Source organism: Hoeflea sp. BAL378, assembly GCF_000759435.1.
Taxonomy (GTDB): Bacteria; Pseudomonadota; Alphaproteobacteria; order Rhizobiales; family Rhizobiaceae; genus Hoeflea.
In genome coordinates, this window is the sequence record NZ_JRJG01000065.1 from 1 (window position 1) to 52,281 (window position 52,281).

Genomic DNA, 52,281 nt, shown 5'->3' on the forward strand with positions numbered 1-52,281 from the left:
AAGGCGGCCGCACCGTCGGCGCCGGCATCGTCGCCACGATCATCGAATAACAAACTGCGTCAGGACGCATGGTCTGGTGAGCCAGGCCATGCGGTTCTCACACAAGCAAGGACAAGTCGAATGAACGGCCAGAACATCCGCATCCGCCTCAAGGCGTTTGACCACCGGATCCTTGACGCCTCCACGCGTGAAATCGTGTCGACGGCAAAACGGACCGGCGCAAGCGTCCGTGGCCCGGTGCCGCTGCCGACCCGGATCGAGAAATTCACCGTCAACCGGTCGCCGCACATCGACAAGAAGAGCCGCGAACAGTTCGAAATGCGCACTCACAAGCGTTTGCTCGACATTGTTGATCCGACGCCGCAAACGGTGGATGCGCTGATGAAGCTGGATCTCGCCGCGGGCGTTGATGTGGAAATCAAGCTTTAAGGCCTTGAGCCTTGAAGCAAGGGAACGAGGCATGAAGGGGCAGGGCCCCGACAGGCTCATCTCAAGAGGAATGAACCGATGCGTTCAGGTGTGATTGCACAAAAGTTGGGAATGACGCGGGTCTACAATGACGCCGGCGAGCATGTCCCCGTAACCGTCCTGCGGTTGGAAAACTGCCAGGTGGTGGCCCAGCGTACGGAAGAGAAGAACGGCTACACCGCCGTTCAGCTCGGCGCCGGCGTCGCCAAGGTGAAGAATACGTCCAAGGCCATGCGCGGCAACTTTGCCATCGCCAATGTCGAACCCAAGGCCAAGCTGGTCGAGTTCCGCGTGAGCTCGGACAACCTGATCGATGTGGGCGCCGAGATCACTGCCGAGCACTTCGTTGCCGGTCAGTTGGTCGACGTCTCCGGCATCACCCAGGGCAAGGGCTTCGCCGGCGCCATGAAGCGCCACGGCTTCGGCGGTCTTCGCGCCACCCACGGCGTTTCGGTCTCGCACCGTTCGCACGGCTCGACCGGTTCCAACCAGGATCCGGGCCGCGTCTGGAAGGGCAAGAAGATGGCCGGCCACATGGGCCAGACCCGCGTGACCACGCAGAATCTCGAGATTGTGTCGACCGATGCAGATCGCGGCCTGATCCTGATCAAGGGCGCGGTTCCTGGCTCCAAGGGAACCTGGATCGTCGTCCGCGACGCAATCAAGTCCGGCACCCCGGCTGATGCGCCTCTCCCTGCAGCGCTTCGCGCCGCAGCCACCGTATCGAATGAGGGAGCCGAATAATGGATCTCACCGTCACCACCCTCGAGGGCAAGGACGCAGGAAAGATTTCGCTTTCCGACGCGATCTTCGGTCTCGACCCGCGCCAGGACCTGATCCAGCGCATCGTGCGCTGGCAGCTCGCCAAGAAGCAGCAGGGCACCCACCAGGCGCTCGGCCGCGCCGACATCGCCCGCACCGGCGCCAAGATGTTCAAGCAGAAGGGCACCGGCCGCGCGCGTCACCACTCGGCCCGCGCCCCGCAGTTCCGCGGCGGTGGTCAGGCCCATGGCCCGGTTGTCCGCAGCCACGCCCATGACCTGCCCAAGAAGGTCCGTGCGCTGGCGCTCCGCCATGCGCTTTCGGCCAAGGCCCAGGCTGCCGACATCATCGTCGTCGACAATCTGACGGCGTCGGAAGCCAAGACCAAGTCGCTGACGGGTTCGCTGTCGAAGCTGGGCCTGACCAACGCCCTGTTCATCGGCGGCGCCGAGCTCGACAACAATTTCCGCCTTGCGGCCAAGAACATCCCCAACGTGGATGTACTGCCGGTGCAGGGCATCAACGTCTACGACATCCTGCGTCGCGGCAAGCTGGTCTTGTCCAAGGACGCGGTCGCGGCTCTGGAGGAGCGCTTCAAATGACGGATCTTCGCCATTATGATGTGATCGTCTCTCCGGCGATCACCGAAAAGTCGACCATGGTGTCGGAACAGAACCAGGTGGTCTTCAATGTCGCCCGGCGCGCCTCCAAGCCTGAAATCAAGGCTGCGGTCGAAGCGCTGTTCGGCGTCAAGGTGACCGCGGTCAACACGCTGCTGCGCAAGGGCAAGACCAAGCGCTTCCGCGGTATCGCCGGTCGCCAGACGGATGTGAAAAAGGCGTATGTGACGCTTGCCGAAGGCCAGTCAATCGACGTCTCCACCGGTCTGTAAGGATCGCGCGGGAATAAGCCCCCAAAAGGGAACAGGAAAATGGCACTGAAAAGTTACAATCCGACGACCCCGAGCCAGCGCCAGCTGGTCATCGTTGATCGTTCGGGTCTTCATCGCGGCAAGCCGGTCAAGTCCTTGACCGAGGGGCTCCATTCCAAGGGCGGCCGCAACAATTATGGCCGTGTCACCGCCCAGTCGATCGGCGGCGGTCACAAGCGCACCTATCGCATGGTGGATTTCAAGCGTCGCAAGTTCGACGTCGAAGCCACCGTCGAGCGGATGGAATACGATCCGAACCGGACCGCCTACATCGCGCTGATCACCTATGCCGACGGCGAGAAGTCCTACATTCTCGCGCCGCAGCGCCTGACCGCAGGCGACAAGGTGATCTCGTCGGACAAGGCCGTGGACGTGAAGCCGGGCAACTGCATGCCGCTTCAGTTCATGCCGGTCGGCACGATCATCCACAACATCGAGATGAAGCCGGCCAAGGGCGGCCAGATCGCCCGCTCGGCAGGCGGATACGCCCAGCTCGTCGGTCGCGACCAGGGCATGGCGATCCTGCGTCTCAACTCGGGCGAACAGCGCCTGGTGCAGGGCGCCTGCCTTGCAACGGTCGGTGCGGTGTCGAACCCGGACCACATGAACATCAACGACGGCAAGGCTGGTCGTTCGCGCTGGAAGGGCAAGCGCCCGCATGTTCGCGGCGTTGCCATGAACCCCGTCGACCACCCGCATGGCGGCGGTGAAGGCCGCACGTCAGGCGGCCGTCATCCCGTCAGCCCCTGGGGCAAGCCGACCAAGGGCAAGCGCACGCGCTCGAACAAGTCGACCGACAAGTTCATCATGCGCTCGCGTCATCAGCGCAAGAAATAAGAGAGGAAGTCTCCAATGGCTCGTTCAGTTTGGAAAGGTCCGTTTGTTGACGGCTATCTTCTCAAGAAAGCTGAGAAGGTTCGCGAAGGCGGTCGCAACGAAGTGATCAAAACCTGGAGCCGCCGCTCCACCATCATGCCGCAGTTCGTCGGCCTGACCTTCGGCGTCTACAACGGAAGCAAGCACATTCCGGTCAACGTGTCCGAGGACATGGTCGGCCAGAAGTTTGGCGAATATTCCCCGACGCGGACCTATTATGGCCACGGCGCCGACAAGAAAGCGAAGAGGAAGTAACAATGGGCAAGGCAAAAACCGAACGCCGGCTCAAGGGCAACGAAGCTCAGGCCATCGCCCGCACCATTCGTATCAGCCCGCAGAAGCTCAACCTCGTCGCGGCCATGATCCGCGGCAAGAAGGTTGACCGGGCGCTGGCCGAGCTTGAGTTTTCGCGCAAGCGCATCGCTTCGACCGTCAAGAAGACGCTTGAATCGGCGATCGCGAACGCCGAGAACAACCACGATCTCGATGTCGATTCGCTGATCGTCGCCGAGGCCTATGTCGGCAAGTCCATCGTCATGAAGCGCTTTCATGCCCGTGGCCGCGGCCGGTCTTCGCGCATCGAGAAGCCCTTCTCGCACCTGACCATCGTCGTGCGTGAAGTGGAAGCCACAGAGGAGGCCGCGTAATGGGTCAGAAAATCAATCCGATCGGTTTCCGCCTCGGCATTAACCGCACCTGGGACAGCCGTTGGTTCGCCGACAACGCCGAATACGGCAAACTGCTGCACGAGGATCTGAAGATCCGCGCCTATCTGCTCAACGAGCTCAAGCAGGCCGGCATCTCCAAGGTCGTCATCGAGCGCCCGCACAAGAAGTGCCGCGTCAGCATCCACGCTGCCCGTCCCGGCCTGATCATCGGCAAGAAGGGCGCGGACATCGAGAAGCTGCGCAAGAAGCTCGGCGAGATGACCAATTCGGAAACGCACCTCAACATCATCGAAGTGCGCAAGCCCGAAGTCGACGCGACCCTGGTCGCCCAGTCGATCGCCCAGCAGCTTGAACGCCGCATCGCCTTCCGCCGCGCCATGAAGCGCTCGGTCCAGTCGGCCATGCGTCTTGGCGCCGAAGGCATCAAGATCACCTGCGGCGGCCGTCTCGGCGGCGCCGAAATCGCGCGCACCGAATGGTACCGCGAGGGCCGGGTTCCGCTTCACACGCTGCGCGCCGACATCGACTACGGCACGGCGGAAGCGAAGACGGCTTACGGGATTTGCGGCGTCAAGGTCTGGATCTTCAAGGGCGAAATCCTCGAGCACGATCCCATGGCGTCTGAACGTCGCGCAACGGAAGGCGACGCTTCGGGCGGCAACCGCCGGCGCGAAAACGCCTGAGTTTGCGCCAGGCAGATAATTCGGAGAATTAGACAATGTTGCAGCCAAAGCGTACAAAGTACCGCAAGCAGTTCAAGGGCCGCATCAAGGGAGTCGCCAAGGGCGGTTCTGACTTGAACTTCGGCGCCTTCGGCTTGAAGGCACAGGAACCTGACCGCGTCAACGCGCGCCAGATCGAAGCTGCCCGCCGGGCGATCACGCGTCACATGAAGCGTGCGGGCCGGGTGTGGATCCGCATCTTCCCGGATGTCCCTGTCACCTCCAAGCCGACGGAAGTCCGCATGGGTAAGGGCAAGGGCTCGGTGGATTACTGGGCTGCGAAGGTCAAGCCTGGCCGGATCATGTTCGAAATTGACGGCGTCAGCGAAGAGCTCGCCCGTGAAGCTCTGCGCCTCGGCGCCGCCAAGCTCTCGGTCAAGACGCGCTTCGTTCAGCGCATCGCAGAGTAAGGAGACGGATCATGAAAGCCGCAGATGTTCGCGCCTTGAGCGTCGACCAACTCAATGACGAGCTTGCCAAGCTGAAGAAAGAGCAGTTCAACCTGCGTTTCCAGGGCGCCACCGGCCAGCTCGAGAAGACGTCGCGCGTGCAGGAAGTCCGCCGCGATATCGCCCGCATCAAGACTATTGCCCGCCAGAAGGCGGCCGTATCCAAGGCCTAAGGACCGAAGACCATGCCAAAACGCATTCTGCAGGGCACTGTTGTCAGTGACAAGAACGAGAAGACCGTGGTCGTCCGCGTGGAACGCCGTTTCGCGCATCCGGTCATGCAAAAGATTGTCCGTCGCACCAAGAACTACAAGGCGCATGACGAGAACAATCAGTACAAGGTGGGCGACGAGGTTTCCATCCAGGAATGCGCGCCCATTTCCAAGGACAAGTGCTGGACCGTCGTTGCGGCTGTTGTCCAGGCCTGAATGAACCGATTTGCGGCGAGGGGCCACTTGCACCTTGCCGAGAATCCTGTATGAAGCAGGCCATTGGCACGGAACGCCCCGGAAACGGGCGTTCTTCTGCTTTCAGCGCACGGAAGGTCCCTTCGGGGAAACCACCTTGGCAACATCCTTCCCGCGCAAGAAGTATTGACTCATAAGCTGGCATAGGGGGCCTTTCCGCCCAACCGTGCCGGTCACAACAAGAAGGCGGCCTGATATGATTCAGATGCAGACAAATCTCGACGTCGCGGACAATTCCGGCGCACGTCGTGTCATGTGCATCAAGGTTTTGGGCGGTTCGAAGCGGAAATATGCTTCCATCGGCGACATCATCGTCGTCTCGATCAAGGAAGCCATTCCGCGCGGCCGCGTCAAGAAGGGTGATGTGATGAAGGCGGTTGTGGTTCGCACGGCCAAGGACATTCGCCGCGCCGACGGCAGTGTGATCCGGTTCGACCGCAATGCGGCCGTCCTGATCGACAACAAGAAAGAGCCGATCGGCACCCGCATCTTCGGACCGGTTCCGCGCGAGCTGCGCGCCAAGAGCCACATGAAGATCATCTCGCTGGCGCCTGAAGTGCTGTAAGGAACGAACCGATGCAAAAGATCCGCAAAGGCGACAAGGTCGTCGTTCTGACTGGCAAGGACAAGGGCCGCACCGGCGAAGTTCTGGCCGTCATGCCCAAGGAAGACCGTGCGGTCGTCCGGGGTCTGAATATGGTCAAGCGCCACCAGCGCCAGACCCAGACCCAGGAAGCCGGCATTATCAACAAGGAAGCTTCGCTTCACCTTTCCAACCTCGCGGTTGCCGACCCCAAGGACGGCAAGCCGACCCGCGTCGGCTTCCGCATCGAGGGCGACAAGAAGGTGCGCGTGGCGAAGCGTTCGGGAGTGGTCATCGATGGCTGACGCAAAATACGAGCCCAGGCTCAAGCAGGACTATAACGAGCGCATCCGCAAGGCCATGCAGGAACAGTTCGCCTACGCGAACGAAATGCAGATCCCGCGGATGGACAAGATCGTCATCAACATGGGCGTTGGCGAAGCCACCGCGGATTCCAAGAAGCCCGCCATTGCGGCTGAGGACCTTGCTGCGATCGCCGGCCAGAAGCCGGTCATCACCCGCGCCCGCAACTCGATTGCCGGCTTCAAGCTGCGTGAAATGATGCCGATCGGCGCCAAGGTCACGCTGCGCGGCAACCGCATGTATGAATTCATGGACCGCCTGATCACCATCGCGCTTCCGCGCGTGCGTGACTTTCGCGGCCTGAACCCGAAGAGCTTTGACGGCCGCGGCAACTTCGCCATGGGCATCAAGGAGCACATCGTGTTTCCGGAGGTCAACTACGACAAGGTCGACCAGATCTGGGGCATGGACATCATCGTTTGCACGACGGCGCCGACGGATGACGAAGCGCGGGCTCTCCTGAAAGAGTTCAACTTCCCCTTCCGCCAGTAATCGTAACGGCATTCGAAAAAAGGATAACTGATCATGGCGAAAGTCAGCGCAATCGAAAAGAACCAGCGCCGCCGCAATCTGGTCGCACGCGACGCTGCAAAGCGCGCCGCACTCAAGGCGATCACCAAGAACCAGGAGCTTCCGATCGAGGAACGCTTCCGCGCAACCTTGAAGCTCGCTGAAATGCCGCGCAACGGGGCCAAGGTTCGTGTCCGCAACCGTTGCCAGGTGACCGGCCGTCCGCGTGCGTATTACCGCAAGCTCGGCATGTCGCGTATTGCACTGCGTGATCTCGGGTCCATGGCCAAGGTGCCGGGCCTGGTCAAGTCCAGCTGGTAAGGAGCGCGAAATATGGCAATGACTGATCCACTGGGCGATATGCTCACACGCATCCGCAACGGCGTAGCCCGCCGCAAGACTTCGGTGTCCACGCCTGCTTCCAAGCTGCGCGCACGGGTTCTCGATGTGCTGCAGGCCGAAGGCTACATCCGCGGATACACCGAAGTCGCATTCGACAACGGCAAGGCGGAATTGAGCATCGAGCTCAAGTACCATGAAGGCGCACCGGTGATCCGCGAGATCGCCCGCGTGTCCAAGCCCGGCCGGCGTGTCTACGTCTCCGTTAAGTCCATTCCGCAGGTCGCCAACGGCCTCGGCATCACGATCCTTTCGACTCCGAAGGGCGTTTTGGCCGATCATGTTGCGCGCGAGCACAATGTTGGTGGCGAGGTTCTCTGCTCGATCTTCTGATCAGGCAGGATCTCCAACTCGAACAGACAGGTTGAACAATGTCTCGTATCGGTAAAAAGCCCGTCCCGGTCCCCGCCGGTGTCACCGCGACCATCGACGGCCAGAAAGTGGTCGCCAAGGGTCCCAAGGGTGAACTGAGCTTCGTCGCCAATGATGAAGTTTCGCTCAAGCTTGAAAACAACGCGGTCGTGGTCACGCCCATCGACAGCTCCAAGGACGCACGCTCCAAGTGGGGCATGTCGCGCACCATGATTTCCAACATCCTGACCGGGGTGAAGGACGGCTATGAGCGCAAGCTTGAAATCAACGGCGTGGGATATCGCGCGGCCATGCAGGGCCGCAATCTCCAGCTCGCTCTTGGCTTCAGCCATGATGTCGTTTATCAGCCGCCGGAAGGCGTCAACATCGCTTGTCCGAAGCCGACGGAAATCGTCATCACCGGGATCGACAAGCAGGTGCTTGGCCAGGTGGCGTCCGAGATCCGCGGCTATCGCGGCCCCGAGCCCTACAAGGGCAAGGGCGTGAAATATGCTGAAGAGCGGATTGTCCGCAAAGAAGGCAAGAAGAAGTAAGGAAGACGCGAAATGGCTAGCAGGAAACAATCCCTTACGCGTCGGTCCGATCGTGTCCGCCGCCAGCTCAAAGCGGTGGCCAACGGCCGTCCGCGCCTGTCGGTTCATCGCTCGTCGAAGAACATCTATGCGCAGATCATTGACGATGCCGCGGGCCGTACGCTCGTTGCAGCCTCAACGCTTGACGCCGGCCTTCGCGGCGGGCTCAAGACCGGCGCTGATGTCTCCGCCGCAGCAGCGGTTGGCAAGCTGATTGCCGAACGTGCGACCGAGGCAGGCGTCACCAATGTGGTCTTCGACCGCGGCGCCTTTATCTATCACGGCCGCATCAAGGCCCTCGCCGAAGCAGCCCGCGAAGGCGGTCTGAGCTTCTAAGTCAACCAGCCGATTGATTCCGGAAAAGAATAAGGAAAAGGACAATGGCCAAGGAAGGTCGCCGCGATAACCGCGGCAGGGAAGAAGAGCGCGACAGCGAATTCGTCGACAAGCTCGTACACATCAACCGCGTCGCCAAGGTCGTCAAGGGCGGCCGTCGCTTCGGTTTCGCAGCCCTGGTGGTTGTTGGAGACCAGAAGGGCCGCGTCGGCTTCGGTCACGGCAAGGCGCGCGAAGTGCCGGAAGCGATCCGCAAGGCCACCGAATCGGCCAAGCGCGATCTGATTTTCGTGCCGCTGCGTTCCGGCCGGACCCTGCACCACGACGTGCATGGCCGTCACGGCGCCGGCAAGGTGCTTCTTCGCGCCGCCAAGCCCGGTACCGGCATCATCGCCGGCGGTCCGATGCGCGCCGTGTTCGAAACGCTCGGCATGCATGATGTGGTGGCCAAGTCGACGGGGTCCTCCAACCCCTACAACATGGTCCGCGCCACTTTCGACGCGCTCAAGAACCAGATGCACCCCAAGGACATCGCGTCCCAGCGCGGCATGAAGTATTCCACGCTCCAGGAACGCCGCGGAGTCTCCGCCGGCGCCGAAGAGTAATCGGGCGTCCGCCTTTATCGTATTAGGGAGCCAAGACCATGGCTGACAATAAAAAGGGCAAGACGGTCACCGTCGAACAGATCGGCAGCCCGATTCGCCGCCCCAACGTGCAGCGCCAGACGCTGATCGGTTTGGGCCTCAACAAGATGCACCGCCGCCGGACCCTCGAGGACACCCCGTCCGTTCGTGGCATGATCCGTTCGGTCAGCCACCTCGTTCGCGTCGTCGACGAGCAGTGAGTGGGAGTGAACAATCATGAAACTCAATGAGATCACCGACAACGAAGGCGCCACCAAGAACCGCAAGCGGGTCGGCCGCGGCATCGGTTCGGGCTCCGGCAAGACTGCCGGTCGTGGCGTCAAGGGCCAGAAGTCCCGCGGTGGCGTCGCCATCAACGGCTTCGAAGGCGGCCAGATGCCGATCTACCGGCGTCTTCCGAAGCGCGGCTTCAACAACATCTTCTCGACCGACTTCAACGTCGTCTCGGTCGGCCGCATCCAGGCCGCCATTGACGCGGGCAAGCTCGACGGCAAGAAGGCGATCGATGCGGCTGCCCTGAAGGCTGCCGGCGTCATCCGCCGCCTCAAGGACGGCGTGCGCATCCTCGCCGACGGCGACGTCAAGGCCAAGCTCACCCTCGAAGTGGCCGGTGCCTCGCGCACCGCCATCGAGAAGGTCGAGAAGGCCGGCGGCTCGATCAAGCTGCTCGCCCCGGCGCCGGCCGCTCCGGCCGCCGAAGAGTAGGAAAATTATGACCGCCCGGTGCTTCACATCGGGCGGTTTTCGTCCCATATGGGATCTGCCGGCGCGGTAAGTCGCGACGGCGAGGGCGGGCGCCGGGCACATTTCATTCCGCCAGGCAGCAAGGCCCGGTGAAACCAACTCAGACCCTCCGGAGATGATTGGGTTCATCACGCGCCGGGTGGGCCGCGCGGAGAACGCAATGGCATCTGCAGCCGAACAACTCGCTTCCAACTTGAATTTCGGCGCTTTTGCCAAGGCGCACGATCTGAAAAAGCGGATCTGGTTCACCCTTGGCGCTCTTCTTGTCTACCGTCTCGGAACCTACATTCCTCTCCCCGGCATCAATCCCGCCGCATTCGCCCAGGCCTTCGAAGGCCAGTCCGGCGGGATTCTCGGCCTTTTCAACATGTTTGCGGGCGGCGCCGTCGAGCGCATGGCGATTTTCGCGCTCGGCATCATGCCCTACATCTCCGCCTCGATCATCATCCAGTTGATGACCTCCGTGATCCCGACGCTCGAGCAGCTCAAGAAAGAGGGCGAGCAGGGCCGCAAGATCATCAACCAGTACACCCGCTACGGTACCGTGCTGCTCGGCACCGTCCAGGCCTATGGCATCGCCGTCGGCCTCGAATCGGGCAGCGGCATCGTCACCGATCCGGGCTGGTTCTTCCGCATCGCCACCGTCATCACGCTTGTCGGCGGCACCATGTTCCTGATGTGGCTCGGCGAGCAGATCACCGCGCGCGGCATCGGCAACGGCATCTCGCTGATCATCTTCGCGGGCATCGTCGCGGCGCTGCCGACGGCTGTCGCCGGCACGCTCGAACTCGGCCGCACCGGCGCGCTGTCGACCGGCCTGATCATCGCCGTGATCGTCGTCGCCATCGCCGTCATCGCCTTCATCGTCTTCATCGAGCGGGCCCAGCGGCAATTGCTGATCCAGTATCCCAAGCGCCAGGTCGGCTCGCGCATGTTCCAGGGCGACACCTCGCACCTGCCACTCAAGCTCAACACCGCCGGCGTGATCCCTCCGATCTTCGCCTCGTCGCTGCTCCTGCTGCCGGCCACGATTGCGGGCTTCGCCAACACCGGCAACCTGCCGGGCTGGGCCTCGTCGCTGCTCGCTTCGCTCGGCCATGGCCAGCCGGCCTACATGCTGCTCTATGCGGCGATGATCGGCTTCTTCGCCTTCTTCTACACGGCCATCGTCTTCAACCCGAAGGACACGGCCGACAATCTCAAGCGCCATGGCGGCTTCATTCCGGGCTTCCGCCCCGGTGAACGCACCGCCGAATACATCGACTATGTGCTCACGCGCATCACGGTGATCGGCGCCATGTACCTGATCTTTGTCTGTCTCTTACCCGAATTTCTAATCGCGCAGACCGGCGTTCCGTTCTATCTGGGTGGAACATCGCTTCTGATCGTCGTCTCGGTGACGCTCGACACGGTTGCGCAGATTCAGGGACATCTGATTGCCCAGCAATATGAGGGGCTGATCAAGAAGTCCAAACTTCGGGGAGGCAAGAAGGGACGATGAGGCTGATATTGTTGGGACCGCCCGGCGCGGGGAAGGGCACCCAGGCCCAGCGCCTGGTCGAGAAATACGCGATACCGCAATTGTCCACCGGCGACATGCTGCGCGCCGCCGTCACCGCGGGCACCGATGTCGGCAAGCGCGCCAAGGCGGTGATGGACGCGGGCGAGTTGGTGTCCGACGACATCGTCAACGCCATCGTCTCCGAGCGCATCGACCAACCCGATTGCGCCCGCGGCTTCATCCTCGATGGCTATCCGCGGACCCTGGTCCAGGCCGACGCGGTCGAGGCCATGCTCGCCGGCAAGGGCCTCAAGCTCGATACGGTGATCGAGCTGGTGGTCGATGACCGGGCGCTGGTGGGCCGCATCGTCAAGCGCGCCGAAGAGGCCGCCGCCGCGGGGCAGCCCGTGCGCAAGGACGACAACGCCGAAGTGTTCGAGGAACGCCTGCGCGAGTACTACAAAAAGACCGCGCCGCTGACCGGCTACTATTACGCCAAGGGCGCCCTGCGCACGGTCGACGGCATGGGCAGCATCGACGCGGTGACCGAAGAGATCGAATCGGTCCTGGCGTCACTCTGACCTGATTGGCGCTTCCGGCGGCCTGTTTTCCGAGAGGAGGCGGGCCGCCGGAATGCCGCAGGCTCAAAATAACCGGAGCGGGAGGTTGACGAAAGCCTGCCGCTTCCGCTAAGAACCGCTCAACTCGCGACATGCAGGCGATCGGTGCGATTCCTCGAAGGCTTGAGGGATCGGCTCTGGTCGCTTTTATGCATGCCGCGATCTGGCGTGAGGCAAGCGCCGACCCAGGCTTCTGGCCCGGACGGTGTTTGCGACTGGACTACCCCGCAAGGGCCGGCCTCCACCGGACGCGGGTCAACGATAACCCGCCGGCCAGATCAGATCTGTCCCGGCCCACATGGAGAAGCACATGGCCCGCATAGCAGGCGTTAACATTCCGACCAACAAGCGCGTCATCATCGCGCTCACCTACATTCACGGCATCGGCCGCAAGTTCGCCGCCGAGATCGTCGAAAAGGTCGGCATTCCGCTCGATCGCCGCGTCAACCAGCTTTCGGACTCCGAAGTGCTGCAGATCCGCGAAACCATCGACCGTGACTACCAGGTCGAAGGCGATCTGCGTCGTGAGAATTCGATGAACATCAAGCGTCTGATGGATCTGGGCTGCTACCGCGGCCTGCGTCATCGTCGCGGCCTGCCGGTGCGCGGTCAGCGGACCCACACCAATGCCCGCACCCGCAAGGGTCCGGCAAAGGCGATTGCCGGCAAGAAGAAGTAATGGAGTTCGCCTGACCGGCGGCAAGCGCTTCAAGTCGGTGGATCTTCGGACCACCGCTTCGAGGCTCGGGCCCCGGTCAATGCGCGCCCCGGTGGAGCCGCTGGTATTACGGCGGTGCAGATATCTCGAAAGGATAAAACATGGCTAAGGAAGCCCAACGCGTCAAGCGGCGCGAACGCAAGAACATTTCGTCGGGCGTCGCCCACGTCAATTCGACCTTCAACAACACGATGATCACCATCACCGATGCGCAGGGCAATGCCATCTCGTGGTCGTCTGCCGGTTCGAAGGGTTTCAAGGGATCGCGCAAGTCGACCCCCTTCGCAGCCCAGATGGCTGCCGAAGACGCCGCCAAGAAGGCGCAGGATCACGGCATGAAGTCGCTGGAAGTCGAAGTCTGCGGTCCCGGTTCGGGCCGTGAGTCGGCCCTTCGCGCCCTGCAGGCCGCCGGTTTCACCATCACCTCGATCCGTGATGTGACGCCGATCCCGCACAATGGCTGCCGCCCGCGCAAGAAGCGTCGCGTCTAGGACGGAACTCGAATTTTCGACGGGCCAGGCTCAGCCTGCGCCCGTCCGATCTTCTTCTCACTTGGCCGCACGATTGGATGGTGCGGCAACAGGAAGGCAAACAAGATGATTCAGAAAAACTGGCAGGAATTGATCAAGCCGAGCAAGGTCGAGTTCAACACCACCGGCCGCACCAAGGCGACCGTGGTTGCTGAACCGCTTGAGCGCGGCTTCGGTCTGACGCTCGGCAACGCGCTGCGCCGCGTGCTTCTGTCGTCGCTGCGCGGCGCTGCCGTCACCGCGGTGCAGATCGACGGCGTGCTGCATGAGTTCTCCTCGATCCCCGGCGTGCGCGAGGATGTCACCGACATCATCCTCAACATCAAGGAAATCGCCATCCGCATGGAAGGCGACGAAGCCAAGCGCATGGTCGTGCGCAAGCAGGGCCCCGGTGTGGTTCGCGCCGGCGACATCCAGACCGTGGGTGACATCGAGATCCTGAACCCCGAGCATGCGCTCTGCACGCTCGACGAGGGCGCCGAGATCCGCATGGAGTTCACCGTCAACAACGGCAAGGGCTATGTCCCTGCCGACCGCAACCGCGCCGAAGATGCGCCGATCGGTCTGATCCCCGTCGACAGCCTCTATTCGCCGGTCAAGAAGTGCTCCTACAAGGTGGAAAACACCCGCGAAGGACAGGTTCTCGATTACGACAAGCTGACTCTGAGCATCGAAACCGATGGCTCGGTGAGCGGCGAGGATGCCGTGGCCTACGCGGCCCGTATCCTTCAGGACCAGCTCGGCGTCTTCGTCAACTTCGACGAGCCGCAGAAGGAAGTCCACGAGGAGACCGTCGCCGAACTCGCGTTCAACCCGTCGCTTCTCAAGAAGGTCGACGAGCTGGAGCTTTCGGTGCGTTCGGCAAACTGCCTGAAGAACGACAACATCGTCTATATCGGCGACCTGATCCAGAAGACCGAAGCCGAAATGCTGCGGACTCCGAACTTTGGCCGCAAGTCGTTGAACGAGATCAAGGAAGTGCTCGCTTCCATGGGCCTGCATCTGGGAATGGAAGTTCCGTCCTGGCCGCCGGAAAACATCGAAGACCTCGCCAAGCGCTACGAAGACCAGTATTAACCCGCAGGCTCCGGGGAGGGCGGGTCCGCCGTTCCCCGGGATTTGCGTCAGCAGAGTAAACTATTCAAACGGCAGGCCGTGCCTGCATGTGAAGGAGACAGGCCATGCGCCACGGAAATTCAGGCCGCAAGCTGAACCGCACCTCGAGCCACCGCAAGGCGATGTTCGCCAACATGGCGGCTTCGCTCATCGAACATGAGCAGATCGTGACCACCTTGCCGAAGGCCAAGGAAATCCGCCCGATCGTCGAAAAGCTCGTCACGCTCGGCAAGCGCGGCGACCTGCATGCCCGCCGCCAGGCGATCTCGCAGATCCGCGACAACGACGCCGTGCGCAAGTTGTTCGACGCCATCGCCACCCGCTACGCCACCCGCAACGGCGGCTATATCCGCATCATGAAGGCCGGCTTCCGCACCGGTGACAACGCGCCGATGGCCGTGGTCGAGTTCGTCGACCGTGACCCCGACGCCCGCGGCTCCAAGGACCGCGCCCGCGTGGCTGCCGAAGCCGCCGCCGAAGACGAAGCCGCGTAAGCGCCTTCTCTTTGAGGGTTTGAACATCGAAGGCCGGGTGCTTGATGCGCCCGGCCTTTTTCGTGGTCGAGGTGTGGCTGAGCGTTAGCGCGCGAGCGGACCGTACGAGCGGGGAGGCACCCTGGCTCCAGACTCGCGCAGAATGTCAGTGATCGGCCCGAGCGCGATCAGCGGAACGTTTTCCCAATCCGTGGCGCTCTCAAGCATCTCGGCGCTGACTTGCAGTGTTCTCAACGTGTCCGCGATGCCTTCGGCATCCTCCGGGGCGGGATGAAGCAGTTGGGTCCAGGCATGTCCCATCGGCGCGTCGAGGTCGGACAGGAGTCCGAACCATGGTTGGCCATTAGCCCCTGCGACGGAATAGGCCACCTCTCGATCCGAACCGGCCGAAACACGCGTCGCCGGTTTGTCGGTCAGCCTGGCAACCAGCTCGCCGATGGAGCAACGGATATAGATATGGGTTTCCTGCAGGGTCATTCTCTTTGTCCCGCACCGGTATGTTCCTCATAGACCAGCTTATATATAGTGACTTCGAGGGCGATTGTCTCGTCATCAACGACACGAATGCCGTCGATCGGGCCCCGGGCGTTGTCCCAATAGACCACTCCCGAGGGTGTTTTCACCGTTGGCCTCACCCTGGTCGAGAACTCAATTCCCTGTTCATCAGCGCACAATGTGCCGGCCGGTTCTCCGGCGCACAGCGGCAGGATATAGGCTTTGACCTTCGGAAACCTGCCGCCAATCCCGTGCGGCCGCCCCCATATTTCGCCGCTGTCCTTTTGTTGCAGCGCCACTTCATAGGATTGCGTGGGGCTTCTTACGCGGTGAAACGGGCCATACGCGGTCATTGTAACTCCCGGTTGATGTGGGAAAAGTTACGCCGATATTCAGGCGTTGCAAGAGGCCGAATGTTAGCCCCAACAACGAGCTGGTTTCCTGCTGCTGGCGCACGGCCGCTATTTCGGCCGTGGTCCGGCGGGAGCCAAGCCAGTGTTGACCGATCGCCGCGACCGCCGCCACGCCATATACCGCGGCCGCACCAGCCGCCAGCCGATCAGCAGGATCACCAGCCCCGCATAGACCAGCTGCTCCGGCCCGATCACCTTCACCGACAGGCAGAAATGCAGCGCGCCGAGCGCCGCGATCGGATAGATCAGCCGGTGCAGCAGGGTCCAGCGCGAGCCCAGCCTGCGGATCGACCAGGCGTTCGAGGTCAGCGCCAGCGGGATCAGCATCACCAGCGCCGCCATGCCGATGGTGATGAACCAGCGCTTGGTGATGTCCTCGACGATCACATCGAAAGCCAGCCGCTTGTCGAGGATCATGTTGGCCGAGAAATGCAGGACCACGTACCAGAACGCCAGGAGCCCCAGCGCCCGGCGGTAGCGCAGCCAGTTGATGCCTGCGAGATCCCTGAGCGGCGAGATCATGAGCGTCAGGATCAGGAACCTAAGCGCCCATTCGCCCAAGAGATGCTCGAAGACCTTGACCGGATTGCCGGTGAGTTGCCCCGTGGCGCCGAGATAGAAGGTCCAGGCGGCGGGGAACAGACCCACGGCATAGAGCAGCCAGATCGATGCGGGGTGATAGCGCCGGGGCAATGCGGGCAGTCCCATGGTCAGAAGTTCGCCTTCAGATCCATGCCGGCATAAAGGCTCGCGACCTCGTCGCCATAGCCGTTGAACATCAGCGTCGGCCGGTCGTTGGAGCCGAAGAAGCCGCCGCCGCCGATGCGGTTTTCCGTGGCCTGGCTCCAGCGCGGATGGTCGACCTCCGGATTGACGTTGGCGTAGAACCCGTATTCGTTCGGCGCCATCTTGTTCCAGGTCGAGGCCGGCTCGTCTTCGGTCAGCGTGATGCGGACGATCGACTTGATGCCCTTGAACCCGTATTTCCACGGCACCACCAGCCGCACCGGCGCGCCGTTCTGGTTGGGCAGGGTCTTGCCGTAGACCCCGAGCGACAGGATGGTGAGCGGATGGCGCGCCTCGTCGAGCCTCAGCCCCTCGACATAGGGCCAGGGCAGGGGCTGGAACACGCCGCGCTGGCCGGGCATTTCCTCGGGCCGCACCACGGTCTCGAAGGCCACGTATTTGGCGCTGCCGAGCGGCTCGACCCTGTCGAGCAGCGCCGACAGCGGAAAGCCGATCCAGGGGATGACCATCGACCATGCCTCCACGCAGCGCATCCGGTAGACCCGCTCTTCGAGCTCGAAGGCCATCAGTTGGTCGAGATCGAACTCGGCCGGCTTGCCCACCAGACCGTCCACCTTGACCGACCACGGCGCGGGTTTGAAATCGGCCGATTTCTCCGCCGGATCGGCCTTGCCGGTGCCGAATTCGTAGAAATTGTTGATGCTGGTGACATCCGCCTCGGGCGTGAGCGGCTCCTTGGGATCGTAGCCGCCTGGCTTGGCTGCAAGCTCAGTGGCGCCGAACGCCAGCGACGGCGCGGCAAGTGCGAGCCCGCCGGCCGCTCCGAGGCGCAGCAGGTCGCGCCTCATGATCCACGCGGACTCGGGCGTGATTTCGGATCCGGGGATGGGGGCGGGGCGGTATAGGCGCATGGCGATGTCATCTCCTGGCGGTCTGCGCGCCGGTCGGGGCGCGGTCATGGCTCTCAGGATATACGATTGACCGGGGAGGCAAAGCACCCGGGCGACCACAATTTCGTGTAGACCGGGTGATCGACCGGCCGGAGCGCCGCCCGGGACCGCCACTGCGGCGTGATGACAGGGGCTGGCGTCGGACGCCGCCATGAAGCTGTCAAACTCGTGGTGACTTTGCTATTCAGATCGGGCCTGGCCCAAATCACCGAGGATTGTCGTCATGATTCCAGATCGTTCGCGGTTTCGCGTTGTCCTGTTCAGCCTTCTCGCCGTGTCGGTGCTGGGGACGCCGCTGCTGGCGCCCGCGCTGGCGCAGACTGCGACCGAGGAGTCTCTGACCGACAGCATCGGCAAGATCTTCCGCGATGTCATTGGCGGCGCCGAGACCAAACCCGCGCCCGCGCCTGAGCCCGCGCCAAAGCTTGAGCCCGCACCCGCACCCGCGGCCGAGGTGCAGCGCGCGCCGCCGCGCAGCCAGGCCGACATGATGCAGTCCTTCTCGCCGCTGGTCAAAGCCACGGCGCCCGCCGTCGTCAATGTCTATGCCGACCGCCTGGTCCAGCGCAGCCTGTCGCCCTTCGCCGGCGATCCGTTCTTCGAGCAGTTCTTCGGCCAGCGCATGCCCAACCGCACCGAGAAGCAGTCGTCGCTGGGCTCCGGCGTGATCATCCAGAGCAACGGCATCATCGTCACCAACAACCACGTCATCGAAGGCGCCGACGACATCCGCGTGGCGCTGACCGATGGCCGCGAGTTCCAGAGCAAGGTCCTGCTCAAGGACGAGCGCTTCGACCTGGCGATCCTGCAGATCGAGGGCGACGGGCCGTTCCCCGTGGTCGAGTTCGGCGATACCGACACCACCGAAGTGGGCGACATCGTGCTCGCCATCGGCAATCCCTTCGGCGTCGGCCAGACGGTCACCAGCGGCATCGTCTCGGCGCTCGCCCGCAACAGCGTCGGCGTGTCGGATTTCGGCTCCTTCATCCAGACCGACGCCGCCATCAATCCGGGCAATTCCGGCGGCGCGCTGATCGACATGAGCGGCCGCCTGATCGGTATCAACTCCGCAATCTTCACCCGCTCGGGCGGGTCCAACGGCATCGGCTTCGCCATTCCGGTCAATCTGGTTCGCGCCGTCGCCCAGACCGCCGAATCCGGCGGCGAGGCGTTCGAGCCGCCCTATATCGGCGCCACCTTCGAGCAGGTCACGGCCGACATCGCCGAGGCGCTTGGCCTCGACCGCGCGACCGGCGCGCTGGTGTCGGATGTCGCCGCCGACGGCCCGGCGGGCGAGGCCGGGCTTCGCGCCGGCGATATCGTGCTTGGCTTCAACGGCCGGCCGATCGAGCATCCCGACGCGCTGGGCTACCGGCTGGCGACGACGAGCGCCGGCGCAACGGCCGAACTGGACGTGCTGGGCCGCGACGGCCGCAGGACGATTGAAATCAAGCTCGCGGCCCCGCCCGCCGATGATCCGCGCGCCCGCCGCACGCTTGCCGGCGAGAATCCGTTTTCGGGCGCGGTGGTGTCCAACATCACCCCGGGGCTGGCAAGCCAGTTGCGTCTGCCGCAGTCGCTCCGGGGCGTCATCGTCACCGATGTGCCGGGCGCGTCGATCGCCGGGCGCTACGGCTTCCGTCCGGGTGACCTGATCGCCGAGATCAACGGCGTGGAGATCGCCAATGTCGACATTCTCGAAGCGGTGCTTGCCGATGGCGCGAGCTTCTGGCGCTTCGAGATCATCCGCGGCGGCCAGCGCATCCGCCAGATCATAAGGTGAGCCATGAGTGACCTCTTCGCCACCGCCGGTGCGGCGCAAGGCGGACACCGCCCGCTCGCCGACCGGCTGCGGCCGAAAACGCTCTCCGAAGTCACCGGCCAGCCGCATCTGACCGGTCCCGACGGCGCCATCACCCGCATGATCGCTTCGGGCAGTCTCGGCTCGATGATCTTCTGGGGGCCTCCGGGCACCGGCAAGACCACGGTCGCGCGCCTGCTCGCAGGCGAAACCGATCTCGCCTTCGACCAGATCTCGGCGATCTTCTCGGGCGTGGCCGATCTCAAGAAGGTGTTCGAGACGGCGCGCGCCCGTCGCATGGGCGGCCGCCAGACCCTGCTGTTCGTCGACGAGATCCACCGCTTCAACCGCGCCCAGCAGGACAGTTTCCTGCCGGTGATGGAGGACGGCACCATCGTGCTGGTCGGCGCCACCACCGAAAACCCCTCCTTCGAATTGAATGCGGCGCTTTTGTCCCGCGCGCGCGTGCTGACCTTCAAGCCGCATGACGAGGAGAGCCTCGAAAGCCTGCTCAAGCGCGCCGAGGAGGAGACCGGCAAGGAGCTGCCGCTCGACGAAGGCGCGCGCACGAGCCTGCTGCGAATGGCCGATGGCGACGGCCGCGCGGTGCTGACGCTGGCCGAGGAGGTCTGGCGCGCCGCCCGCGAGGGCGAGACCTTCGACACCGAGGCCCTTGTCAACGTCGTCCAGCGCCGCGCCCCGGTCTACGACAAGGGCCAGGACGGCCACTACAACCTGATCTCGGCCCTGCACAAGGCAGTGCGCGGCTCCGATCCCGACGCGGCGCTCTATTATCTCTGCCGCATGTTCGACGCGGGCGAGGACCCGCTGTTTTTGAGCCGGCGGCTGGTGCGGATGGCGTCGGAGGACATCGGGCTGGCCGATCCGCAGGCGCTGGTCATCGCCAACGCCGCCAAGGACGCCTATGACTTCCTGGGCTCGCCGGAGGGCGAGCTGGCGCTGGCCGAGGCCTGCGTCTATCTCGCCACCGCGCCCAAGTCCAATGCCGTCTACAAGGCCTACAAGGCCGCCATGCGCGCCGCCAAGGAAGGCGGCTCGCTGCTGCCGCCCCGGCACATCCTCAATGCGCCCACCAAACTGATGAAGGCCGAAGGCTACTCCGAGGGCTATCTCTACGACCACGACCAGCCCGACGCCTTCTCCGGCCAAGACTATTTCCCGGAAGCCATGGGCCGCAAGACCTTCTACGACCCGCCCGAACGCGGCTTCGAACGCGACCTCCGCAAGCGGCTCGATTTCTGGGCGCGGCTCAGGAAAGAGCGCGCGGGCAAGGGGTAGGGCGGCATGGCCAGCGACAGCACCGCGCAAGGATCCGCCATCGGCATCATGGGCGCCGGCGCCATCGGGCTCTATGTCGGCGGCATGCTGGCGCAAGGCGGCGCGCGGGTGGCCTTCGCCGCGCGCGGGCGCACGCTGGAAGCGCTCGGACGCGGACTGTCGGTGTCGCGCTATGACGGCTTCAAGGCCGAACTCAAGCCCGGCCGTTACGCCGCGGGGTCCGCGCCGGTCCTCGCAGACTGCGATATCATCCTGTTCTGCACCAAGTCCGGCGACACCGAGGCTGCGGCGCGCGATCTCGTCGCATCGATCAAGCCCGGCGCGACGGTGATCAGCCTGCAGAACGGCGTCGGCAATGTCGATGTCCTCCAATCCGTTCTGCCCGGTCATCAGGTCGTCGCCGGGACCGTCCCGTTCAACGTCGCCCGGCTTTCGCCCAACGCGGTGCATTGCGCCATGGAAGGCGCCGTGCTCGTCGGCCCCTCCGACGCCTCCGCCCGACTGGCGGCTCTCGCCAGGCCTTCGGGCCTGAAACTGGAGATGCGCGCGGACTTCGAGGCCGTGCAGTGGGGCAAGCTGCTGCTCAACCTCAACAACGGCCTCAATGTGCTCTCGGGCCTGCCGCTCCGGCGCCAGTTCGAGGATCCGGGCTACCGCCATGTGCTGGCGATGGCCATGGAGGAACTGCTGGCCGCGCTCGATGCGGCGGGGATCAGGGCGACCGGCGCAACCCGCACCAATCCGCGGCTGATCCCGAAGGTGCTGCGCCTGCCCACCTGGTTGTTCCGGATCGTCGCCCGCCAGCAGCTCCGGATGGACGACACCGCCCGGTCCTCCTCCTGGGACGATCTCCAGGCGGGCAGGGCGCCCGAGACCCGCTTTCTCAACGGCGCCGTGGCGGTGCTGGCGGGCAGGCACGGCCGCACGGCGCCGGTCAACGAACTGATCTGCCGGCTGGTCGACGAGGCCTTCGCCGAAGGCCGGTCGCCGCGACTGCCCGGCGAAACGCTGCTGGAGCTGGCGCGCAGGGCCAAGACCTAGATCCGGGAGGTCCCGCTGCACCGACCGATGGGCTCCGGCGACTTGAGAAAGCTGCTGCCCTGAGGCGGAAGCCGCGCTCCGGGTGGCCCCACCCACCCATTTGACGTGCATCAATGCCGCGTCACCCGCAGCCGGGCATGATGCGGTCTCGTTGGAAACGGAGGAGAGTCAATGAGCGTTCTGGTTCTTTACGCCACGGTCGAAGGGCATAGCCGCAAGATCGCCGAACATGCCGCAGCACAGTTGGAGAAGATGGGGCATGGCGTCGTGCTCGGCGATGTCCGCGAGCCCGGCTTCGCGGTTCCCGGCCGGTTCGAGGGCGTCCTCATCTGTGCGCCGATCCATATGGGCCGCTATCCGGACTCGGTGGCGCGCTTCATCATCGACTGGAAGGCGGCGCTGGCCGAGGTCCCGACCGCCCTGGTCTCGGTCTCGCTCGGCATTCGCAGCGACAGCGCCGACGAACGGGCCGAGGCGGAAGGCTTTCCCGCCAAGCTCGAGAAGAAGACCGGATTTCACATTCCCAAGGTCCATCACGCGGCCGGCGCCTTGAAATATCTCGAATACGATTTCTTCAAGCGCATGCTCATGCGCCAGTTGGCGGCCAAGGAGGGCGGCCCGGTCGACACCACCAGGGACCATGAATTCACCGACTGGGCGGCGCTCGACAGCTTCCTGCGGGACTTCGCCGACGACATCGCGCTGGCAGCGAGGACCTGAGCGCAGGCACGGTTTCCAGGTGAGAGGGTGATCGTCGCGGCCGCCCCGGGGCGTCTCGCTTCCGGCCCTGCAATTGCGCCGCACTTGTCCGGTAGTGCTTTATCGCCGCGCGGTTTTCGGCTAAGCAGCCTTTCATGAATGGTCTCGTGCTCGTTTTCCTCGGCGGCGGTCTGGGCGCCATGGCGCGCCATCTGGCGTCGATGGCGGTGATGCGCGTCTCGGGCGGCCGCTTTCCCTGGGGCACGATGGCGGTCAACATCCTGGGCTCGCTCGCCATGGGGCTGCTGATCGCCTGGCTGGCGCGCCGCTCGGCCGGCGATTCCCATCTCCGTCTGCTGCTCGCCACCGGGTTTCTGGGCGGATTCACCACCTTTTCGGCGTTTTCGCTCGATGTGGCGACGCTTTACGAGCGCGGCGCGTTGACGGCGGCGGCAGCCTATGTGATTGCCAGCGTGACAGTGTCCATCCTGGCGTTGTTTGGCGGGCTCTGGCTGGCGCGCCAGCTCTGATAACCCCAGGTCAAAGAGATTATCGATATGGCGGGCGTACAGCTCATACTGGTTGATCCCGAAGAAGCGGGCATGCGTCTGGACCGCTGGTTCAAGGCGCATTACCCCGGCCTCGGCTTCGGCCAGCTTCAGAAGCTCTTGAGATCCGGCCAGATCCGGGTCGATGGCGGCCGGGTCAAGTCCGACACGCGGATCCAGCCGGGCCAGACCGTGCGCGTCCCGCCCATGGGCGTCGACGAGAAGTCGCACGGCCCGCTCACCGCCAACACCATGAAGAACCGCGACGACGACGATGTGCTCAGGCAGATGTTGCTGCATGAGGACGCCAAGGTGCTGGTGTTCAACAAGCCCGCCGGTCTCGCCGTGCAGGGCGGCTCCGGCGTCACCCGCAATGTCGACGACATGCTCGAGGCCTGGCGCAACAAGCGGGGCGAGAAGCCGCGGCTGGTGCACCGGCTCGACCGCGACACCGCGGGCGTGCTGGTGGTGGCCCGCACCCGCAGCGCCGCCCAGGCGCTGACCGCGGCGTTCCGCGAGCGCACCACCAAGAAGACCTACTGGGCGCTGGTCAAGGGCGTGCCGCGGGCCAAGGAAGGCAAGATCTCCACCTGGCTGGTCAAGGAGGCCACCGAGGACGGCGACCGGATGCGCATCGCCCGGCATGGCGAGGAGGGCGCCGATCACGCGGTGTCCTATTACCGCGTCGTCGACCAGGCTGCGCAGAACCTCGCCTGGCTCGAGCTCGAACCCTATACCGGCCGCACCCACCAGCTCCGCATCCACTGCCTGCATCTGGGTCATCCGATCCTCGGCGACCCCAAATATTTCGAGTACGACAAGAACTGGGAATTTCCGAGCGGCATGCAGAACCGGCTGCATCTTCTGGCCAGGCACATCTCGGTGCCCCATCCCGATGGCGGCCGGCTGTCGGTCACGGCGCCGCTGCCGCCGCACATGGTGCAGAGCTGGAACCTGCTCGGCTTCGACGAGGCCACCGCCGGGGAGCGCGACGAATGAAGCTCGCCCTGTTCGATTGCGACGGCACCATCGTCGACAGCGCCGGCGTCATCCATGCCTGCATGGAGCTGACCTTCGACGATTTCGGCATGGCCCGGCCGGCGCTGGCGCACACCAAGTCGGTCATCGGCCTGACGCTCGACATCGCCATCGCGCAGATGCTGGGCCGGCCGCTGGATGCCGAGGTCGCCGCCATGACCGCGCGCTACAAGCAGCACTTCCTGCTCTACCGCGAAAGCGGCGCGTCTTTTGAACCCGCCTTCGACGGGCTTCTCGAACTGATTGCAGGCCTTGCCGCCCGCGACGACGTGATGCTCGGCGTGGTCACCGGCAAGTCGCGGCGCGGGCTTGACGCCATCCTGGCCCATCACGGCCTGACGGACGCCTTCGTCACCACCCGCACCGCCGACGACTGCCCCTCCAAGCCGCATCCGGCCATGGTGCTCGAATGCTGCGCGGAAGCCGGCATCGGGCCGGAGCGCACCTTCGTCATCGGCGACGCGGTCTATGACATGCAGATGGCGGTGAGCGCCGGGGCCTCGGCCATCGGCGTGTCCTGGGGCTACGGGCCGGTCGACGCGCTCCGGGCCGCGGGGGCAAGCCACGTGGTCAGCCACGCCGCCGAAATCGCCGCCCTCATCGCAGCGCCGCCCATCCGTCCGGATGCGCGGATCGCGCTGTAGAACATCGAAGGACCGCAGGCCCGGTTTTGACCGGGGCTCGCCCGATGGGCCGGGCATGCGGCAACCACAGGAGACGCGTGATGCGCGACATTCTCGGCGGTCAGGTTCTGGGAGAGGACAAGATGTCCGATCCGGTCCGCGAAACCCAGCTTGGTCTGAAGAAGGCCCTGCCGAAACGGTTCTACCAGCAGGCGGCGGTCATGCCGGGCTCGGAGGGCGGCTTCGTCGTCGCGCTCGACGGCAAGCCGGTGCGCACGCCCTCGCGCAAGGAACTCGGCATCGCCAGGCCGGAGCTGGCCGAGGCCGTCGCGGCGGAGTGGCAGGCGCAGCGGGAGGTGATCGACCCCTCGACCATGCCGCTCACCCGGATGCTCACCACGGCGATCGACGGCGTGGCGGCGGCGCAGGAGGCGGTGTTCGAGGAGATCCTGCGCTATGCCGGCTCCGATCTGATCTGCTACCGGGCCGAAGCCCCGCAGGCGCTGGTCGCGCGCGAGGCGGAACTCTGGGATCCCTATCTCGACTGGGCGGCAAGCAGGGGCGCGCGGCTGGTGCTGTCGGAAGGCATCGTCCATGTCGAGCAGCCCTCCGAGGCGATCCGCGCCATCGCCGCGCTGCTGCGCCGCTACGCGACGCCGCTCGAGCTCACCGCGCTGCACACGGTCACCTCGCTCACCGGATCGCTGGTGCTGGCGCTGGCGCTGGCCGAAGGCGAGGCGAAGCCCGCCGAAATCTGGGCCGCGGCCCATGCCGATGAGGATTTCAACATCGCCCATTGGGGCGAGGATTACGAGGCCGCCGCCCGCCGCGCCAAGCGGCTCATCGATTTCGAGGCGGCTGCGCTGATCCTGGCGTCCCGGTAGAACGGTATCCGGCGCCGACCCCGATGCCGTCACGATCGGCAAAGCGACGCGGCCGGCGCATGTCCATATTGCGCCGACCGGCCGTCTTAACCATGCGCTAACCATAAACTGCGAAATTGCGGATGACCTTCAGTTGTCCGGAGACAGGGCGTGGCTCACCGCAAGCATTTTCTGGCGCGCCTCGCGCGGGCGCTGATCCTTCTGGGCTTGGCAGCTGTCCTGGCGGCGTGCGCGGGCAGGCCGAAGCCGGTCGAGCCGACCCACCCTTTCACGGTGACCGAGGTCCGGGTCACGACCCAGAGCATGGCCGATTTCGGCTTCGCCGACCGTCTGCAGCACCGACTCGATTTGACCGCCGGGCGCGCCACCTCCGATATCGGCCTGACCTCGATCCTCAGGATCGTGGTGCTCGACCGCAACGCCGAGGTTGCTGCGCTGGGGTTCTTCAGCCCCTCGACCCAGTCCGCCACGCTCGATCTCACGGTGATCGACGCCGGAACCGGGCAGGTGCTGAAAAGCCGGCTCGTGCACGCCAGCGCGCCGGCCCGCGCCGGCCGCAGCGCAGACACCGTCCTCATCGACAGGCTGGCGGAGGAGATCCGGGCGCTGCTCGGCCTCTCCGGCGCGCCACCACATCCGGTCGCGGGCGTCAAACGCACGGTCGCCTGGCCGGAACTCAAGCCCGAGCCGCTGGATGATGCCGCCCTGTTCGCCGCCGATCCGCTGTTGAATGGCACCGTGACCCCGACATCGCTGACTGTCGACGTGCGACCGGACACGCCCGCGCTGGACCTGAGCCGGCCGCTGCTCACGCCGGAGCCGGTGGAGGAGGGCGAGAAGCGCGTCGAAGACGCTGTCGCCCCGGTCGACGCCGCGGCCGTGCCAGGCGCCCCCGTCGCGGTGCCGGACACGGCGCCCGCAGTCCGGGCGGATGCCGCGCCCCTGCCTGCCGCGCCCGCAGCCGATGAGCCCTGCATCATCACCCTAGACAATGACTGCAGCGATCCCGACAGCCAGTGACGCCGCCTCCGCTCACCCCAGCCGCGCGGCGTGCCAGGCGAGATGGTCGTCCATGAAGGTGGAGATGAAATTGTAGGAGTGGTCGTAGCCCTCCTGCATCCTCAGCGTGAGCCCGATCCCGGCGGTCCTGCAGGCCTCTTCGAGCAGCCACGGGCGCAGGCCGTTCTCCAGAAACCCGTCGGCCGTTCCCTGATCCACCAGGAATTCCGGAAACCGGGCGCCGTCCTCGATGAGCAGCGTGGCGTCGTGGCGGCGCCAGTCGGCCTCGTCGGCGCCGAGATACTTCTCCAGCGCCGGGCGCGACCAGTCCGCCGTCGACGGCTGCACGATCGGCGCGAAGGCCGAACAGCTCCTGAACCGGTCGGGATGCTTGAGCGCCAGCGTCAGCGCGCCATGCCCGCCCATGGAGTGGCCCATGATGCCCTGGCGCCCCATGTCGACGGCGAAATGGCCGGCGATCTTGTCGGAGAGCTCGCTCAGGATATGGGTTTCCATCCGGTAGTGGCGCGACCAGGGGGGCTGCGTCGCATCGAGATAGAACCCGGCGCCCTTGCCGAACTGCCAGTTGTCCGGCTCGTCGGGCACATGGTCGCCGCGCGGGCTGGTGTCGGGGCAGACGATGATCAGGCCGAGCTCCGCCGCCATGCGCCGGTACTCGCCCTTGTCCATCACATTGGCATGGGTGCAGGTGAGCCCGGAGAGGAACCAGACGACCGGGCAGAGGTGCTCCTTGGCCTGGATCGGCCGGAACACCGCGAAGGTCATCTCGCAGCCGCAGGCCTCGGAGTCCATCGAATACACGCCCTGGCGTCCGCCATGGGCCTTGGCTTCGGAAATGATCTTCATGGGCAAACCGTCCGGTTCAGGGTGCATCGGTGGGATGAAGTGACGGGAACGCGCCACGCCCGAAAAAGGTCCGGTCGGGCGCGGCTTTTATGGGTCCGGATGCGCAGCCGCATCGGCTCCCCTTTTTATCGGGCGGGCGTGGCGGAAACCGTCAGTAGACGACGACGCTGCGGATGCTTTCGCCCCGGTGCATCAGGTCGAAGGCCTCGTTGATGCCCTCGAGCCCCATCGTGTGGGTGATCATCGGGTCGATCTCGATCTTGCCTTCCATGTACCACTCGACGATCTTGGGCACGTCGGTGCGGCCGCGCGCGCCGCCAAACGCGGTGCCGCGCCAGGAGCGGCCGGTGACGAGCTGGAACGGACGGGTGGAGATTTCCGCCCCTGCCGGCGCCACGCCGATGATGATCGATTCGCCCCAGCCCTTGTGGGCGCATTCGAGCGCGGTGCGCATCACCTTGACATTGCCGGTGGCGTCGAAGGTGTAGTCGGCGCCGCCCTTGGTGAGGTTGACCAGATAGGGCACCAGGTCGCCCTCGACTTCCGACGGGTTGACGAAATGGGTCATGCCGAAGCGCTTCGCCATCTCGACCTTGCCGGGATTGAGGTCGACGCCGACGATCATGTCGGCGCCCGCGAGCCTCAGGCCCTGCAGCACGTTCAGCCCGATGCCGCCCAGGCCGAAGACGATGGCCTTGGAGCCGATCTCGACCTTGGCGGTATTGATCACCGCGCCGATGCCGGTGGTCACGCCGCAGCCGATGTAGCAGACCTTGTCGAACGGCGCGTCGGGATTGATCTTGGCGAGCGCGATCTCGGGCAGCACGGTGAAATTGGCGAATGTCGAGGTGCCCATGTAGTGGAAGATCGGCTTGCCGCCCACGGAGAACCGCGAGGTGCCGTCGGGCATCAGCCCCTGACCCTGCGTCGAACGGATCGCCTGGCACAGGTTGGTCTTGGGGTTGAGGCAGTATTCGCATTCCCGGCATTCGGGCGTGTAGAGCGGAATCACGTGGTCGCCCTTCTTGAGCGACCGCACGCCCGGCCCGACATCGACCACGACGCCCGCGCCCTCATGGCCGAGAATGGCGGGGAAGATGCCTTCGGGATCCGCGCCCGAGAGCGTGAACTCGTCGGTGTGGCACACGCCGGTGGCCTTGATTTCGACCAGCACCTCGCCGGCGCGGGGGCCCTCGAGCTGGACGGTGGTGATCTCAAGCGGCTTACCCGCCTCAAAAGCTACGGCTGCGCGAACGTCCATTCCCATGCTCCCGGGTCTTGTCTGTGATGTGGGGCCGAACCTGCCAGAGCGGCGGGTCCGGCTCAAGCCTGTTTTTGAGGTTTGTGGCGCATCTCGTCATGCCGGACGCGAACAAACGGCTCCAACGTCTTGATTTGGCGCCTGTCCAGTCCGGATTCCGCCATTTGAAAACGACCGGCTTCAGGTCCTAGTCGTTGATGGCCCGAGTCAGGGTCGCAAGCCGGCTTTCCAGGATCTCCACGGTGGCGGTGATCTGCAGGGCAAGCTCCCTGAGCCGGTTGATCTCGCCCGACATCTCATCGACCGCGACGGAGATCCCCGGCGCCTGCGGGGCGTCGCCCGCGCCGCTGATCAGCCAGGCAGGCGAGACGCCGAGGACGCCGGCCAGCGTCATGATCTTGTTGGCGCGCGGTTCGGAGCGGTCTGATTCCCATTCGGCCAGCGTTTCGTCGGTGACGCCGATATGGGATGCGGCATCCGACAGGGTCAACGCGGCGAGGTCGCGGGCGCGGGTGATTCTGCCGCCCAGCGTGTCGCCGTCATCATAGGTTTCGGCTTGGGTTTCCGCTGTCATTCCGTTCATGGCTGTCCGTCCTTTGGATCAATGAACCAGGCCGCCTGTCATGGGCGCGGGTGCGCGCACGGGCAGGCCTCGTCAAGATGATGCCGCTGCGTGGTCCCCATGGCATACGCGTGAACGTGTGGCCGGAAGCCAGGCTTTGGCGCGTCAGGCGTGGTGAGACTTCGCCAGCCGGAAAATCGGCCGCGCCCCGCCCTGGTCTCACATGATGTGAAAGCCGGAACTGCCAAATCGGGGTCGGCATTGCTGTTCCGGCCCGGGCAGTATCGGCCATTGGGCGCACGGCGTCCAGTGTTACACGGGCTTTTCTCGGCGGATCGCCGCCGTGCAGGGGTTGTTTCCCGCCGCGCGGTCCGTGCAACCCCCTGCATCAGGATCCGATCTCTGCGCGGTCAGGTGGTCCGCGGCGACGGGATAATTGTCAACGGCGGCATGTCGTCCGGGGGAAATCGATCGCTCGGGTCAGGCGTCCCGCGTCGGGCCGAACACGCTTTCGAACGCCTCGCGCAGCCGGATGTCGGCTTCGTGCATCGGCACCGGCAGGCCGAGGTCGACCAGGCTCGTCACCCCGTGCACGCGCACGCCGCAGGGCACGATGCCGGAGAAATGCTCGAGATCCGGGTCCACGTTGAGCGACAGGCCGTGGAAGCTCACCCATTTGCGCAGGCGGATGCCGATGGCGGCGATCTTGTCCTCTGCCATCGATCCGTCCGGGAGCCGCGGCCGGTCGGGCCGGCGCACCCAGACGCCCACCCGGTCCTCGCGCCGTTCGCCGGTGACGTTCATGCTCGCAAGCGTGGCGATGATCACCGCCTCCATGGCGGAGACGAAGGCGCGCACGTCCTGGCGCCGGCGCTTGAGGTCGAGCATGACATAGGCCACGCGCTGGCCGGGGCCGTGATAGGTGTATTCGCCGCCGCGGCCGGTCTGGTGCACCTCGAACCGGTCCGGCGCCACCAGGTCCTCGGCCTTCGCGCTGGTGCCGGCGGTGTAGAGAGGCGGATGCTCGAGGAGCCAGACCAGTTCGTCGGCCTGGCCCGAGGCGATCGCCTCGGCTTCCGCCTCCATCCGCGCCACCGCCTCGGGGTAGGGGGTGAGCCCATCCGAGATGAGCCACCTCACGGGCGGGCTGCCGTCCTTCGCAAAGAATCGGGTTTCAAGCGTGTCGCGCTGGTTCATGGCCTCTCTCTAGAACCGTTTGACGGCAAAGGGAACAGAGATCGCGCAGGGGAGCCGTGCAGGAATGGGGATGCGCGACGGCAGGTCACGGCAGTCAAAGACGGGCACAGGCACAAAAAAACCCGCCGAAGCGGGTGTTTGATGGTGCGGTCGAGAAGACTCGAACTTCCACGGGTTGCCCCACAGCGACCTCAACGCTGCGCGTCTACCAATTCCGCCACGACCGCACGTGGTAGAGCCGAAACCTGTCCGGCGCGCTGCATGTAGCAAAAGGATATGCGCTGCACAAGCGCATTCCTCGCAAAAATGACACTGTGACGACAGAGACTTACCCAAAGACTTGCAAAGCCGGAAATCGCATCCTGGCCGGCGGCTGCCCAGGGCTTTGGCGGGCGGCGACAAGCGCGATGGTTCGGACCGGGGCCCGGCCGCAGATGTCCTCGCACACCGCGACCTGCGTCGGATGACATTCGGACATATAGATTTTTCAATAGAGGCGCCGCCGGCTTCGGGCGCCGTCAGCCCGGCCTCCGGATCGGCATAATGGCTGCCGAGAAACGGTTTTATGTGATCTGAATCAAGTCGTTCCTGTCACAGGGCGTATAATCCAGGGGTTCGCCAACATCTCTCTCGGGATCTCGCCATGCGCCTGACAACCAGAACCAATCTCGCCACACGGGTGCTGATGTTTTGCGCCGTGCATGACGGCCGGGTGGTGCGATCCTCCGACATCGCCAGGGCCTGCAACGCCTCCAACAATCATCTCGGCCATGTCATCCACCAGCTCCAGCAGCACGGCTTTGTCGAGACGATGCGCGGGCGGGCAGGCGGGCTGCAGCTTGCCCTCAAGCCGCGCGACATCAGCATCGGCCGGGTGTTCCGGCTGTTCGAGGCGGGCGTTCCCTTCGCGGAATGCTTCGCCGGCGCCGAAAACACCTGTCCGCTGACCGGCGAGTGCCGGCTGCGCGGCTTCATCACCCGCGCGGTCGAGGCCTTCTATCACGAACTCGACATGGTGACGCTGGAGGATCTGGTGCGCGGCAATTGCGGCCTGGAGACCATTCTCGCGCTCGCGCCCGAGCGGCCGTCGGCCTGCGTGACGCAAGCGCCGCCGTCCCCGACCCGGGAGCCGGTCTCCGCCACGCCGGAACCGATCTCCCGCTGATCCTGCGCAGTCCGGGAACGGGTCATAGCCGAAGGCGTCCGGAACCCACCGTCCCGTATCCGTGGCGCATGGGCGAGGAAGCACCGGGCGGAAGAAGCCGGCCGCGCATCGCACCGGCCGGACCGCGCTTGATGGAGTCCATGAAGATGACCTGCCAAGGGACTCGAATCAAACGTCGATCGGGTCAGGCGGCCTGCTGCAGTCCCGGTTGCACTCTCACCGAGATCTGGCTTCCGACGAGGCTGCGCAGTTGCAGCAGCGCCTTGTCGAGCTCGGCCGCCTGCTCAAGAAGATCGTAATTGCCCGGCACCGATGACAGGTCTCCGAACAGGCGTGCCGAAATCTGGCACAAGTTGTTGAGGCATCCGTAGATCAGTTGCTTGTGACGATTCGGAATATTGGCGTCCGAAGCCAGCCGTATGATCTGCGGTGCTTTCTCGGAATGGATTTTCTGGAGTTTCGCCAGTCGAATTGCATGTGTCATGTGTGCGTCCTGACAGGAGTTGATCCGAAAGAAACTCAAATCACGCAACTGCAATACTGGTTTGCTTTACTGTCCTAAATAAAAAGCTATGATTCTTTGCCGCATGTCTACCGCCTTCGAAATCAACGGCAAGTCTCGCGCAAGCTTCGGGCAGGCCGTTGCTGGCGATCGACCTCGACCGCGGGTACCGATGGCGGCGCGCGGCGCGGTTTTTAGGATGGACGCAGGCGGCCGGTGCCCGCCCGCCGCCAAAAAACGCCTGTCCTTCCGGGCTCGCTTGAATTAAACACACACTCCTGTGCGAAGCGGCGCTGGCGGCGTTCGGTGGCCCGTGCCAAAACACCTGCGTCCCGCGCCATCCACACCTGAAACCTGTTTGCCGATTAAGGCCGACGCAATCCATCCGCGAGCCATGGCCATGACTGATCCCGCCGACTTCGACGAAGACATCATCACGCCCCAGGCCGCCAATGATGCCATGGATCATGATGAGATCTACGGCGAGGACGGATCGATCCGGCAGGATTACCTGACCGCGATCGGGGCCGCGATCGCCGACCGCGACACGCTGTTCCTGCGCGAGCATGTCGTCCGCCTGCACGAATCCGAACTCGGCGACCTGCTGGAATCGATCAATGCCGGCCAACGCCGCGCGCTGGTCTCGTTGCTCGGCGACGACTTCGATTTCGCAGCGCTGACCGAGGTCGACGAGGCCATCCGCCTCGAGATCATCGAGGCGCTGCCCAACGCCAGGATCGCCGAGGCGCTGGGCGAACTGGATTCCGACGACGCGGTCTACATTCTCGAAGACCTGGACGAGGCCGACCAGAAGGAAATCCTGGCCGCCCTGCCGTTCACCGAACGGGTGCGGCTGCGCCGCTCGCTGGATTATCCGGAAGACACCGCCGGACGGCGCATGCAGACCGAGTTCGTCGCCGTTCCGCCGTTCTGGACCGTGGGCCAGACCATCGACTACATGCGCGACGAGGAGGATCTGCCCGACAGTTTCAGCCAGATCTTCGTCATCGACCCGACCTTCAAGCTGGTCGGCTCGGTCGCCCTCGACCGGATCCTGCGCGCCAAGCGCCTGGTCCGCATCGAGGAGGTGATGGACGAGGCGCGCTACCGCATCGACGCCGAGATGGACCAGGAAGAGGCGGCGCAGCTCTTCGAGCAGTACGACCTTCTCTCCGCGGCCGTGGTCGACGAGAACCAGCGGCTTGTCGGCGTGCTGACCATCGACGACGTCGTCGACGTCATCCACCAGGAGGCCGACGAGGACATCAAGCGCCTGGGCGGCGTCGGCGACGAGGAACTCTCCGACAGCATCGTCTCCACCGTGCGCTCGCGCTTTAGCTGGCTCTTGATCAATCTCGGCACTGCGATCCTGGCCTCGGCCGTCATCAGCCTGTTCGACGCCACCATCGAGCAGATGGTGGCGCTCGCCGTGCTGATGCCGATCGTGGCCTCGATGGGCGGCAATGCCGGCACCCAGACCATGACCGTGACCGTCCGGGCGCTGGCGACCCGCGATCTCGACATCTACAATGCCGGCCGCATCATAAGGCGCGAGGCCGCCGTCGGCCTGATCAACGGCTTCCTGTTCGCGCTGATCATCGGCGTGGTGGCCGGCGCCTGGTTTGTGAGCGCCGGGCTCGGCGGCATCATCGCCGCCGCCATGGTCATCAACATGCTCGCCGCCGCCCTTGCCGGCATCCTGCTGCCGCTGCTGCTCGACAAGATCGGCGCCGATCCGGCGATCGCATCGGCCGTGTTCGTCACCACCGTGACCGATGTCGTCGGCTTCTTCGCCTTTCTCGGCCTTGCCGGCTGGTGGCTGTCCTTCGTGTGAATTCGCGGGCGGCGCGGTGGTCACGCGGCGAATATTGACTTATACGTAAGGGTAAGAAGCCACGGCGTATGTCAGGACCGATCCGCAATTGGACAAGTATTACACCATCACCGAATTGACCCGCGAGTTCGGCATTTCCACCCGGACGTTGCGGTTCTACGAGGACGAGGGCCTGATCCAGCCCGAGCGCCGCGGCCGCACCCGGCTGTTCCGCTCGGCCGACCGGCGGCTGATCCAGGAGATCCTCAGGGGCCGCCGCATCGGCTTCACCGTCGCCGAGATCCGCGAGATCATCCAGGTCTACAAGGATCCGCCGGGCGAGGCGGGGCAGTTGCGGCTGCTGATGCGCAAGGTCGAGGAAAAGCGCGAGGACCTGCGCCAGAAGCGCAAGGACATCGAGGAAACGCTGCTGGAGCTCGACAATATCGAGGAATCCTGCCTGACCCGGCTCGCCGAGATCGGCGTCAACACCTGATTGTCGCGTCGTTGTGAGCGCCCACCCGTCCCCGCAAGGGGGCGGCGGATCCGCTTCACACGAAGAAGGCGAAGTCGCGCGGCTCTCCCTCGAGCGTGCTGCTGGCAAGGATGCGGCTGACATGCTCCTCGCTCAGCAGCTTGAGAAACCTCAGCCTCAGCGCGATCTTTTTGCCGATCCGGATCGACGAGGTGCCGCTCCACCTGACGCAACCGATCTTGCCCGCCTGGGCGTCCGGGATCTCGAGCGTGATCGCCGCGGGCGGCTCGATCGTCGCGAAGATCTCGATGATTGCGCCCGCCCGGGAAATATTGCGCAGCGAACAGCGCTGTTGAACGAGCGTGAGAGCGTTCCGGGAGAACTCGATATGGCCGGCATTGCGCGTCGCCTTGAAGGGAAAGCGCGGTTCCACGTCATACATGAACGACGAGATCCGGCGGATCGATGGGGCGTCAGGTTGCTGGGTCATGCGAGTCTTGGGTCACCTCTCATGGCCGATGGGCCGAATGCTTCGTCGCGCTGACGTCCGTCCTCTGTTGTGCGGGCCTTGAAATGCGGCAATCGCGCCCGTGCCACCACGATACGCGCGCCCTTTGAAAAACGACTTAATGAATTAGCGAGAGTTTTAGCGAGTGCCGGTGCGTCCCGGCTCGACCGCAGCGCTGCGGCGCATCAGATCCAGCGCCGCACCTTGCGGCAATAGGTTTCGAACTGGTAGCCGAACCTGGCGATGAGATGGTTCTCCTCGCGCCGGACCGCCAGGTAATGGGTCAGCAGCCCGTCGAGGAGCGCCAGCGGCAGGAACCAGGCATTCTTCGCGAACAGGCCCATGCCGATCATCAGCAGGATGTTGGCGATGTAGATGGGGTTGCGGCTGTATCGGAACGGGCCGTGGGTGACCAGATGGCTCGAGCCGCGATGGGGCAGGATGGTGGTGTGGGATTCGTGCAGGGTCTTCATCGCCCACAGGTCGATCGCCAGCGCCAGCCCGATCAGCAGGCCCCCGAGCGTCCGGATCCCGGTGAACGCCAGCGGCAGCGGCGCGGCCAGGTTCAGCGTGATCGCCGCCAGCGTCAGCCCGACCAGCAGAAGCGGCGGCCACGGAACATAATTCGGTTTCGCCCGATAGGCGTTCATGCGGACAGGCTCCTTAAATACACCGGGCCATCTGTCATTATGGAATGACACGATAATGCCTCAAGGCTCGGCTGACAACGCCGTGCACTGCTCGGCGATGGCCGGAATGCGCGGATCGGCCTGGTCGATCTCGCCCGCCAGGAACGGCGTGAACAGCTCCCTCGAAAGCAGCTCGTCGGTCACGCATCCGCAGAACCGCACGCAGAAGTCGGCGCTGTGGTCGCTGCCGCATCCGGCCTGGCAGTCGGCGACGAAGCCGGGCAGCGGATCGACCTGCGGCGGCGGCGCGATCTGCGACGCGGTCCAGACCAGGGCCAGCAGCACCGGTTGATGCACCAGATAAAAGGCCAGACTGTGACGTCCGCAAAATCGCGTGGCGCGCGAGGCGAGACTGTCGCCGGTGCCGATTTCGGCCAGGCGCCGGGTCAGGCCGGTCGACACGGCGAGCCGGGTGCATCCCATGCCGATCAGGAACGGCCCGAGCCAGGGCATCAGCGGCACGAAGTCGTTGGACCGCGGCGCGACCGTGAACAGGCCGATCCAGGTGAGCCAGGCGGAATTGAAGACGTCGGAACTGTAGTAGTGCGGCAGCACCAGGCACGCCACGCCGGCAAGCACCGTGATTAAGCCCGGCAGCCGCAGGAACAAGAGGCCGATCACGCTGGCCGCGGCGATCGCGTGCAGGATGCCGAAAAAGATGAACCGGTCGGGCGTAGCGAAGACGGTGACCAGCGTGATCAGCGCCGCGGCGCCGCCGACCATCGCCAGGCGCTTGAGGAAGGCCCGCGGCCGCAGCGTCTCGCCATGCGCCAGCATCAGGCTGACTCCCGCCAGGAACAGGAAGCTGCCGGCAATCGACCGGGCATAGAGCTTGAACAGTCCCTGCGTGGTCGTGGCCGGATCGAGATAGCCGAACTGCTCGAGGTTCCAGGAAAAATGATAGCTGGCCATCGCAAACAGCGCCAGGCCGCGGGCGAGGTCAAGCAGTTCAATGCGCCGTCCGGCGTTTCGCGATGGCGGTCCCTTGCCGGCGGCGTCACTCAAACCCGTCTCTCCATGATCCTCGCGGCGCGACCGCCGACTCAGGGCCCAACCCTAGCAAAAGGATGGCCCGATTCATCCTGTAAAGGCGAAAGGCGTCGAGATTTCGGCCGTCGGCCCGTGAAGCGGGAGGCAGTGTCCGCACTCCTCTCCGCCGGCCCCAGGATCCGTGACTAGGGAGTCCCGTCCGGGGTCGCCGACGGACGCTTGCCGCCTCCGGCGACGAACAGGCCCGCCAGCACCAGCGCCAGCGCCGCGATCAGCGTGAGCGACAGCGGCTCGCCCAGCAGGATCACCCCGAGCCCCACGCCGAACACCGGAATCAGGTTGACCGACAGCGAAAACCGCGTGTAGCCGATGGTCCGGATCAGGTGGAAGCGCAGGATATAGGCAAGCCCGGTGGGAAAAGCGCCGAGATAGATGAGCGCGGCCATGCTCGTGCCGCTCAGTCCGGTGGGCGGGGCGCTTTCCATGAGGAAGGCGATCGGGATCAGGGCCGCTGCGCCCAGGCCCAGCGCCAGGCAGGCCAGCCGCACCGGCGGCATGTCGATCCGGCGGATGAGCAGCCCCGCCGTGACATAGCATAGCGAGGCGCCGAGCGCGGCGAGCTTGGCTTCCAGCGATCCGGTTCCGAGCCCCGCGACCGCGCTCGGACCCACCACGACCAGGATCCCCGCCATGCCGAGGACGACCGAGGCCAGCTTGCGCGGCGTCAGGCGGTCGTCATCGGTCATGAAGTGGCTGCCGATCAGCGCCAGGAACGGGCCGGTCCCCATCAGCAGCGCCAACACCCCGGCGTCGAGCGTCTTTCCGGCCCAGGCGATCAGCGAGAACGGAATGACCATGTTGAGCACCGCCATGCCGCAGATCATCGACCACTGGCCGCGCGACGACGGCCACACCATGCCGCGCCAGATCGCGTAGGGCAGCAGCACCAGAAATCCCACGGTGACGCGGATCGCCGCCAGCCAGACCGGCCCGGTCTCGGGCACCGCGATCCGGATCGCCACGAAGGCCGACGCCCAGATCAGCGCGGTCGCGAGCATCAGCGCCATGTCCAGCCGGGTCGGCGCGCGCAATGTCTGCACCTGGCTCATGCCGTGTCTTGGCCCGGCTCCGGGCTCGACTGCGGGCCGGGGAGGGCGAGGCGGTAGACGCCGCGGAACCCGGACGGATCGACAGTCTTGCCCTTGCGGCGGATTTCGATCTCGCCTTCCTTCGCCATCTCCACGGCAACAGTGCGAAGCGGCTTCATCAGCCGGCTCCACTGCTGTTCGTCCGATCCCGCCAGCGCGCGGGCGGCGTCGGAGGGGCTGATGCTCTTGCCCGGCCCCGCAAGCCTGAGAAGGTCGAGGATCGCCGCGCGAAGCACGCTCGGGGCATGGGCTCTGGACGGTCCACGCGGACCGGCCGATCCGGCAGGATGGGAGTGCGTCACGGGATGAGGGTGTCCTTGAGGATCGCGTCGCGCGCGTTGGAGAAGAACTGCCGCCTGACCAACACCAGAATCACCAGCGTTGTCGACCCCATCAGCACGAGCGGGCCGGCGAACCAGCCGAGATAGCCGATCGACAGGAAGATCGCCCTCAGCCCGGCGTTGAAATGCCGCCCGGCCAGAACATTGAGCGAGGCCGCCCGGTTGGCGGCGGCGTCGAGTTCCCGCTGGGCGTCGGGCTGCAGGTCGCCCTTCATCGGGATCGCGCCGAACAGGATCGAGGAATAGTTGAACAGCCGGTAAGACCAGCCGAACTTGAAGAACGCATAGGCGAAGATCGCGATCAGCCCGAACACCTTGAGTTCGAACGCCGCCGGGTCGGCCACCAGCGGGATCGGCAGGTCGTCGGCGACCGCCAGCACCCGGTCGGTGGCGCCCAGAAGCGCGAAGCAGCCGCCGATGGCGAAGATCGTCGTCGAGGCGAAGAAGGCCGTGCCGTTCTGCAGCCCCGCCATGATGGCGGTGTCGATCATGCGCAGGTCGCGCCGGGCGGCCACCTGCATCCAGCGCTTGCGGTGCTGGTTCATCGCCGTCGTCAGGCTCACCCGCCGGATTGGCAGGTGGTTGTTCGACGCCAGCGAGAACAGGGTCCAGGACAGCGCGAACCAGGCGATCGCCAGGTAATCAAGGTTTGTCATGCCCTGCTTTTGGCATGCTCCGCCCCGCTTGGCAAAGCCTTCCGCGGAACCGCCCGGCTAATCATTTTTCAACACCTGTGGTCGAATTGTGGATGTCCGGCCCGGGACCGATTCGAGGATAGACAGGCAAGTCCTTGATTTGACACCAAGCCATGCGGAGAGCGAATGCCTGGTGTGAAAGTTTGACCACAGATTTGCCGTTTTTGCAGTTGCGAAAAGATTACCGTTTCGTTAAACAGCCGCCTCTGCGCTGAGCGAATCCCCAGGGATTACGCGGCCTGAAATGACCACAATAACCGGAGTCACCATGGAAGACACCGTACAGAAATCGTGCTGGGGCATCACCGCCCGCGCAGTCATCGGTTTTTCGGGAATTCTCGCACTGGCCTACCTTTTCGGCGGCATCTGAGCGACCAAAGCATGAGACAAGGCAGCGCCTGACCCACCCGGTCGGCGCTGCTTTTCTTTGTCCGCCCGGCGCGATGGCGGCGGCTTCGCTTCTGTCGCTGGCGCGGCACGACAGGTCGGGAAATTGACGTCCTTGCGGCGCTGGCCCATGTAAGCTGTCATCTTCACCGGAGAAGCCGCCCCCCATGTTCCTCTCAGTCTTTGATGTCTTCAAGATCGGCGTCGGCCCGTCGAGTTCCCACACCATGGGGCCGATGTCGGCGGCGGTGCGCTTTCTCGACGAGATCGCCGGACCCGACTGGCCGCGGCCGGCGGGCGCCCGGGTCAGGCGCATCAAGGTCAGCCTGCACGGCTCGCTGGCGTTTACCGGCATCGGCCACGGCACGGGCAGGGCGGTGGTGCTGGGCCTCACCGGCGAACGGCCCGACCAGGTCGATCCCGACCGGATGGACGGCATCATCGCCGGCGTCGAGGCGAGCCGCAGGATCAGCCCGCCCGGCCATCCCGATTATGAGTTCGATCCGAAGACGGATCTGGTCTTCGACAAGAAGCAGCCCTTGCCCGGCCACGCCAACGGCATGACCTTCACAGCCTTCGACCGCGACGGCGCCATGCTGCTGCGCCGGATCTACTATTCCGTCGGCGGCGGCTTCGTCGTCTCCGACACCGAGCTCGAGGCGATGAAGCACGCCAAGTCGGCGAGCGTCGACAAGACCGTGCCCTATCCCTTCCGCAACGCCAGGCAGATGCTCGAGATGGCGGCGCGCTCGGGCCTGTCGATCGCGCAGATGAAGCGCGCCAACGAGGAAAGCCACATGAGCCGCGAGGAGCTCGACGCGGGGCTGGACCGGATCTGGAGCGCCATGAGCGGCTGCATCGACCGCGGCCTGGGCGGCGAGGGCATCATGCCGGGCGGCCTCAAGGTGCGCCGCCGCGCCCGCATCCTGCACGACAAGCTGCAGGAGGAATGGCGGCAGAACCGGCGCAATCCGCTGCTCGCCAATGACTGGCTGAGCGTCTACGCCATGGCCGTCAACGAGGAAAACGCCTCCGGCGGCCGCGTCGTCACCGCGCCCACCAACGGCGCCGCCGGCGTGATCCCGGCCACCATCCGCTACGTGCTGCAGTTCCACGACGGCGCCGATCAGGAGTCGGTGCGCGACTATCTGCTGACGGCCGCCGCCGTGGGCGGCATCATCAAGCACAACGCCTCGATCTCGGGCGCCGAGGTTGGCTGCCAGGGCGAGGTGGGCTCCGCCGCGGCGATGTCGGCCGCGGGCCTCGCCGCCGTCATGGGCGGCACGCCCGAGCAGATCGAGAACGCCGCCGAAATCGCGCTCGAGCACCATCTCGGCATGACCTGCGACCCGGTCGGCGGCCTGGTGCAGGTGCCCTGCATCGAGCGGAACGCCTTGGGCGCGGTCAAGGCGGTGACTGCCGCGTCGCTCGCCATGAAGGGCGACGGCACCCATTTCGTGCCGCTCGACGCCTGCATCGAGACCATGCGCCAGACCGGGCTCGACATGAACGAGCGCTACAAGGAGACCTCCACCGGCGGTCTCGCCGTCAACGTGGTCGAATGCTGAGCCTCCGGAAGGGGGCCGAGACTGTGGACGGCGCCCGGATTCGCCCCCTGCCGGCTTGACCCCGGCGCGTCAGCGCCCGAAATACCCGGCAATGGCCCTTCACCTTCTCAAATTGTGCGTCGGCGCGGAAAGCATCGAAGACCTGCAGCGCTGGATCGACCTCCGTCTGGCGGCGATGAAGGCCGCCGGGCAGACGCTCGAACAGTTCCACACCACCCGCATGCTGCCCAAGCGTGCCGCGGACCTGGTCGATGGCGGCTCGCTCTTCTGGGTCATCAAGGGCAATATCCAGGCCCGGCAGCGCCTCCTCGACATCCGCCCGTTCACCGACGCCGAGGGCATTTCCCGCTGCAATCTCGTGCTCGAACCGGTGCTGCACGAGACCTCCTGGGCGCCGCGCCGCCCGTTCCAGGGCTGGCGCTATCTCGATCCCGACGATGCGCCGCGCGATCTCGGCGGCTCCGGCGAGGATGGCGATCTGCCTGCCGAACTCAAGCGCGAACTGGCGGGCCTCGGCCTGCTGTAGGGCGCCCGGCCGCCCGACCCTTGTGTTCGCTGCGCAAAACGCCACATTGAACACAGATGCCGCCACCGACCGCGCAATTCCGGGAGAATGGCCCGCGGACAGGCGGTCGCAGTGGCGAAAACTTCACACCGAGGGTAAAACACGTCCATCATGGCCAGAGACAAGACCGGATCCGACAAGGCGATGACACGGCGTGGCGGCGACGCCGTTCCCGACAGCGCGCCCGCGTCCTCGGGCTCCGAGATCGCCGCCTTCCTCAACGCCGCCAAGTCGCTGGCGCCGGGGGCTTCCGGATCGGGCCGTCTCGCCTTCGCGCTCGACGCCACCATGAGCCGGCAGCCGACCTGGGACAGCGCCTGCAGGCTGCAGGCGGAGATGTTCGACGCGGTCGGCAAGGCCGCGGACCTGCAGGTGCAACTGGTCTATTTCCGCGGCCTGGGCGAATGCCGCGCCTCGCGCTGGGTCAGTGACACCACCGCGCTCGCCAACCTGATGAGCCGGATCGACTGCCGCGGCGGCCAGACCCAGATCGGTCGGGTGCTGCGCCATGTCGCCGACGAGGCGAAGTCGCGGCCGGTGAGCGCGCTGGTCTATATCGGCGACGCGATGGAAGAGGAGATCGACACGCTGGCGGTGACGGCGGGCGAGCTGGCGCTGCGCAAGGTGCCCTGCTTCATGTTCCATGAAGGCCACGATCCCGCCGCTGCCGCCGGCTTTCGCGAAATCGCCCGCGTCACCGGCGGCGCCTATGTCCGTTTCGACCAGAATGCGGCGGCCGAACTCGCCGCATTGCTGCGCGCGGTCGCGACCTACGCCACCGGCGGACGCAAGGCGCTCGAAAGCGCCGGCGGATCTGCGGCGCGGCTGCTGCTCGAGCAACTGGGTCCGGGCAGGCCGGGCGGGGCAGGTCGATCCGGCGGCAGGGGAACTCCACAGCCATGAGCGCGATCGCGGTCTTTTTCGGCGGCCTGCTGATCCTGGTGGCGGTGCTCGCCGGTCTGCTGAGCGTCAAGCCTGCGGCGCTCGCCAGCGCACTGCGTTATGGCCTGCCGGCGGCTATGGCCGGGCTGGGGCTCACGCTGATGCTCGTCGGCCGCGCCAGCCTCGGCCTGCCGCTGCTCGCCTTTGCGGCGATGCTGTTCAGCCGCGCCCGCAGCGCCTCGCGGGCGACGCGCCAGCCCGGAGGCCGGTCGCATGTCCGCTCGGCGGCGCTGGAAATGGAGCTCGATCTCGACACCGGCGCCATGAACGGCCTGGTGCTGGCCGGCAGCTTCGAGGGCCGCGAACTCGACGCGCTGGACGAGCCGGATCTGTTGCGGCTGCATTCCGAACTGTCGGGCGACCCGGAAAGCCTTGCCCTACTGGAGGCGTATCTTGACCGCCGCATAGCCGACTGGCGTGCCGGCGCGCAGACGGATGGAGGCGCGGGGCTGGGCGCTGCGCCAGGCTCGGGCGCCATGACACAGCAGGAGGCCTACGAGATCCTTGGTCTTGCTGCGGGGGCGAGTGAAGCCGAGATCCGCGAGGCGCATCGCCGCCTCATGAAGCGGATGCATCCCGATGCGGGTGGCTCGACGTTTCTTGCCGGCCGCATCAACGAGGCCAAAACTGTTCTCTTGAGTCGACATGACTGATTTCCCCGATACGCAATACAAAAACGTGGATGTCTCCGGAATTGGGAGTTCCGGCCGCGGCGTTAAACAAACGCCGCGGGATCAGTTGGCGGTCGCCCAGCAGGCGAAGCCTTTCCTTTCGAGCGCCTTGCAGGCGCTGGCGGCCGAAGACTGGCCGTCAAAGCCGCCGAAACGGGCGCGGTAGAGCTGCTCGTTGTTCTTGGCATAGGCCATGGTGAAGGGCTCGGCGCCCCGCAGCGCCTTGCCGCCCTGGTCCTGGGCGCGCGCCAGCAGCTTCAACGCCTCGTTCTGGTCGGGCATGGCGCCGATCTGGATCATCCAGCCGCTCATGGCGGCCGTCGAGGCGGTCGTCACCGGGTCGATGGCGTCGGCGCTGGCGGTCTCCACCGGCATCGGCGGCACCAGCACAGGGGCGGGGGTCGGAACCGGAATCGCCATCTTCTGCGCCTGCAACGACTTGGCGAGCGCCTCGCGGCCGACCACCGGGGCCGGGGTGGGCGCGGCATAGGCGAGCGCAATCCGTGCGTCGCCGTCGTGGCGAAGCTCCGGAACCGGGCCGACCTTGGGTAGCTGGAACGCGGCGGAGGCGGCTTCCATGGGGGCCGCTGCGGAAGCGACTTCCATGTTGGCCATGGCGCCGCGGGCGATCAGGTTGCCGCCGCCGCGGGTCGAGGCCTTGAGCAGATAGCGCGAGATCAGGTCCTTCATCTGCGCGTTGCGGCTGGCGCCGGTGCGGCCGCCCATAACGACGGCGACGATCGAGCGGTCGCGGTCCACCACCGAGGAGACCAGGTTGAACCCGGAGGCGCGGGTGTAGCCGGTCTTGATGCCGTCGACGCCGCGCACGACGCCCAGCAGGCGGTTGTGGTTGGCCATGTTGCTGCCGCCGAACTTGAACGAGCGGGTGGAGAAATACTTGTACTGGCGCGGAAAATGCTCGCGCAGCGCAATGCCGAGCTTGGCCATGTCCCGGGCCGTGGTCACCTGGCCGGAATTCGGCAGGCCGTGGGCGTTGCGGAACGTGGTCTTCGACATGCCGAGCGCGCGCGCCTTGGCGGTCATCATGCTGGCGAATTTGGATTCCGAGCCGCCCAGATGTTCGGCGATCGCGGTGGAGGCGTCATTGGCCGATTTCGTCACCAGCGCATAGATCACCTGCTCGACCGTGATCGACTTGCCGACGCCCACGCCGAGCTTGGTCGGCGGCTCCTTGGCGGCGTTGGCCGAGAACTTGATGCGCGTGTCGAGCCTGATCTTGCCGCGCTCGAGCGCCTCGAAAGTCAGGTAGAGCGTCATCATCTTGGTGAGCGACGCCGGATAGCGCGGTGCGTCCGCGTCATTGGCGTACAGCGTCTTTCCGGTCTTGGCGTCGATGACGATGCCGGAATATTTCGGGTTCGCCGCAGCCGGCGCGCTTCCCAGTGCCATGGCAATGCCGATGAGGGCAGCCAGGCGGAACGCGAAGGAAGGAACGGCGGCGAGACGGGAAATTTGACTTGGTATACGCTGGAACACGACAACTCACTCATGATCAGGCGGGTAAGAAAGGGTGTCTGACTGTCGCCCTCCATGAACAGCCATTGTGTCGGATCCTAGACACACGTCCTTACCAATCCGTTTATAATGAACCATTCCTTTCCGCAGTGATCCCCAAAACCTGTCCGGTTTCGGTAAGGTCTGTGCCAATCTGGCCCCTCCGCGCGCTCTGTCGCTGGCCCATATTGGTGCGTTGCACAAAAAATCTTGACAATCTTGTGCACTGCACCTAAATTGGCTCCATCACCTCCTCGAACGCTAGGATATGCGACATGATGAACTTTGACAGCACTTCTAAGATGAGCAAGGAAGCCATGGACAGCATGCTGACCACGGTTTCGTCGATGACCAAGGGTTTCCAGCGCATCGCCGCCGAAACCACCGAATATTCCAAGAAGTCCTACGAGGACGGCGCTGCCGTCGCCGAGAAGCTGGCTTCGGCCAAGAGCCTCGACAAGGCCATCGAAATTCAGACCGACTACGCCAAGTCGGCCTACGAAACCTTCGTTGCCCAGGCAACCAAGATGGGCGAACTCTACGCCGATCTCGCCAAGGAGGCCTACAAGCCCTTCGAAGCGGCTGCCGCCAAGGTTTCTGCCTGACTCTGAGGCGCCGCCGCTCCAGCGCGGCGCAGGACTGAAATGATATCAACCCGGCCTCACAGTGGTGTGGCCGGGTTTTTCATGTTCGCGGTCAGGCGACGAAATCTCTTTCCTAGCGCAACAAGGGGGCTTAAAATTCCCTCAGGAAAGACTAAGTTAAGGACAATCTCCGGCGCTTCGATATGCGACGCTCCGGTTTGGAATGACAGGAAGTGGCCAGAGTGAACGACAGCGCGAACCGGACACGCTTACAGGCGGACAAGAAGACCGGAGATGGCGGCCCCGACAGGGGAACCTCCGTCATTACACGGACCAAGCCGCAGGTGAAGAAGCCGAGCCTTTACCGGGTGCTTCTGCTGAATGACGACTACACCCCGATGGAGTTTGTGATTCATGTGCTTGAGCGTTTTTTCCAGAAGGACCGGGAGCAGGCCACCCGGATCATGCTGCATGTACACAATCACGGGGTCGGCGAGTGCGGAGTATTCACTTACGAGGTGGCTGAAACCAAAGTGACCCAGGTCATGGATTTCGCCCGCGAAAATCATCATCCGCTGCAATGCGTGATGGAAAAGAAATGAGGACCTGAACGTGCCTAGCTTTTCACACAGCCTCGAAAAGGCAATCCATCAGGCATTGACCTATGCCAACGAGCGGCATCACGAATATGCCACGCTCGAGCATCTGTTGCTGGCCCTGATCGAGGATCCCGACGCCGCCGCCGTCATGGGCGCCTGCAATGTCGATCTTGAGCAGTTGCGCCGCACCGTCAGCGATTATGTCGACAAGGAACTCGGCAATCTGATCACCGGCTATGACGAGGATTCCAAGCCCACATCCGGCTTCCAGCGCGTCATCCAGCGCGCCGTCATCCATGTCCAGTCGTCGGGCCGCGAGGAAGTCACCGGCGCCAACGTGCTCGTGGCGATCTTCGCCGAGCGCGAGAGCCATGCCGCCTATTTCCTGCAGGAGCAGGAGATGACCCGGTATGACGCGGTCAATTTCATCTCCCACGGCATCGCCAAGCGCCCCGGCGCCGAGGAAGCCCGGCCCGTGCGCGGCGCCGAGGAGCCCGAACCCGATTCCGCCAAGCCCGATTCGACCATCGAGGAGGGCGGCAAGAAGAAGGGCCAGGACGCGCTCAGCGCCTATTGCGTCAATCTCAACGAGAAGGCCAAGACCGGCCGCATCGATCCGCTGATCGGCCGCATCGAGGAGGTCAACCGGACCATCCAGATCCTGTGCCGGAGGTCCAAGAACAACCCTCTCTATGTGGGCGACCCCGGCGTGGGCAAGACCGCCATCGCCGAGGGCCTGGCCAAGCGCATCGTCGAGGGCGACGTGCCCGACGTGCTGGCCGACGCGGTGATCTATTCGCTCGACATGGGCTCGCTGCTGGCGGGCACGCGTTACCGCGGCGATTTCGAGGAGCGCCTCAAGCAGGTGGTCAAGGAACTCGAGGACCTGCCGGGCGCCGTCCTCTTCATCGACGAGATCCACACCGTGATCGGTGCCGGCGCCACCTCGGGCGGGGCGATGGACGCCTCGAACCTGCTCAAGCCTGCCTTGTCGTCCGGCGCGATCCGCTGCATCGGCTCGACCACCTACAAGGAATACCGGCAGTTCTTCGAGAAGGACCGGGCGCTGGTGCGCCGCTTCCAGAAGATCGACGTCGCCGAGCCGACGATCCCCGACGCGATCGAGATCCTCAAGGGCCTCAAGCCCTATTTCGAGGAGTATCACAAGGTCGGCTACACCGACGCGGCGATCAAGGCGGCCGTCGAACTCTCGGCGCGCTACATCACCGACCGCAAGCTGCCCGACAAGGCGATCGACGTAATCGACGAATCGGGTGCCGCGCAGATGCTGCTGCCCGAGAAGGACCGCAAGAAGATCCTGACCGACGTCGAGATCGAGAACACCATCGCCACCATGGCGCGGATCCCGGCCAAGACCGTGTCGAAGGATGACGAGACCGTTCTCGCCAATCTCGACAAGGAACTGCGCTCGGTGGTCTACGGCCAGGACACGGCGATTGACGCGCTCACCGCAGCGATCCGTCTGGCGCGCGCCGGCCTGCGCGAACCCGACAAGCCGATCGGCTCCTATCTGTTCTCCGGTCCCACCGGCGTCGGCAAGACCGAAGTCGCCAAGCAGCTCGCCGCATCCTTGGGCGTCGAACTGCTGCGCTTCGACATGTCCGAATACATGGAGCGGCACACGGTTTCGCGCCTCATCGGCGCGCCTCCGGGCTATGTCGGCTTCGACCAGGGCGGTCTTCTGACCGACGGCGTCGACCAGCATCCCTATTGCGTGCTGTTGCTCGACGAGATCGAGAAGGCACATCCTGACCTGTTCAACATCCTGCTGCAGGTCATGGATCACGGCTCGCTCACCGATCACAACGGCAAGAAGATCGACTTCCGCAACGTGATCCTGATCATGACCACCAATGCCGGCGCCGCCGACGCTGCCAAGGCCGCCATCGGCTTCGGCTCGTCCAAGCGCGAAGGCGACGACATGGAGGCGATCAACCGGCTGTTCACGCCGGAGTTCCGCAACCGTCTCGACGCCATCATTCCGTTCGGCAGCCTGCCCACGCAGGTCATCCACATGGTGGTGCAGAAATTCGTCATGCAGCTCGAGGCGCAGCTCGCCGAGCGCAACGTCACCTTCGATCTCGGGGAGGACGCCATCGCCTGGCTGGCCGACAAGGGCTATGACGAACGCATGGGTGCGCGGCCGCTGGGCCGGGTGATCCAGGAGCACATCAAGAAGGAGCTCGCCAACGAGCTTCTGTTCGGCAAGCTCAAGCATGGCGGCACCGTCAAGGTCACCGTCGGCGAGAAGCCCGATGGCACCAGGGGGCTGATCCTCGAGGCGATCCCGGCGGAAATTCCGGTCAAGCCGAAGAAGGAAAAGTCTCCGGCCAAGGAGCGCGCGCCGGCCAAGGCCAAGGTCAAGACCGTCGCGCCCAAGTCCACGCGCAAGCCGCCCGCCGGCAAGGGTCCCGACAAGCCCGGCAAGCCCGAGCCGGAAAGCCCGAAGCAGGCAGAAGCCCGCGCCGATGTCGCCGAAAAGCCGGCGCCGAAGAAGCCTTCGAGCGCCGTGCCGAAGGTGCCGCGCAAGACCTAGACCGCGCTCACGCGCCTTGACGACTGTTTTGGACACCCCGGTTTGCGCCGGGGTGTCCTGGTTTTGCATGGCTGCCATGCGCGCCCGCACGCCTCACGGGCGGGCAAAAACAGTTTGCACCGCCGCCCAAAGCCTCTAACAACGTGTCATGAGTACTTTGTCCGCCGAGCGCGGCGCCTATTGGTTCCTGAAGGGCGCGCGCGGCATCGCCTCGCTGCCTGCCATCATCCTGATGAGCGCCTTTGTCGGCTTCTGCGGCTTCGCCGTGGAGGCGGGCATTCCGCTGGGCCAGACCGTGTTCATGACCGGCATGATCTGGGCGCTGCCCGCCAAGGTGCTGCTGGTCGGCTCCATCCTCGCCGGCGCATCGCTGCCCGCGGCCTTCGTCACCGTGGCGCTGTCCTCGATCCGGCTGATGCCGATGGTCGCCGCCCTCATTCCCGAGATCCGCACGCCGAAGACGCCCACCTGGCTCCTGCTGGTGCTGTCGCATTTCATCGCCATCACGGCTTACGTCTTCACCATGGAGCGCATCCGCGACGTGCCGCGCGAGCATCGCGTCGCGTTCTTCGCGGGCTTCGGCATCACCGTGACCAGCGCCAACATCCTCTTGGTGGCCGTGATCTATTCCACCGTCTCGAGCCTGCCGGCCATGCTCGCCGGCGCGCTGTTCTTCCTCACCCCGGTCTATTTCCTCACCTCGATCTGGGCTTCGACGCGCGAGCGGGCGGGCCGCATCGCCATGGTGATCGGACTGGCGCTGGGGCCGCTGTTCCATCAGGTCGCGCCCGAATTCGACATCCTCTATGCCGGGGTCGTGGGCGGCACGCTGGCGTTCTTCGCCGACCGGCTGTGGAAGGGCAGGGCCGCCTCATGATCGGCTACGCCACTTTCGAGGCCTGGTGGTGGCCCTATGTCTTCATCGCCATCGCCGGCTGGCTCGCCACCGACATCTGGCGCTGGCTCGGCGTGCTGGTCGGCAACCGGCTCAAGCAGGATTCCGCCGCGCTCACCTGGGTGCGCGCGGTCGCCACCGCGCTGCTCGCCGCCGTCATCGCCAAGCTGATTCTCTATCCGACCGGGGAACTGGCCGGCGTGCCCGTGGCGCTGCGCGTGGTTGCCGCCGCCGCGGGCTTCGCTGCCTTTCTCCTGGCCGGCAAGCGCATCTGGGTCGGCATCGTCACCGCGCTGGGCCTGCTGGTCGGCGGCCAACTGCTGCTGCCGTGACGGCGAGGCTGCAAGCCAGGCCCGTCAGTCGAAGCGCTTCGCCACCCAGGAATAGCTGTCGGTGACCACATGCACCGGCTCGGCGACCAGCGACTTGAGCGTGCCGGCCTCGGGCAGCGCCTGCTTGAAGCGCGCGAGCACCCGCGACGCGAACCCCGCATCGGGCTCGGGCCCGGCGGCAGCGGCCGCGTCGGCTTCCGGCGCGGCCGCGGGCGCGGGAATGTCCGCCTTCGGCAACTCCACGCCGGATGGCGCGTCGGCCACGGCCGCCGTCTGGTCCGGCGCTGCCGGTTCGGCCTTGGCGCCGTCGAGTTCGGCCAGGCCGGTGTCCTCCGGGGTCTGGCACACCGCCACCACCACCGGATAGGGCTGGTTCGCATAGAGCTTGAGCTTGTCTTCCGAGCTCGCGTCGCAGGCCTGGATCGTCGCCCAGCGCTGGTCGACCATCTCGATGTAATGGCATTGCGTGGCGCTGTCGTCACAGCCAAGGATAGTCATGAGGATGAGAGCGGTCTGCATGGGGGCCTCGCAAAACTGGTGAGATTTGCTCATGGACCGGCATTGTCGCCAAAGCAAGGCAGGCCGGCCCGGCGGTTCCCGGAACGGCCGGCGGCAGGGCCGGTCCGGCGCGCGATTGCCTGACTGTCACATTCCGGACCCGCAAATCGCCTATACAGGAACAGCGACAAGGGGAAACTAGCCATGGCCCAGCACAGGATCATCGTCATCGGCGCGGGCATCGTCGGCGTCTCGATCGCCCATCGCCTCAGCGGCGACGGCGCCCGGGTCACCCTCGTCGAGGCCCGCGAAGCCCCCGGGCTCGGCGTCACCGCCGCCTCCTTCGGCTGGATCACCTGCGCGGCGGGCGACGACAGCGTCCCCGAGCCGGACTACCGGCGGCGGCTTCAGGCGATCGAGGACTATGCCCGTCTCGACCGGGATTTCGGCGGCCGCCTCTGCGCGCCCTGCCGGGGCGCCATCGTCTGGGGCGCCACCGAGGACGAAACCCGCGGCCACGCGCAAGGGCACGAAGAAAGAGGCAGTGTCGTGCGGCTGATCGGCGCCGCCGAGATCGCCGAGTTCGAACCGATGATCGCCGAACCGCCGGCGCTCGCCGCCCGGTTCCCGCGCGAAAGGGCGCTCGACGTCGCCCATGCCTGCATCCTGCTGGCCCGCGCCGCGCGCGAGGCCGGCGCCGAAACCCTCTTCGGCGAGACCGTGCTCGGGCTCGAAACCACCGGTGGGCGGGTCAGCGGCGTCAGGCTCTCCGGAGGCAGCCTTGCCGCCGACCGCGTGATCGTCGCCGCGGGGGCGCACAGCGCCGCGCTGGTGGCGGACTTCATGCCCGATCACGGCATCGCCACCTCGCCCTCGGCGCTGGTCACGCTCAGCGTCGAATCGGGCAGGCTCGCCCATGTCCTGGACGGCGGCGGCATCGAGATCCGCTCCCGCGGCAATGGCGACCTGGTCGCGGCCTGCGGCGTGGAGGACGATCTTGACGACCGGGCCCTGGCGGCCTTGGCGAGCGACGTGCTGTCCCGGGTGCGGCGGCTGTTTCCCGGCATGGAGAACCCGCGCGTCGACCATGTCCAGCTCGGCCAGCGGCCGATGCTGGCCGACGGGCGTCCGCTGGTCTCGGCCGCGCGCGATCCCGAGGGGCTCTATCTCGCCGTCGCCCATCCCGGCGTCATTCTGGCGCCCGAGATCAGCCGCCAGGTGGCGGACTTTCTGGCGCACTAGACCTTGTCCGGTAGCACCCGCGCCGGGTGTGAAATGCCGCAGGCGAAACCGGCCCATCGGGCGTGCCGTCCCGGCGAAAATCCCGTAATGTCTCTCCGTGGCCTTTGTATCCGCGCCCGGCGGTTGTACCCTTCCGCCCGGATGCCGGCGATCCGCCGCGGCGCGGGTCGCCATCGAGCCTGAAACCACACCCGAGGAGGTGTCATGACCGAATTGACCGAAGACGGACGCAAGGCCCTGGCCGGGATCGCCAGCCGGCACGGCGTCAGCCTGGACGCCGTCGAGCATGTGCTGACGGCGGTGATCGCCGGGCAGGGCACGCTGGCGCAGTTCAACCATCCCGAGCTGGGCGGCATGGGACAATGGTCGCTCGGCGGCATGACCATGGTCGGCGACATGTTCAACACTGCGCTCAAGGCCAGGGTGGAAGCGATCTGCGTCGATGTCGCGCAATTGCTGGGCCAGTCTTCGGCGGTGCGGCCGCCGCAGGGATCGCCATCCCAGACCCAGTCCCGGTCGTCCGCGAGCGGCGAGGGCGGCGCCTCCGGCCTGTTCGTCTCCGGCGGCCCGTCGGGAGGGTCATCCGGCCACTGGTGGCCGGGCGGTCTCGGACACGCGGCCTCCTCCGGAGCCCAGAACCGCATGCGCTACGCCTGGTTCCCCGAGACCCGCCGTCTCGCGCTTGATGCGGGCGACGGCCGCGTCAGGGTCTACGACACCGGCGATCACCGTATCGGCGGCTTTTCGCAGAGCCAGTCGGGCGGCCAGTCGCTGAGCTTCACCTCGCAGCACGGCCCGGTTGACCTTGCGCAGCTCCGCGAGATCGATCCGGAACGCTCCGCAGGCGAGGGCGACGCGCAGCCCCGGCCGCGCACGCTGTCGGAAGCGCCGCACACGCGGGCCGCCGAAGCGGCGTCGAACTCCGCCCCGGACGAGCCGCGACAGGCGGAACCGGCCCCGGCAGGGCCTCACGCGGCGCAGCCGAGCGGATCGGCCGCCGGCGAGGAAGCCGACATTTTCGCCAAGATCGAGCGTCTGGCCGGGCTTCACGCCAAGGGCATTCTCACCGACGCCGAATACCAGGCCAAGAAGGCCGAACTGCTGGCGCGGATCTGACGCCGGCCCGCGTCAGGTCCCGCCTCGGGGTCCTGGGCTCAGCCGAGTGCCGCGCGGATCTTCTCCGCATTGGCCTTGAGCACGCCCGAATCCTCCATCGCGCCGGTGTGCGGCTTCAAGGCGACGCCGTCGAAGCGCGGGATCACATGCATATGCAGGTGAAACACCACCTGGCCGCCGGCCGGTTCGTTGAACTGCTGGATGGTGACGCCGTC

69 protein-coding genes and 1 tRNA gene (1 of these 70 only partly in view) are annotated in these 52,281 nt (G+C 65.3%); 50 read left to right on the forward strand and 20 right to left on the reverse strand.

Features of this window, described 5'->3' with window-relative positions; genetic code table 11:
* The first annotated feature begins 120 nt into the window (after positions 1 to 120).
* The 27 genes from rpsJ to rplQ all read left to right on the forward strand — a co-directional run bounded on the left by rpsJ (position 121) and on the right by rplQ (position 14,845).
* Entirely contained in the window at positions 121 to 429 is a 309-nt protein-coding gene (rpsJ, locus tag LL06_RS14615; protein WP_003547547.1) for a 30S ribosomal protein S10, read from the forward strand.
* 78 nt (positions 430 to 507) lie between these two features.
* The gene (gene rplC / locus LL06_RS14620) at positions 508 to 1,212 is read left to right on the forward strand and encodes a 50S ribosomal protein L3 (RefSeq protein ID WP_035528279.1); all 705 of its coding nucleotides are present in this window, start codon (positions 508 to 510) and stop codon (positions 1,210 to 1,212) included.
* Entirely contained in the window at positions 1,212 to 1,832 is a 621-nt protein-coding gene (gene rplD / locus LL06_RS14625) for a 50S ribosomal protein L4 (RefSeq protein ID WP_035528282.1), read from the forward strand. The genes rplC and rplD overlap by 1 nt, the downstream gene beginning before the upstream one ends.
* On the forward strand, positions 1,829 to 2,122 hold the full coding sequence (locus LL06_RS14630; protein ID WP_035528284.1) for a 50S ribosomal protein L23: 294 nt from the start codon (positions 1,829 to 1,831) through the stop codon (positions 2,120 to 2,122). Before rplD ends, LL06_RS14630 begins: the two co-directional genes overlap by 4 nt.
* 39 nt (positions 2,123 to 2,161) lie before the next feature.
* Positions 2,162 to 2,998: a 50S ribosomal protein L2 gene (rplB, locus tag LL06_RS14635; protein WP_035528287.1), complete on the forward strand. Its 837-nt coding sequence runs from the start codon at positions 2,162 to 2,164 to the stop codon at positions 2,996 to 2,998.
* A gap of 15 nt (positions 2,999 to 3,013) precedes the next feature.
* Positions 3,014 to 3,292 carry a 30S ribosomal protein S19 gene (gene rpsS, locus LL06_RS14640; protein WP_035528290.1) on the forward strand — a complete coding sequence of 93 codons (279 nt, stop codon included), beginning with the start codon at positions 3,014 to 3,016 and terminating at the stop codon, positions 3,290 to 3,292.
* Between the two features lie 2 nt (positions 3,293 to 3,294).
* Positions 3,295 to 3,684, forward strand: coding sequence for a 50S ribosomal protein L22 (gene rplV, locus LL06_RS14645; protein ID WP_035528293.1), 390 nt, complete (start codon positions 3,295 to 3,297; stop codon positions 3,682 to 3,684).
* Positions 3,684 to 4,388 (forward strand): 30S ribosomal protein S3, encoded by a 705-nt coding sequence (gene rpsC / locus LL06_RS14650; protein ID WP_035528296.1) that lies wholly within the window; start codon positions 3,684 to 3,686, stop codon positions 4,386 to 4,388. The genes rplV and rpsC overlap by 1 nt, the downstream gene beginning before the upstream one ends.
* A gap of 35 nt (positions 4,389 to 4,423) precedes the next feature.
* Positions 4,424 to 4,837, forward strand: coding sequence for a 50S ribosomal protein L16 (gene rplP, locus LL06_RS14655; protein ID WP_035528298.1), 414 nt, complete (start codon positions 4,424 to 4,426; stop codon positions 4,835 to 4,837).
* Positions 4,838 to 4,848: 11 nt separating this feature from the next.
* Positions 4,849 to 5,049 (forward strand): 50S ribosomal protein L29, encoded by a 201-nt coding sequence (gene rpmC / locus LL06_RS14660; protein ID WP_035528301.1) that lies wholly within the window; start codon positions 4,849 to 4,851, stop codon positions 5,047 to 5,049.
* A 12-nt stretch (positions 5,050 to 5,061) separates the two neighbouring features.
* On the forward strand, positions 5,062 to 5,304 hold the full coding sequence (gene rpsQ, locus LL06_RS14665) for a 30S ribosomal protein S17 (RefSeq protein ID WP_035528304.1): 243 nt from the start codon (positions 5,062 to 5,064) through the stop codon (positions 5,302 to 5,304).
* A gap of 235 nt (positions 5,305 to 5,539) precedes the next feature.
* Positions 5,540 to 5,908: a 50S ribosomal protein L14 gene (gene rplN / locus LL06_RS14670; protein WP_035528307.1), complete on the forward strand. Its 369-nt coding sequence runs from the start codon at positions 5,540 to 5,542 to the stop codon at positions 5,906 to 5,908.
* Between the two features lie 11 nt (positions 5,909 to 5,919).
* The gene (gene rplX, locus LL06_RS14675) at positions 5,920 to 6,231 is read left to right on the forward strand and encodes a 50S ribosomal protein L24 (protein WP_035528310.1); all 312 of its coding nucleotides are present in this window, start codon (positions 5,920 to 5,922) and stop codon (positions 6,229 to 6,231) included.
* Entirely contained in the window at positions 6,224 to 6,781 is a 558-nt protein-coding gene (gene rplE / locus LL06_RS14680; protein WP_035528313.1) for a 50S ribosomal protein L5, read from the forward strand. Before rplX ends, rplE begins: the two co-directional genes overlap by 8 nt.
* Before the next feature lie 33 nt (positions 6,782 to 6,814).
* Positions 6,815 to 7,120 carry a 30S ribosomal protein S14 gene (gene rpsN / locus LL06_RS14685; protein WP_035528316.1) on the forward strand — a complete coding sequence of 102 codons (306 nt, stop codon included), beginning with the start codon at positions 6,815 to 6,817 and terminating at the stop codon, positions 7,118 to 7,120.
* Positions 7,121 to 7,132: 12 nt separating this feature from the next.
* On the forward strand, positions 7,133 to 7,531 hold the full coding sequence (gene rpsH, locus LL06_RS14690; protein ID WP_035528319.1) for a 30S ribosomal protein S8: 399 nt from the start codon (positions 7,133 to 7,135) through the stop codon (positions 7,529 to 7,531).
* A gap of 38 nt (positions 7,532 to 7,569) precedes the next feature.
* Positions 7,570 to 8,103 carry a 50S ribosomal protein L6 gene (rplF, locus tag LL06_RS14695; protein ID WP_035528322.1) on the forward strand — a complete coding sequence of 178 codons (534 nt, stop codon included), beginning with the start codon at positions 7,570 to 7,572 and terminating at the stop codon, positions 8,101 to 8,103.
* Between the two features lie 12 nt (positions 8,104 to 8,115).
* The gene (gene rplR, locus LL06_RS14700) at positions 8,116 to 8,478 is read left to right on the forward strand and encodes a 50S ribosomal protein L18 (RefSeq protein ID WP_035528324.1); all 363 of its coding nucleotides are present in this window, start codon (positions 8,116 to 8,118) and stop codon (positions 8,476 to 8,478) included.
* A 44-nt stretch (positions 8,479 to 8,522) separates the two neighbouring features.
* Positions 8,523 to 9,083, forward strand: coding sequence for a 30S ribosomal protein S5 (rpsE, locus tag LL06_RS14705; RefSeq protein WP_035528326.1), 561 nt, complete (start codon positions 8,523 to 8,525; stop codon positions 9,081 to 9,083).
* A 38-nt stretch (positions 9,084 to 9,121) separates the two neighbouring features.
* Complete coding sequence (rpmD, locus tag LL06_RS14710; RefSeq protein ID WP_007197129.1) at positions 9,122 to 9,322, forward strand: 50S ribosomal protein L30; 201 nt, start codon at positions 9,122 to 9,124, stop codon at positions 9,320 to 9,322.
* Between the two features lie 16 nt (positions 9,323 to 9,338).
* A complete protein-coding gene (gene rplO / locus LL06_RS14715) occupies positions 9,339 to 9,827 on the forward strand; it encodes a 50S ribosomal protein L15 (RefSeq protein WP_035528329.1) in 489 nt (162 codons plus the stop codon).
* Between the two features lie 199 nt (positions 9,828 to 10,026).
* Positions 10,027 to 11,367: a preprotein translocase subunit SecY gene (gene secY, locus LL06_RS14720; protein WP_035528431.1), complete on the forward strand. Its 1,341-nt coding sequence runs from the start codon at positions 10,027 to 10,029 to the stop codon at positions 11,365 to 11,367.
* A complete protein-coding gene (locus LL06_RS14725) occupies positions 11,364 to 11,948 on the forward strand; it encodes an adenylate kinase (RefSeq protein ID WP_035528331.1) in 585 nt (194 codons plus the stop codon). Before secY ends, LL06_RS14725 begins: the two co-directional genes overlap by 4 nt.
* Before the next feature lie 349 nt (positions 11,949 to 12,297).
* Entirely contained in the window at positions 12,298 to 12,666 is a 369-nt protein-coding gene (gene rpsM / locus LL06_RS14730; RefSeq protein ID WP_035528332.1) for a 30S ribosomal protein S13, read from the forward strand.
* Positions 12,667 to 12,806: 140 nt separating this feature from the next.
* On the forward strand, positions 12,807 to 13,196 hold the full coding sequence (gene rpsK, locus LL06_RS14735) for a 30S ribosomal protein S11 (protein WP_035528333.1): 390 nt from the start codon (positions 12,807 to 12,809) through the stop codon (positions 13,194 to 13,196).
* Positions 13,197 to 13,301: 105 nt separating this feature from the next.
* The gene (locus LL06_RS14740; RefSeq protein WP_035528334.1) at positions 13,302 to 14,312 is read left to right on the forward strand and encodes a DNA-directed RNA polymerase subunit alpha; all 1,011 of its coding nucleotides are present in this window, start codon (positions 13,302 to 13,304) and stop codon (positions 14,310 to 14,312) included.
* 104 nt (positions 14,313 to 14,416) lie between these two features.
* Positions 14,417 to 14,845, forward strand: a complete 429-nt coding sequence (rplQ, locus tag LL06_RS14745) for a 50S ribosomal protein L17 (protein WP_035528337.1) — start codon at positions 14,417 to 14,419, stop codon at positions 14,843 to 14,845.
* Between the two features lie 84 nt (positions 14,846 to 14,929).
* On the opposite strand, the gene LL06_RS14750 is transcribed toward rplQ, so the two are convergent.
* From LL06_RS14750 to msrP, 4 genes are all read right to left on the reverse strand, one after another.
* Positions 14,930 to 15,322 carry a hypothetical protein gene (locus tag LL06_RS14750; RefSeq protein WP_035528340.1) on the reverse strand — a complete coding sequence of 131 codons (393 nt, stop codon included), beginning with the start codon at positions 15,320 to 15,322 and terminating at the stop codon, positions 14,930 to 14,932.
* Positions 15,319 to 15,693: a hypothetical protein gene (locus tag LL06_RS14755; RefSeq protein WP_035528343.1), complete on the reverse strand. Its 375-nt coding sequence runs from the start codon at positions 15,691 to 15,693 to the stop codon at positions 15,319 to 15,321. Before LL06_RS14755 ends, LL06_RS14750 begins: the two co-directional genes overlap by 4 nt.
* A 108-nt stretch (positions 15,694 to 15,801) precedes the next feature.
* Positions 15,802 to 16,461, reverse strand: coding sequence for a protein-methionine-sulfoxide reductase heme-binding subunit MsrQ (gene msrQ / locus LL06_RS14760; protein WP_035528346.1), 660 nt, complete (start codon positions 16,459 to 16,461; stop codon positions 15,802 to 15,804).
* 2 nt (positions 16,462 to 16,463) lie between these two features.
* On the reverse strand, positions 16,464 to 17,411 hold the full coding sequence (gene msrP, locus LL06_RS14765) for a protein-methionine-sulfoxide reductase catalytic subunit MsrP (protein WP_035528348.1): 948 nt from the start codon (positions 17,409 to 17,411) through the stop codon (positions 16,464 to 16,466).
* A 526-nt stretch (positions 17,412 to 17,937) separates the two neighbouring features.
* Between msrP and LL06_RS14770 the strand changes: the two genes are divergently transcribed.
* From LL06_RS14770 to LL06_RS14810, 9 genes are all read left to right on the forward strand, one after another.
* The gene (locus tag LL06_RS14770; RefSeq protein ID WP_244447145.1) at positions 17,938 to 19,233 is read left to right on the forward strand and encodes a DegQ family serine endoprotease; all 1,296 of its coding nucleotides are present in this window, start codon (positions 17,938 to 17,940) and stop codon (positions 19,231 to 19,233) included.
* Positions 19,234 to 19,236: 3 nt separating this feature from the next.
* Positions 19,237 to 20,550: a replication-associated recombination protein A gene (locus LL06_RS14775; RefSeq protein ID WP_035528352.1), complete on the forward strand. Its 1,314-nt coding sequence runs from the start codon at positions 19,237 to 19,239 to the stop codon at positions 20,548 to 20,550.
* A gap of 6 nt (positions 20,551 to 20,556) precedes the next feature.
* Entirely contained in the window at positions 20,557 to 21,591 is a 1,035-nt protein-coding gene (locus LL06_RS14780) for a 2-dehydropantoate 2-reductase (protein WP_052161593.1), read from the forward strand.
* 171 nt (positions 21,592 to 21,762) lie between these two features.
* A complete protein-coding gene (locus LL06_RS14785; protein ID WP_035528354.1) occupies positions 21,763 to 22,311 on the forward strand; it encodes a flavodoxin domain-containing protein in 549 nt (182 codons plus the stop codon).
* A gap of 134 nt (positions 22,312 to 22,445) precedes the next feature.
* A complete protein-coding gene (gene crcB / locus LL06_RS14790) occupies positions 22,446 to 22,820 on the forward strand; it encodes a fluoride efflux transporter CrcB (RefSeq protein WP_035528356.1) in 375 nt (124 codons plus the stop codon).
* A gap of 27 nt (positions 22,821 to 22,847) precedes the next feature.
* The gene (locus LL06_RS14795; RefSeq protein WP_035528357.1) at positions 22,848 to 23,837 is read left to right on the forward strand and encodes an RluA family pseudouridine synthase; all 990 of its coding nucleotides are present in this window, start codon (positions 22,848 to 22,850) and stop codon (positions 23,835 to 23,837) included.
* The gene (locus LL06_RS14800; RefSeq protein WP_052161594.1) at positions 23,834 to 24,520 is read left to right on the forward strand and encodes an HAD-IA family hydrolase; all 687 of its coding nucleotides are present in this window, start codon (positions 23,834 to 23,836) and stop codon (positions 24,518 to 24,520) included. Before LL06_RS14795 ends, LL06_RS14800 begins: the two co-directional genes overlap by 4 nt.
* An 80-nt stretch (positions 24,521 to 24,600) precedes the next feature.
* Positions 24,601 to 25,383: an ATP12 family protein gene (locus LL06_RS14805; RefSeq protein WP_035528358.1), complete on the forward strand. Its 783-nt coding sequence runs from the start codon at positions 24,601 to 24,603 to the stop codon at positions 25,381 to 25,383.
* Between the two features lie 150 nt (positions 25,384 to 25,533).
* On the forward strand, positions 25,534 to 26,403 hold the full coding sequence (locus tag LL06_RS14810) for a hypothetical protein (RefSeq protein WP_035528360.1): 870 nt from the start codon (positions 25,534 to 25,536) through the stop codon (positions 26,401 to 26,403).
* Between the two features lie 12 nt (positions 26,404 to 26,415).
* On the opposite strand, the gene fghA is transcribed toward LL06_RS14810, so the two are convergent.
* From fghA to LL06_RS14835, 5 genes are all read right to left on the reverse strand, one after another.
* Entirely contained in the window at positions 26,416 to 27,249 is an 834-nt protein-coding gene (gene fghA, locus LL06_RS14815) for an S-formylglutathione hydrolase (protein WP_035528361.1), read from the reverse strand.
* 151 nt (positions 27,250 to 27,400) lie between these two features.
* The gene (locus LL06_RS14820; RefSeq protein WP_035528363.1) at positions 27,401 to 28,510 is read right to left on the reverse strand and encodes an S-(hydroxymethyl)glutathione dehydrogenase/class III alcohol dehydrogenase; all 1,110 of its coding nucleotides are present in this window, start codon (positions 28,508 to 28,510) and stop codon (positions 27,401 to 27,403) included.
* Positions 28,511 to 28,697: 187 nt separating this feature from the next.
* Positions 28,698 to 29,093 carry a helix-turn-helix domain-containing protein gene (locus LL06_RS14825; protein ID WP_035528364.1) on the reverse strand — a complete coding sequence of 132 codons (396 nt, stop codon included), beginning with the start codon at positions 29,091 to 29,093 and terminating at the stop codon, positions 28,698 to 28,700.
* A gap of 459 nt (positions 29,094 to 29,552) precedes the next feature.
* Entirely contained in the window at positions 29,553 to 30,269 is a 717-nt protein-coding gene (lipB, locus tag LL06_RS14830) for a lipoyl(octanoyl) transferase LipB (protein ID WP_035528366.1), read from the reverse strand.
* A 142-nt stretch (positions 30,270 to 30,411) separates the two neighbouring features.
* Positions 30,412 to 30,496, reverse strand: a tRNA-Leu gene (locus tag LL06_RS14835).
* Between the two features lie 416 nt (positions 30,497 to 30,912).
* Between LL06_RS14835 and LL06_RS14840 the strand changes: the two genes are divergently transcribed.
* Entirely contained in the window at positions 30,913 to 31,434 is a 522-nt protein-coding gene (locus LL06_RS14840; RefSeq protein ID WP_081963987.1) for an Rrf2 family transcriptional regulator, read from the forward strand.
* Between the two features lie 184 nt (positions 31,435 to 31,618).
* Here LL06_RS14840 and LL06_RS14845 read toward each other — a convergent pair whose 3' ends face one another.
* Positions 31,619 to 31,918 (reverse strand): hypothetical protein, encoded by a 300-nt coding sequence (locus tag LL06_RS14845; protein WP_035528368.1) that lies wholly within the window; start codon positions 31,916 to 31,918, stop codon positions 31,619 to 31,621.
* A 478-nt stretch (positions 31,919 to 32,396) separates the two neighbouring features.
* Between LL06_RS14845 and mgtE the strand changes: the two genes are divergently transcribed.
* Positions 32,397 to 33,770 (forward strand): magnesium transporter, encoded by a 1,374-nt coding sequence (gene mgtE, locus LL06_RS14850; RefSeq protein WP_244447146.1) that lies wholly within the window; start codon positions 32,397 to 32,399, stop codon positions 33,768 to 33,770.
* 88 nt (positions 33,771 to 33,858) lie between these two features.
* Positions 33,859 to 34,245 (forward strand): MerR family DNA-binding transcriptional regulator, encoded by a 387-nt coding sequence (locus LL06_RS14855; protein ID WP_035528371.1) that lies wholly within the window; start codon positions 33,859 to 33,861, stop codon positions 34,243 to 34,245.
* A 55-nt stretch (positions 34,246 to 34,300) separates the two neighbouring features.
* Here the strand turns inward: LL06_RS14855 and LL06_RS14860 are convergent, their stop codons facing one another.
* The 6 genes from LL06_RS14860 to LL06_RS14885 all read right to left on the reverse strand — a co-directional run bounded on the left by LL06_RS14860 (position 34,301) and on the right by LL06_RS14885 (position 38,556).
* Entirely contained in the window at positions 34,301 to 34,714 is a 414-nt protein-coding gene (locus LL06_RS14860) for a hypothetical protein (protein WP_152599628.1), read from the reverse strand.
* A gap of 203 nt (positions 34,715 to 34,917) precedes the next feature.
* On the reverse strand, positions 34,918 to 35,382 hold the full coding sequence (locus tag LL06_RS14865) for an isoprenylcysteine carboxylmethyltransferase family protein (protein ID WP_035528377.1): 465 nt from the start codon (positions 35,380 to 35,382) through the stop codon (positions 34,918 to 34,920).
* Positions 35,383 to 35,442: 60 nt separating this feature from the next.
* A complete protein-coding gene (locus tag LL06_RS14870) occupies positions 35,443 to 36,426 on the reverse strand; it encodes a heparan-alpha-glucosaminide N-acetyltransferase (protein ID WP_035528381.1) in 984 nt (327 codons plus the stop codon).
* Positions 36,427 to 36,596: 170 nt separating this feature from the next.
* A complete protein-coding gene (locus tag LL06_RS14875; RefSeq protein WP_052161596.1) occupies positions 36,597 to 37,520 on the reverse strand; it encodes a DMT family transporter in 924 nt (307 codons plus the stop codon).
* On the reverse strand, positions 37,517 to 37,861 hold the full coding sequence (locus LL06_RS14880; protein ID WP_244447143.1) for a DUF3253 domain-containing protein: 345 nt from the start codon (positions 37,859 to 37,861) through the stop codon (positions 37,517 to 37,519). The genes LL06_RS14875 and LL06_RS14880 overlap by 4 nt, the downstream gene beginning before the upstream one ends.
* Positions 37,858 to 38,556, reverse strand: coding sequence for a DUF599 family protein (locus tag LL06_RS14885; protein ID WP_035528389.1), 699 nt, complete (start codon positions 38,554 to 38,556; stop codon positions 37,858 to 37,860). Before LL06_RS14885 ends, LL06_RS14880 begins: the two co-directional genes overlap by 4 nt.
* A 593-nt stretch (positions 38,557 to 39,149) precedes the next feature.
* On the opposite strand from LL06_RS14885, the gene LL06_RS14890 reads away from it, so the two are divergent.
* From LL06_RS14890 to LL06_RS14900, 3 genes are all read left to right on the forward strand, one after another.
* Positions 39,150 to 40,550 (forward strand): L-serine ammonia-lyase, encoded by a 1,401-nt coding sequence (locus tag LL06_RS14890; protein ID WP_035528393.1) that lies wholly within the window; start codon positions 39,150 to 39,152, stop codon positions 40,548 to 40,550.
* Positions 40,551 to 40,641: 91 nt separating this feature from the next.
* Positions 40,642 to 41,076: a DUF1489 family protein gene (locus LL06_RS14895; protein ID WP_035528396.1), complete on the forward strand. Its 435-nt coding sequence runs from the start codon at positions 40,642 to 40,644 to the stop codon at positions 41,074 to 41,076.
* Positions 41,077 to 41,226: 150 nt separating this feature from the next.
* On the forward strand, positions 41,227 to 42,018 hold the full coding sequence (locus LL06_RS14900) for a hypothetical protein (protein ID WP_052161597.1): 792 nt from the start codon (positions 41,227 to 41,229) through the stop codon (positions 42,016 to 42,018).
* A 416-nt stretch (positions 42,019 to 42,434) separates the two neighbouring features.
* Here LL06_RS14900 and LL06_RS28260 read toward each other — a convergent pair whose 3' ends face one another.
* The gene (locus tag LL06_RS28260; RefSeq protein ID WP_244447147.1) at positions 42,435 to 42,638 is read right to left on the reverse strand and encodes a hypothetical protein; all 204 of its coding nucleotides are present in this window, start codon (positions 42,636 to 42,638) and stop codon (positions 42,435 to 42,437) included.
* Here LL06_RS28260 and LL06_RS28265 point away from each other — a divergent pair.
* Positions 42,594 to 42,710, forward strand: coding sequence for a hypothetical protein (locus LL06_RS28265; protein WP_244447148.1), 117 nt, complete (start codon positions 42,594 to 42,596; stop codon positions 42,708 to 42,710). The genes LL06_RS28260 and LL06_RS28265 overlap by 45 nt on opposite strands.
* A gap of 81 nt (positions 42,711 to 42,791) precedes the next feature.
* Here LL06_RS28265 and LL06_RS14910 read toward each other — a convergent pair whose 3' ends face one another.
* Positions 42,792 to 44,138: a serine hydrolase gene (locus LL06_RS14910; RefSeq protein WP_035528402.1), complete on the reverse strand. Its 1,347-nt coding sequence runs from the start codon at positions 44,136 to 44,138 to the stop codon at positions 42,792 to 42,794.
* A gap of 380 nt (positions 44,139 to 44,518) precedes the next feature.
* Between LL06_RS14910 and LL06_RS14915 the strand changes: the two genes are divergently transcribed.
* The 5 genes from LL06_RS14915 (at position 44,519) to LL06_RS14935 (ending at position 49,210) form a co-directional block, all read left to right on the forward strand.
* On the forward strand, positions 44,519 to 44,848 hold the full coding sequence (locus LL06_RS14915; RefSeq protein ID WP_035528406.1) for a phasin family protein: 330 nt from the start codon (positions 44,519 to 44,521) through the stop codon (positions 44,846 to 44,848).
* 221 nt (positions 44,849 to 45,069) lie between these two features.
* On the forward strand, positions 45,070 to 45,429 hold the full coding sequence (gene clpS / locus LL06_RS14920; protein WP_035528449.1) for an ATP-dependent Clp protease adapter ClpS: 360 nt from the start codon (positions 45,070 to 45,072) through the stop codon (positions 45,427 to 45,429).
* A 10-nt stretch (positions 45,430 to 45,439) separates the two neighbouring features.
* Positions 45,440 to 47,983 carry an ATP-dependent Clp protease ATP-binding subunit ClpA gene (gene clpA / locus LL06_RS14925; protein WP_035528408.1) on the forward strand — a complete coding sequence of 848 codons (2,544 nt, stop codon included), beginning with the start codon at positions 45,440 to 45,442 and terminating at the stop codon, positions 47,981 to 47,983.
* A 148-nt stretch (positions 47,984 to 48,131) separates the two neighbouring features.
* Positions 48,132 to 48,860 carry an AzlC family ABC transporter permease gene (locus LL06_RS14930; protein WP_035528411.1) on the forward strand — a complete coding sequence of 243 codons (729 nt, stop codon included), beginning with the start codon at positions 48,132 to 48,134 and terminating at the stop codon, positions 48,858 to 48,860.
* Positions 48,857 to 49,210, forward strand: coding sequence for an AzlD domain-containing protein (locus tag LL06_RS14935; RefSeq protein ID WP_035528413.1), 354 nt, complete (start codon positions 48,857 to 48,859; stop codon positions 49,208 to 49,210). Before LL06_RS14930 ends, LL06_RS14935 begins: the two co-directional genes overlap by 4 nt.
* A 24-nt stretch (positions 49,211 to 49,234) precedes the next feature.
* Here the strand turns inward: LL06_RS14935 and LL06_RS14940 are convergent, their stop codons facing one another.
* The gene (locus tag LL06_RS14940) at positions 49,235 to 49,729 is read right to left on the reverse strand and encodes a hypothetical protein (protein WP_035528415.1); all 495 of its coding nucleotides are present in this window, start codon (positions 49,727 to 49,729) and stop codon (positions 49,235 to 49,237) included.
* 183 nt (positions 49,730 to 49,912) lie between these two features.
* Here LL06_RS14940 and LL06_RS14945 point away from each other — a divergent pair, with 183 nt between their 5' ends.
* Positions 49,913 to 50,950 carry an FAD-dependent oxidoreductase gene (locus tag LL06_RS14945; protein ID WP_035528417.1) on the forward strand — a complete coding sequence of 346 codons (1,038 nt, stop codon included), beginning with the start codon at positions 49,913 to 49,915 and terminating at the stop codon, positions 50,948 to 50,950.
* A gap of 204 nt (positions 50,951 to 51,154) precedes the next feature.
* Entirely contained in the window at positions 51,155 to 52,066 is a 912-nt protein-coding gene (locus LL06_RS14950; protein WP_035528419.1) for an SHOCT domain-containing protein, read from the forward strand.
* Between the two features lie 38 nt (positions 52,067 to 52,104).
* Here LL06_RS14950 and LL06_RS14955 read toward each other — a convergent pair whose 3' ends face one another.
* On the reverse strand, positions 52,105 to 52,281 hold the final stretch of the coding sequence (locus LL06_RS14955) for an HIT family protein (RefSeq protein ID WP_035528421.1). It continues 252 nt past the right edge of the window; only the last 177 of its 429 coding nucleotides appear in the window; its start codon lies off the right edge, out of view; its stop codon occupies positions 52,105 to 52,107.

What these genes read in the sequence shown, in the direction of transcription:
- mgtE (WP_244447146.1), top strand. Translation starts at nt 32,397, where the DNA reads ATGGATCATGATGAGATCTACGGCGAGGACGGATCGATCCGGCAGGAT.
- LL06_RS14895 (WP_035528396.1), top strand. Translation starts at nt 40,642, where the DNA reads ATGGCCCTTCACCTTCTCAAATTGTGCGTCGGCGCGGAAAGCATCGAA.
- rplF (WP_035528322.1), top strand. Translation starts at nt 7,570, where the DNA reads ATGTCTCGTATCGGTAAAAAGCCCGTCCCGGTCCCCGCCGGTGTCACC.
- LL06_RS14860 (WP_152599628.1), bottom strand. Translation starts at nt 34,714, where the DNA reads ATGACCCAGCAACCTGACGCCCCATCGATCCGCCGGATCTCGTCGTTC.
- LL06_RS14795 (WP_035528357.1), top strand. Translation starts at nt 22,848, where the DNA reads ATGGCGGGCGTACAGCTCATACTGGTTGATCCCGAAGAAGCGGGCATG.
- rplX (WP_035528310.1), top strand. Translation starts at nt 5,920, where the DNA reads ATGCAAAAGATCCGCAAAGGCGACAAGGTCGTCGTTCTGACTGGCAAG.
- fghA (WP_035528361.1), bottom strand. Translation starts at nt 27,249, where the DNA reads ATGAAGATCATTTCCGAAGCCAAGGCCCATGGCGGACGCCAGGGCGTG.
- LL06_RS14805 (WP_035528358.1), top strand. Translation starts at nt 24,601, where the DNA reads ATGCGCGACATTCTCGGCGGTCAGGTTCTGGGAGAGGACAAGATGTCC.
- LL06_RS14940 (WP_035528415.1), bottom strand. Translation starts at nt 49,729, where the DNA reads ATGCAGACCGCTCTCATCCTCATGACTATCCTTGGCTGTGACGACAGC.
- LL06_RS14750 (WP_035528340.1), bottom strand. Translation starts at nt 15,322, where the DNA reads ATGACCCTGCAGGAAACCCATATCTATATCCGTTGCTCCATCGGCGAG.
- crcB (WP_035528356.1), top strand. Translation starts at nt 22,446, where the DNA reads ATGAATGGTCTCGTGCTCGTTTTCCTCGGCGGCGGTCTGGGCGCCATG.
- LL06_RS14875 (WP_052161596.1), bottom strand. Translation starts at nt 37,520, where the DNA reads ATGAGCCAGGTGCAGACATTGCGCGCGCCGACCCGGCTGGACATGGCG.
- rpmC (WP_035528301.1), top strand. Translation starts at nt 4,849, where the DNA reads ATGAAAGCCGCAGATGTTCGCGCCTTGAGCGTCGACCAACTCAATGAC.
- rplC (WP_035528279.1), top strand. Translation starts at nt 508, where the DNA reads ATGCGTTCAGGTGTGATTGCACAAAAGTTGGGAATGACGCGGGTCTAC.
- msrP (WP_035528348.1), bottom strand. Translation starts at nt 17,411, where the DNA reads ATGCGCCTATACCGCCCCGCCCCCATCCCCGGATCCGAAATCACGCCC.
- rpsJ (WP_003547547.1), top strand. Translation starts at nt 121, where the DNA reads ATGAACGGCCAGAACATCCGCATCCGCCTCAAGGCGTTTGACCACCGG.
- rplV (WP_035528293.1), top strand. Translation starts at nt 3,295, where the DNA reads ATGGGCAAGGCAAAAACCGAACGCCGGCTCAAGGGCAACGAAGCTCAG.
- rplE (WP_035528313.1), top strand. Translation starts at nt 6,224, where the DNA reads ATGGCTGACGCAAAATACGAGCCCAGGCTCAAGCAGGACTATAACGAG.
- LL06_RS14820 (WP_035528363.1), bottom strand. Translation starts at nt 28,510, where the DNA reads ATGGACGTTCGCGCAGCCGTAGCTTTTGAGGCGGGTAAGCCGCTTGAG.
- rpsH (WP_035528319.1), top strand. Translation starts at nt 7,133, where the DNA reads ATGGCAATGACTGATCCACTGGGCGATATGCTCACACGCATCCGCAAC.
- LL06_RS14780 (WP_052161593.1), top strand. Translation starts at nt 20,557, where the DNA reads ATGGCCAGCGACAGCACCGCGCAAGGATCCGCCATCGGCATCATGGGC.
- rpmD (WP_007197129.1), top strand. Translation starts at nt 9,122, where the DNA reads ATGGCTGACAATAAAAAGGGCAAGACGGTCACCGTCGAACAGATCGGC.
- rpsS (WP_035528290.1), top strand. Translation starts at nt 3,014, where the DNA reads ATGGCTCGTTCAGTTTGGAAAGGTCCGTTTGTTGACGGCTATCTTCTC.
- LL06_RS14890 (WP_035528393.1), top strand. Translation starts at nt 39,150, where the DNA reads ATGTTCCTCTCAGTCTTTGATGTCTTCAAGATCGGCGTCGGCCCGTCG.
- LL06_RS14885 (WP_035528389.1), bottom strand. Translation starts at nt 38,556, where the DNA reads ATGACAAACCTTGATTACCTGGCGATCGCCTGGTTCGCGCTGTCCTGG.
- LL06_RS14945 (WP_035528417.1), top strand. Translation starts at nt 49,913, where the DNA reads ATGGCCCAGCACAGGATCATCGTCATCGGCGCGGGCATCGTCGGCGTC.
- rpsE (WP_035528326.1), top strand. Translation starts at nt 8,523, where the DNA reads ATGGCCAAGGAAGGTCGCCGCGATAACCGCGGCAGGGAAGAAGAGCGC.
- rplQ (WP_035528337.1), top strand. Translation starts at nt 14,417, where the DNA reads ATGCGCCACGGAAATTCAGGCCGCAAGCTGAACCGCACCTCGAGCCAC.
- rplN (WP_035528307.1), top strand. Translation starts at nt 5,540, where the DNA reads ATGATTCAGATGCAGACAAATCTCGACGTCGCGGACAATTCCGGCGCA.
- rpsN (WP_035528316.1), top strand. Translation starts at nt 6,815, where the DNA reads ATGGCGAAAGTCAGCGCAATCGAAAAGAACCAGCGCCGCCGCAATCTG.
- rpsC (WP_035528296.1), top strand. Translation starts at nt 3,684, where the DNA reads ATGGGTCAGAAAATCAATCCGATCGGTTTCCGCCTCGGCATTAACCGC.
- LL06_RS14845 (WP_035528368.1), bottom strand. Translation starts at nt 31,918, where the DNA reads ATGACACATGCAATTCGACTGGCGAAACTCCAGAAAATCCATTCCGAG.
- rpsK (WP_035528333.1), top strand. Translation starts at nt 12,807, where the DNA reads ATGGCTAAGGAAGCCCAACGCGTCAAGCGGCGCGAACGCAAGAACATT.
- rplO (WP_035528329.1), top strand. Translation starts at nt 9,339, where the DNA reads ATGAAACTCAATGAGATCACCGACAACGAAGGCGCCACCAAGAACCGC.
- LL06_RS14935 (WP_035528413.1), top strand. Translation starts at nt 48,857, where the DNA reads ATGATCGGCTACGCCACTTTCGAGGCCTGGTGGTGGCCCTATGTCTTC.
- lipB (WP_035528366.1), bottom strand. Translation starts at nt 30,269, where the DNA reads ATGAACCAGCGCGACACGCTTGAAACCCGATTCTTTGCGAAGGACGGC.
- rplD (WP_035528282.1), top strand. Translation starts at nt 1,212, where the DNA reads ATGGATCTCACCGTCACCACCCTCGAGGGCAAGGACGCAGGAAAGATT.
- LL06_RS14770 (WP_244447145.1), top strand. Translation starts at nt 17,938, where the DNA reads ATGATGCAGTCCTTCTCGCCGCTGGTCAAAGCCACGGCGCCCGCCGTC.
- LL06_RS14775 (WP_035528352.1), top strand. Translation starts at nt 19,237, where the DNA reads ATGAGTGACCTCTTCGCCACCGCCGGTGCGGCGCAAGGCGGACACCGC.
- LL06_RS14755 (WP_035528343.1), bottom strand. Translation starts at nt 15,693, where the DNA reads ATGACCGCGTATGGCCCGTTTCACCGCGTAAGAAGCCCCACGCAATCC.
- LL06_RS14840 (WP_081963987.1), top strand. Translation starts at nt 30,913, where the DNA reads ATGCGCCTGACAACCAGAACCAATCTCGCCACACGGGTGCTGATGTTT.
- LL06_RS14785 (WP_035528354.1), top strand. Translation starts at nt 21,763, where the DNA reads ATGAGCGTTCTGGTTCTTTACGCCACGGTCGAAGGGCATAGCCGCAAG.
- rpsM (WP_035528332.1), top strand. Translation starts at nt 12,298, where the DNA reads ATGGCCCGCATAGCAGGCGTTAACATTCCGACCAACAAGCGCGTCATC.
- LL06_RS14800 (WP_052161594.1), top strand. Translation starts at nt 23,834, where the DNA reads ATGAAGCTCGCCCTGTTCGATTGCGACGGCACCATCGTCGACAGCGCC.
- LL06_RS14725 (WP_035528331.1), top strand. Translation starts at nt 11,364, where the DNA reads ATGAGGCTGATATTGTTGGGACCGCCCGGCGCGGGGAAGGGCACCCAG.
- secY (WP_035528431.1), top strand. Translation starts at nt 10,027, where the DNA reads ATGGCATCTGCAGCCGAACAACTCGCTTCCAACTTGAATTTCGGCGCT.
- LL06_RS14915 (WP_035528406.1), top strand. Translation starts at nt 44,519, where the DNA reads ATGATGAACTTTGACAGCACTTCTAAGATGAGCAAGGAAGCCATGGAC.
- LL06_RS14910 (WP_035528402.1), bottom strand. Translation starts at nt 44,138, where the DNA reads ATGGCACTGGGAAGCGCGCCGGCTGCGGCGAACCCGAAATATTCCGGC.
- rplB (WP_035528287.1), top strand. Translation starts at nt 2,162, where the DNA reads ATGGCACTGAAAAGTTACAATCCGACGACCCCGAGCCAGCGCCAGCTG.
- rplR (WP_035528324.1), top strand. Translation starts at nt 8,116, where the DNA reads ATGGCTAGCAGGAAACAATCCCTTACGCGTCGGTCCGATCGTGTCCGC.
- LL06_RS14825 (WP_035528364.1), bottom strand. Translation starts at nt 29,093, where the DNA reads ATGAACGGAATGACAGCGGAAACCCAAGCCGAAACCTATGATGACGGC.
- LL06_RS14950 (WP_035528419.1), top strand. Translation starts at nt 51,155, where the DNA reads ATGACCGAATTGACCGAAGACGGACGCAAGGCCCTGGCCGGGATCGCC.
- rpsQ (WP_035528304.1), top strand. Translation starts at nt 5,062, where the DNA reads ATGCCAAAACGCATTCTGCAGGGCACTGTTGTCAGTGACAAGAACGAG.
- LL06_RS14740 (WP_035528334.1), top strand. Translation starts at nt 13,302, where the DNA reads ATGATTCAGAAAAACTGGCAGGAATTGATCAAGCCGAGCAAGGTCGAG.
- LL06_RS14630 (WP_035528284.1), top strand. Translation starts at nt 1,829, where the DNA reads ATGACGGATCTTCGCCATTATGATGTGATCGTCTCTCCGGCGATCACC.
- LL06_RS14865 (WP_035528377.1), bottom strand. Translation starts at nt 35,382, where the DNA reads ATGAACGCCTATCGGGCGAAACCGAATTATGTTCCGTGGCCGCCGCTT.
- LL06_RS14900 (WP_052161597.1), top strand. Translation starts at nt 41,227, where the DNA reads ATGGCCAGAGACAAGACCGGATCCGACAAGGCGATGACACGGCGTGGC.
- LL06_RS14930 (WP_035528411.1), top strand. Translation starts at nt 48,132, where the DNA reads ATGAGTACTTTGTCCGCCGAGCGCGGCGCCTATTGGTTCCTGAAGGGC.
- msrQ (WP_035528346.1), bottom strand. Translation starts at nt 16,461, where the DNA reads ATGGGACTGCCCGCATTGCCCCGGCGCTATCACCCCGCATCGATCTGG.
- rplP (WP_035528298.1), top strand. Translation starts at nt 4,424, where the DNA reads ATGTTGCAGCCAAAGCGTACAAAGTACCGCAAGCAGTTCAAGGGCCGC.